Here is a 55,701-nt window from a genome sequence, read left to right on the forward strand (position 1 = left end):
GTCGGGAGGATCATCGGCGTGCCCGACGCCCACGTCGACAAGCTCATCCGGTGGGGTTATGCCGCCACCCAGGTGGTCGAAGGTCTGGTGACCCAAGCCCAGCTGGATGCGGCCGGTGTCGCGGTGATGGAGCTCGGCGGCTACATCGCCGAGCAGTTCCAGCGCGCGGTGAGCGACCCCGGGGACAATCTGCTGGGTGACCTCGCCACCGCCTGCGCCTCGGGCCGGCTCGACGACCTGCCCGCGCTGGCCATGATGATCACGCTCTTCAGTGCGGGCGGCGAGTCCACGGCCAGCCTGATCGGTTCGGCGGCTTGGGTTCTGGCGACCCAGCCCGAGATTCAGCACCAGCTGCGCGACCACCCCGAACTGCTCGGGCCGTTTCTCGAGGAGGTGCTGCGCTACGAGCCGCCCTTCCGCGGGCACTACCGGCACGTCGTCAACGACACCGAATTGTGCGGCGTCGAATTGCCGGCCGGCTCGCGACTGTTGCTGCTGTGGGGAGCGGCCAATCGGGATCCGTCGCACTTCGACGATCCGCAGCGGTTTCTGCTCGACAGGCCGGCGGGCAAGGGACACATCACCTTTGGGAAGGGCATCCACTTCTGTGTCGGAGCCGCGCTCGCCCGCCTGGAGGCGACCATCGTGCTGGGCCTGCTCCTCGAACGTACGACGAACATCACCGCCACCGAGGTGGGAGCCTGGCTGCCCAGCCTGCTGGTGCGACGCCTGGAACGGCTGCGGCTCGCTTACCGGTGAGGCTCCGCTGAAAAATAGTTGCTGCGCGGCGTTCTCCCGGGCGCTTTGATATAGGGTGCGGCGTCCAGAGGCGGGCGTTCACCAGTCGAAGGAGAAGAACTATGGCGGCACACGGAACCTGCGGGCGGCTTTTGCGCACCGGGCTGTTGGGGGGCTCACTTCTGGCGGCCGGGGTCATCCTGGCCGGTCCGGCGGGCGCCGACGACGCCTCGTTCCTCAACGACATGCACAGCGCCGGCATCCACGCCGTCAACGGCGGCGACCCGGAGCTGTTGCAGATGGGCAGGGACCTGTGCCAGCAGCTGTCGTGGGGCGCCTCTCCGCAACAGCTCGAGGGCCTGGCGATCCAACGCTCGGACGCCGACCAGGGGACCGGCGGCATCAACGGCCGGCAGGCCGCCGACGTCGTCATCTACACGATGCGCGATCTCTGCCCCACCGCGTAGCCGTCGGCCGCGTTGAGCCGGGATGAAGCTGAGCGTAGGCGGCTCGGGCGACCCCGGCATCCCGGTACCCGCGCGACGTTGTGGGCGATGATCGAGACATGACCCTGGTCGCCGGCATCGACTCGTCGACGCAATCCTGCAAGGTGAGGGTCTGCGACGCCGCCACCGGCCGGGTGGTCCGCGAGGGCCGGGCCGCCCACCCCGAAGGCACCGAAATCGATCCCGCGGCATGGGAATCGGCCGCGCTGGAGGCGATCGCGGCCGCGGGCGGCCTCGACGATGTCGACGCGGTCTCCGTCGCCGCGCAGCAGCACGGCATGGTGTGCCTCGACGCGGCCGGTCACGTGGTGCGGCCCGCGCTGTTGTGGAACGACGTGCGCTCGGCCGACGCGGCCCGGACCCTCGTCGGTGAACTCGGCGGCGCGCAGGCGTGGGCGCGGGCCGTCGGTGTCGTGCCGCTGGCCGCCATCACGGTGGCCAAGCTGCGCTGGCTGGCCGACCACGAGCCGGACCGCGCCGACCGCACGGCCGCCGTCTGCCTGCCACACGACTGGCTGACGTGGCGGCTGCGCGGCGAGACCGACATCGCGACGCTGACCACCGACCGCAGCGACGCCAGCGGCACCGGCTATTACGACGCCGCCGCCGGCGGCTACCGTGCCGACCTCGTGGAACTCGCCCTGCGCGGCCGCCGTCCAGAGTTACCCACGGTGCTGGGCCCATCGGGTCAAACACGCGGTGGCGCACAGCTGTTCGGGGCCGGGCTCGGGGACAACGCCGCCGCGGCCCTCGGCCTCGACGCACAGCAGGGCGATGTGATCGTCTCGGTCGGGACTTCGGGCGTGGTGGCCGCCGTCACCGACGACCCGGTCCGCGACCATTCGGGATTGGTCGCGGGATTCGCCGACGGCACGGGCCACCACCTGCCGCTGGTGTGCACCCTCAACGGCGCGCGGGTACTGGATGCCGCCGCGGCGATGCTGCGGGTTGGCCACGACGAGCTGTCCGGGCTCGCACTCTCCGCCCCGCCGGGCAGCGCGGGACTGGTCCTGGTGCCGTACCTCGATGGCGAGCGAACCCCCAACCGTCCCAACGCCTCCGGGGCACTGCACGGCCTGCGGGTGGCCAACGCGACGCCGGCCAACCTGGCCAGGGCGGCCGTGGAGGGCCTGCTGTGCGCGCTGGCCGACGGTCTCGCACAGCTGACCTCGTGCGGCGTCGTCGCGCGCCGGATACTGCTGATCGGCGGCGGCGCCCAATCGCGGGCGTTGCGGCGGATCGCGCCTGCGGTGTTCGGGATGCCGGTGCTGGCGCCCGCCCCGGCGGAGTACGTCGCGCGGGGCGCGGCCCGGCAGGCGGCGTGGGCGCTGAGCGGCTCGGCGCTACCGCCGGCCTGGGCTCCAACCGAAAGCCGCGAATACAACACGGACCCAACACCCGAAGTGGCGCAACGCTATGCGCAGGTGCGTGACCTCACCGAGGGCGGCCCCTAGTCGGCGGGAAGTGGGCGAAAGACCTGCAAGGCTCGGTATTGCGTCGTGAAAGCCGCCTTCTGGCATGCATCGCCGACCTCGCCGTCGCGGGCGATCTCCGTCGGGCCGTCGACGGCGTGGAAGCTGAATTCCGGCACGTGCAGCTCGTGATAGAGCGGGCTGCGCTCGAGTCGGCCGAAGGCCAGGGCCGTCACGATACGCGTCTTGGCCCAGCGCCTGCCGGCCTCGAGCATGCGGACGTCGATCAGGCCGTCGTCCATCCGGGTGCGCCGTGACGGAGCGAAGCCCGTCGGCAGATACAGACAGTTTCCGACGAAGAACAGCGACGTCAGCAGGGTCTTGTTGTCGTATTGGATGCGGACGGGTTCGTCCGTGCGCAGCGTGTGCAGCATCGCGTAGAGGCCGGCCAGCGGCTTGCCGATGCGCTTCTCCAGCTTCTCGCGCTGCGCGACGAATGTCGGGTAGGCGCCGATGCTGGCGGTATTGAGGATCACCTGCTTCCCGTTGAGGCGCAACACGTCAACGCACGCCGCGCTCCCGGTGCGGATCGCCTCGACGGTCTTGTCGACGGTGCCACAACCGATGTCCTTGGCGAAGTGGTTGAGCGTGCCGGCGGGAAACACCGCAAGCGGCCGACCCGCCTCGACTGCCACGGCCGCCGCCGTCGCCACGGTGCCGTCTCCGCCGCCGACCGCCAGGACCTCCGCGCGCTCCGCGACATCACGCAGGACCTGCGCCGGGTCGTCGTCGGGGTCCAGCTCACGAATATCCGCTTTCGGCAATGCTTTTCGCACTTCGTCGACGACGCGGGCGCCCGTACCGCCGCCCGATTCCGGATTGATGACCAGAACCACGCCCGAACCGTCGGGCCGTTCCGGCGCCGCGATGCGCAAGGGTTCGGTTCCGGGCAGCGTCGTGTCGGGGATCGGCGGCACCAGGCGCCCGCCGAGGACCGCGATCCCCGCCCCGATGCCGAACCCGGCCAACACGTCGCCGGGATAATGCGCACCGGTTGCCACGCGAGACAACCCGACCAGGCCCGCCAGCAGCGCGAGCCCGAAGCCCACCGGCGCGTTCTCCAGCCCCACCCCGACGGCGAAGGCGGCGGCGCTGGCGGAGTGCCCCGAGGGCCACGAGTTCGATTTCGGACGGCGGCGCACGCGCCTCACCACGGGCACCGAATCGTAAGGGGGGCGCGGGCGACGGCGCGTCCGCTTGGCGACCTGGTTGGTCAGCAGGCTGGTGACGCCCAGCGTCGCCACGCCGCGAACCGCGCCGCGCTGCGCGCCGGGGCTCCCCGCGGCCAGCAGGCCGGCGGCGATGGCGAACCAGAGCTTGGAATGGTCGGCGGCGCGGGTCAGGGGCGGCATCACCGTGTCGAGCAGCGGGGTGGGAGTCTCGGCGATCGCGTCGAACAGTTCCCGATCCAGCGTGCCCAGCCCCCGGGTGACCTGCTTGATGCCGCGCGCGCGTCGCCTGGGCAGTTTGTTCATCGCATCCACCCTAATGTGTTGCCCAATGGCAAATCTCAACCAGGCCCCCGGCCACCACCAGAAGTGGCTCCGCAACGCCGAACGTCAGGGCGTGGCCGAGGATGTCGTGGACGAGATCGCCCGGCGGCACCACGTCACCCTCGAGAGCTTTCGCGTGCTCGACGGCATGGAGGAGATCAAAGATCCCGACGGCAAGTCCTTCTTCCTGCTCCCGCCGGGCGCCGGTGGGGACGACGCCCGCGCCGCGGCGCTGCTGACGTACGTCCTCAACGCGGGCACGGGTTACGGCAAGTCCGGCCCGACCGACTTCCCCCCGACCCCCTACGGTCCCGCCGAGGTGGCGCGAATCATCAAGCGGCAGCACGCAAACCGCTGGAGCTACAGCCGCGACGTCAGGTTCGTCCACCGCAACGGCGCCCGCCTGGTCACCACGCCCAACGGGATGTTGATGGGCACCGGCGGCAACGTGATCCAGCGGCAGTTCAGCCGGCGCGGCGGCACCACCTGGGGCGACATCTTCATGGTGAACACCGGCCGGGTCAGCGACCCCGCCGAGCGGCTGCGCCGACTCGTGTCATCGGGTCACGCCTGGCACAACCTGGGCCTGGATCGGGTACTGCATCACGAGGAGCGCCACTGCCGGCAGTGGGCGGCGAGGGGCTACGCGGGCATGATCGGAGCCTACGCCTGGGAGCTGTTGCGGGAGTTGGTGTTTCGGAAGATCAACCGGCTGGAGGCAGACGCGGGCCTGTCCGACGGCGGCTACAGGGCGTGAATCCCGTGGTAGAGCACCATCGCCCCGATCACCACGAGAACCACCGCCAGCAGCGCGGAGTTGTTCTTGTCCATCCAGTCTTTGAGCCGCCTCAGCGTGTCGTCAAGCCGGTGCCCGGCCGCCGCGTAGGCCAGTACCGGGATCGCGACGCTGGAGGCCGCGATGGCGACAAAGAATGCGGCGGCCACCCAGTCACCGACCAGGCCGAGCCCGCTGGTCCCGATGCCCAACCCGGCCGGGACGCAGATGAGCGCCACGTCCGGCCGCACCGCGGCCAGCGCGGCCCCGGTGAGCCCCGCGCGGGTCGGGGTGATGGTGGCGAACGACCGCATCCAAGCGGGCGACTCGGCATTGCCGCGCCGCGTGAGCCACTTGTAGATGCCGTAGGCGATCAGCGCCGATCCCAGGATCACGCGCAGCCACGACGACCACCTCGGCGGTGACTTGTCCAGGCCGCCGAGCAGCCCGGAGGCGGCGACCGACAGCGCGGTCAGCGCGGCCAGGCCCAGAAGCCAGCCCCCGAGGAACGCCAGGCTACTCGGCCGCGGCCGCGGCGCCTGCAGGACCAGCACGGCGGGGATGACCGTGATCGGAGAAAGGGAGATGACCAGCCCGAGCGGGACGAGCCCCGTGAGCACCGTGCCCCAGCTACCTGCCATGGGCAGCAATCTACAGCGCGTGAATCCCGTTGTAGAGCACCATCAAACCGATCAGGACCAGGATCACCGCCAGCATCGCGGCGTGGTTCTCCTCCATCCAGGCCTTGAGGCGCTCCAAGGTGTCGTCCAGGCGATCGCCGGCCGCGACATAGCTCAGGATCGGGACGGCCACCGTCGACGCGGACACGACGACGAAGAACGCGCCGGCCAGCACCAGGCCCCCGATTCCCAGCCGGCTGCCACCGATTCCCAGACCGGCCGCCGCGCATAGGATCAGCACCTCGGGCCGGATCACCGTCAGCACCGCGCCGGTCAGCCCGGCCCGCACGGGGGCCAGCGTGGAGAACGACCGCATCCAGCGCGGCATGCTGCCGTGGCGGTGCCGGGTGAACCAGTGGTAGGCGCCCAGCGCGATCAGGGCGCACCCCATCGCCACCCGCAGCCAGGACGCCCACGCGGGCGGCGTCTTGTTCAGATCGCCGAGCAGGTCGGAGCCCGCGACGAACGCCGTCGTCAGGACGACCAGGCCGAGCAGCCAGCCGCCGAGGAAGGCCAGCGCCGTCGGCCGTGGCCGGGGCGCGTGCAGCACCAGCACGGCGGGAATCACCGTGATGGGCGAGAGCGCGATGACCAGTGCCAGCGCGACGAGCTTGGTCAGCAACGGGCCCCAACTTGCGTCCACGGGCAGCATCATCGCATCAATGGCTAGCCCTTTCGGCGTAACGTCCAGGCCGGCACCCAGTGCGTCACCGTCCGGCGCTTGGCGCCGTAGGCCACGGCGTAGGTGACCAGTCCCCACCAGTCGCCCTGCTCGCAGATGCCCCAGCAGCTCAGCCGGCCCTCGACGACCTTGTGCAACTGCAGGCCGTTGGGCTGGTACCGGCCGGATCGGTGCGGCTCACGCGGGAACAGCATGGTCAGGTCCACCAGCACCGTGATCGGGGGACGCACCACCCGGAACGGGCTGCGGACGGGCTGGCCGTTGTAGCCGATGGATGCGAGCTCACCCATCTGTCGATCATACGTTCGAATGGCAACATAGCGGCGTGCGTCACCGGCCGGCGAGCGCCCTGGATCCGTTGATCGTTGCGGCGCTGGCCACCGTGGTCAGCCTGGCCGGCGCCGGTCGCCCGTCGTTCTGGTACGACGAGGCCGCGACCGTGTCGGCCGCCTACAGCCGCTCGCTGAGCCAGCTGTGGCACATGCTGGGCAACGTCGACGCGGTCCACGGCCTGTACTACTTCGTGATGCACGGCTGGTTCCGTCTGTTCGGACCGACGGAGTTCTGGTCGCGCGTGCCCAGTGGGCTGGCCGTCGGGGTCGCGGCGGCCGGGATCGTGGTGCTGGGCAAGCAGTTCTCGTCGCGCACCGTGGCGGTGGCCGCGGGGGTGGTCTGCGCGATCCTGCCGCGGACGACGTGGGCGGGCATCGAAGCCCGCCCATACGCGCTATCGATGATGGCTGCCGTGTGGTTGACGGTCCTGTTCGTGCACACCGAGCGCCGCGACACCGCCCGGCTCTGGCTGTCCTACGGCATCGCCCTGGCGGCCTCGATACTGCTGGACGTCTACCTCGCGCTGATGCTGGTGGCGCACGCCGCTTTCGTGTGCGCCTTCTGGCGCACCCGCGCGACCCTCGCGCGCCTGGCCGTCACGGCGTTCGCGGCGGTCGGCGCCGTGACGCCGTTCGTGGTCAAGGTCATCGGGCAGGCGCCCCAGATCAAGTGGGTCGCACCGATCGGTCACCGGACCATCGAGGACGTCGTCGTCCAGCAGTACTTCGAGCGCAGCCCGCCCTTCGCCGTCCTGTCAGCACTGCTCGTCGTGACCGCCGTCGCCAGGTGGCTCACGACATCCGGGATGCCGGCGCCGGGAGACCGGCGGCTGCTGACCCTGGCGGTCGCGTGGCTGGTGATACCGACCGTCGCGATCGTCGCCTGCGCGGCGCTGGTGCATCCGGTCTACACGCCGCGCTACCTGACCTTCACGGCACCGGCCATGGCGCTGATGCTCGGCGTGTGCATCGGCGCGCTGGCCGCCAGACCGTGGGTGGCGGCGGCCCTCGTCGCCCTGCTCGCCGTTGCCGCCGCACCCAATTACGTTCGGGCACAGCGCAACCCGTATGCCAAATACGGCATGGACTACAGCCAGGTGGCCGATCTGATCGCCGCGAAGGCCGCGCCGGGCGACTGCCTGCTGGTCAACGACACCGTGACGTTCATGCCCGCCCCCATGCGACCGCTGCTGGCGGCGCGTCCCGATGCCTACCGCAACCTCGTCGACCTCACGCTGTGGCAGCGGGCGACCGACCGCAACGACGTCTTCGACACCAACCTGATACCGGAGGTCGTCGCACAGCCGTTGAGCCGGTGCGCCGTCGTCTGGATCATCACCCAGGCCGACGAGTCAGAGCCGGCGCACGAGCAGGGGGTGGCCCTGCCGCCCGGACCCCGCTACGGCGCGACGCCGGCGTTCGCGGTGCCGCACGACCTCGGCTTCCGCCTGGTCGAGCGCTGGCAGTTCAACCTGGTTCAGGTGATCAGGGCCGTGCGCTGAGGAATCACCAGATGCGCAGGTAGTCGATCAGCATGGTCGCCGGGAAGGTCCCCGCGGCGGGGTCACCGGCGCCGACGCCACCCACCGCGAGGGTGAACATCGGGGTCATCCAATAGCCGGGATTGTTGAACGGCCAGCGCAAGTCGGTGGGATTGCCGTGCACCGGGATCGGCTTGTTGGGCACGCTGAAGTACGGCTTGGCGCCGTCGACGTAGTCGCGCCAGAACTGGAAACCGTCCTCGCCCCAATGCATTCGCCAGGTGTGCCAGTTGCCGTCCACCATGCCCGGGATCGACTTGCCTTCCCAGGTCTTGCCGTTGGAGGCCGCGTGCACGGTGGTTCCCGGCGGCCAGTCGCCGTTGCCGTACCACTCGAAGATGTCGACCTCGCCGTCGGGCAGCGGGTCCTCGTTGACCGCCCAGAACGACGGCCACAGACCGGGGAACAGGCAGTCCAGCTTGATGCGCGCTTCCCACGTCTGGTTGATCATGCTGCGGAAGTTGCCGCGCAGTTTGCCGCTGTAGTAGGCGTCCCCCTCGTGGGTGGCGCACAGGACGAGGTTGGAGTTGCCGTCCTGGAAGACGTTTCGGCGGTCGTCCCGGTAGATGCCGGCGACCGGCGGGAACACGTCGTCCTGCCAGGTCTGCACCGTCCACTTGGCCGGATCGGGACCCGAGCCCGCCGGGCCGTCGAACTCGTCGGCGAAGATGTAGGGCCCGCCCGTGGCCGACGGCGGCGCCTCCGGCGCTGACGGGGCCGCCCAGGCCTCCGGCAAACGCATCGCAGCGCCCAGCATGCCGACCCCCGTCATCAACAACATGCTGCGACGATCCATACACAAACCACCAATCGTGAGAGCTGGTCACCAGACCAGGCGCACTACCCCTACGAAACTTTTGCAAACGGTTTCATGAAACCACGCACCGGGGTGGTGTGCATCCCGCGCCACGCGGTCGGCGGCCTGGTCAAACGTTTGCCAGGCCGCGAAGAAGCGCGGGCGGCACCGCCGCGGAAAGCCGCCGGTCACCATCAATTTGGTTGACATCGCCGCGTTCAGTGGTATCAAGAAGATTGATGCTCTGGGAAAGGAGACAGCGATGTTCGGTGGTGGATTCTTCGGCGGCTTCGGCGGACCCGGTTACGGGGGTTCTGGCTTCGGCGGCCCTGGGTTCGGGGGTCCCGGTTTCGGCGGACCCGGTTTCGGCGGACCAGGCTCGGCGGGTCCCGGTTTCGGGGGACCCGGTTTCGGCGGCCCGGGATTCGGGCCGATGGGCCGCCACGGCCGCCCCGGCCTTAAACGCGCGGCTTTCGTCACCGCCGCGATGTTGCTCGACGGCCCGGCCGACGCCGCTCAGGTCGTGCAGCGTGTGACCGAGGCAACGGACGGCGCGTTCAACCCGCCGCACGACCTGGCCGAGCTGGCCATCGGCCTGCTCGCCGGCCGGGGCATGGTCACCGTCGACGACGGTGTGGCGAGCCTGACCGAACTGGGCCGCAACATGCTGGCGTGGCGCGGCGTCAGCAGCGAGACCGCGCATGCCTTCCTCGGGCGGGCGGCGAAGTTCGGCGACGCCTTCAAGATCCGCCGGGCGATGTTCGAACTCGGCGGCCTGGCACGCACCATCGCATGGACGGGCACCGACGAGCAGAAGCAACAGCTCGCCGAGACCCGGACCAAGGTCCTTGAGACCCTGACCGAGGCCACCAAGACGCTGCACCGCGTCCTCGGCGAAAGCTGAGCGGTCAGGGCACCTTCGGTTCGCTCAGCTTCACCAGCGTCTTGCCGATGTTGACGCCGGTGAACAGGCCGTTGAGGGCATCGACACACGACTCGATGCCCTCGAACACGGTCTGCCGGTGGTTGAGCCGCCCCTGCGCCTCCCACTGACGCAGCGCGGCAAACGCCTCGTCGAACCGACCCCACTGGTCCAGGGCATTGAACCCCTGCATCAGCGCGGTCTTGGACAGCAGGTTCACGTAGTTGGCCGGGCCGGGATGCTCACCGGTCAGGTAGCTCGAGATGACGCCGCACAGGACCACCCGCGCGTGCGGGGCCAGGCGGCCCAGCACCGCGTCGAGGATCGGGCCGCCGACGTTGTCGAAGTAGACGTTGACCCGTTGCGGGCAGTGGCGTTTGAGGGCGGCGGCCAGGTCGTCGTTCTTGTAGTCGATGCAGGCGTCGAAGCCGAAGTCCTCGACCACCGCCCGGCACTTCTGCGGGCCGCCCGCGATGCCGACCACCCGGGCGCCGGCGATCTTGGCGATCTGCCCGGCCACCGATCCGGTGGCGCCGGCCGCCGCCGAGACCACCACCGTCTCCCCCGGCTGCGGCCGGCCGATGTCGGTCATGCCGAAGTACGCGGTGGCGCCCGTCGGCCCGTACACCGACATGATCGCCAGTTGGTCGTTCTCGCCCGGGATCGGGGTGCTGAACAGGTCGTCGCGGATGATGGCGTACTCGGAGAAGCCGGTCAGCGTGGTGACGACGTCGCCGACGACGTAGGCGTCACACCGCGACTCGACGACCTCCCCGATGCCGGCCGCGCGGATCACCTCGCCGAGCCGCACCGGCGGGAGATACCCGGGCTGGTCGTCCAGCCAGGTGCGGGCCGCGGCGTCGATCCCGACATAGGTGGTCCGAAGCAGCGCCTCGCCCTCCGCGGGCTCGGGGGCCGGCGTGGTGACCAGCTCGGTGTCACCGGGCCGGACGAGCCCGGTCGGGCGACGGCGAAGGAGGACCTGGCGGTTCGGCAACTCGGGCACGATGCAAGAAACTACCGAAAACGGCCCAGCAAATGGCATATTCGGTGGATGACCGGCAGCGAGGATCCGGAGGACCGGATCCGGGAGTTGGAGCGTCCACTCTCTGAGACGGCGAGGGCGTCCGAATTGGGCAGCTCAGGCCCGGGCGGCTATCCCGCCGGTCCACCGAGCCCACCGCCGCCGGCGCCGTGGACCTACGGCGGCCCGTATCCCGGGCCGCCCCCGAAGCCCCCGTCCGGCAATCGCATGTGGTGGATCCTGGGGACGTTGCTGGTCGTGGGAGTCCTGGCGCTCGCGGGCGGCATCGCCGCCATGGCCGCACATTAGCTTTCCGGTGTCCGGTCGACCATCGCATCCCCCCCGACGGTCCCCGGCCGCGCGACGTCGCCCGCCACCGTCCCCCGCGGCCCGTCGACGTCAGCCGCCCCGGCCCCCGGTGCGCGGGTCAGCGTCTCCGGCATCAACGAACAGCGCACCATCGCCTGCAACGCCAACATCGTCAGCGTCAGCGGCGTTTCCAACTCGGTGGTCATGACGGGCCACTGCGCGAGCCTGACCGTCTCTGGCGTCAAGAACGTCGTCACTGTCGACTCCGCCGACAGCATCGACGCCTCGGGGTTCGACAACCGGATCACGTATCACTCGGGCGCCCCGACGATCAGCAACTCCGGCGATTCGAACGTGATTCAGCAGGGCTGACCGTCAGGCCCCTCGTCTGCAACCGCGCCGGACTCGTCGTCGAGCACTCCGACCGCGATGCCGTACGGCAGGAAGCGGACCTTGCGCCTTGGGTCGACGTTGTTCTTGTTGGCCCGCAGCGCGTCCAGTTCGGTCGCGTGCACCTGCTCGACGTGGGCCCCGCCCTCGTCGTCCACCGTGTAGATGGCCCACACGCCGTCGCCGGCCTCACCGGCGGTCTCCGGCTGGGACCGGGGCCGCCGCGACAGGTCTTCGAAGAACGACCAGCCGGTGCGGGCGCCGGGAGCGCCCACGAACTCGCCGATGCGCTCGAACACCTGGCGCAGCCCCTCGCTGCCTTCTCTGATCACCCGATCGAACTCTTCGGGATCGAATCCGAACGCTCCATGCTCGCCCACGCGGGCCTCCCTTACAGCCGTGCCTCACTGCCCAGTGTGCGCTCAGTGCCGACCGTTGGCGAGCGCCTCACCCCGCCGGCGGCGGCGGTGGGGGCGCGGGCGGGTTGATCGGGATCGGCACCGTGACGAACGGGAAGTGCAGGTACATCGTCAGCGGCGGCCGCGCGGGCTGCGCCGGGGCGGCCGGGGGTGGTGCGGGGACCGCCGCGGGCGGCGGCGGGGCCGGGGCGGCCGGCGCGGGCGCCGCCTCCTCGACCGGGGTGGAGACGCGCTCCGGCACCCGCCGCGGCGGAGCGCGATGCACCGGCGCGGCGGGCGCCGGGCTCGGCGGGTTGGCGGGGACTTCGGCGGCCGGCGGTGGGGCGGGGGCCGCGACCACGGCCGTGGGCGCCGGCGGGGGCGGAGCGGGAACAGGCACCTGCGCCTGCGGCGGCGCGCTCGGCGCGCGCGCCGGCAGCTGCTGGGCCGGGGTCGCGACGCGGGCACGCGGAATGTGCCCCACCGCCGACTGGTCGGAACTCAGCGAGACCACGAGCGCCGCCGCGCCCGCGACCGACAGCGCGGCCAGCGCGCTGCCGGCCAGCACGAACGGCCTGCGCCGGCGGGGGGTGTGGTCGTCCTCGTCATCGTCCTCGACGGCGCTGTAGGCCAGTGCGTCGTGGCCCACCTCGGCGTTGCCGGAGACGTCCAGATAGGCCGGGCTGAACGCCCGGGGACTCAGCTCCCCGGTTCCGGGATCCAGCGCGTAGGCGAGGGCGGCCGTGGACGCCGCGAACAGCGGCGCGCTGGCCGACGCCAGTGCGGCCCCACGCGCCAGCGCCATGTCCGGCTCCTCGGGCGCCGTGATCTCCAGCGACGTGGCCCCCTCCAGCACGGGTTTGATCGAGACGATGTCCGTCCCGCAGCCGATGAGGAACACGCCGTCGGCCCGCGACCCCCGAGCTTCGAGGCCGGCGACCATGGCCGCCAGCTCGGCAGCGACGGCGCCCTGCGCGCCGGTCGAGGCGTTCACCAGCTGCCGGCGGTGCAAGTCGACGATCGATCCGTCGGCCACGTCGACGACGGCCAGCGTCGCGCTGCCGGTCTCGACGAACAGCATCGCGATCCGCTCGTAGCCGATCGCGTGGCCCACCGTCTGCGCCAGTGCCGCCGCGGCCAGCAGCGGGGAGACCAGCATGACGCTGCCGACGTCGTGCGCGGCGATCGCATCCCGCAGCGCGGCGACGTGGCCGTGGTCCGTCCACGTCACCCCGGTCGACACCAGCTGGCAGCCGCCCGCGACGGCGCCTTCCCACGTGCCTCTGATCGCGGCGATCACCTGCGCGGCCGCACCGGAGGCCCCGTAGTCCGCGCCGGCGACTTCGAACTGGTCCTGTTCGACCGTGACGCCATCGGCATCCGGACCCTCGATGACCACCAGGCGGACCGTTGTCGGAGCCATCGACACTCCGAGCACGATGTCCACTTTGCGCCTCCCAGGCCCTCGTGCCCTCGGTCAAGAGGGCAGCAGAACAAAGACCCCGCCCGACTGGGTGACACCACGCTACCTGCGTACGGCCGGCCAAGCCTGGGAGAACGCTGTGAGCTGCGTTACGGCGCTAGTAGCCCGGTCCCAGGTACGGATTCTGGGAGCCGTCCGGGTACTGCGAATACTGCGGGTACTGCGGGTACTGCGGGTACTGCGGATATTGCGGGTACTGGGGGGTCGCCGGCGCCTGTGGGACCTGGTTGGCCGGCACCGGGACCGGGATCGGCACCGGCAGCAGCGGGACGTGGATCCACTCCGTGGTCATTGGCACCGTGGTCGTCGGGGTGGTCGGCGGCGGGGGCGGTGTCGTCGTCTCCGGCGGTGGGGGCGGTGTCGTCGTCATCGCCGTCGTGACCGGCGGCTGCGTCGTCGACGGCGGCGGCGGGGGCCGCCTCGTGGTGATTACCGGGGGCGGCGGCGTGGTCACCACCACCGGGGGCGGTGGCGGCGGCGGGGGCGGCGGTGGCGGCGGCGGCGGTGGCTCCGGCGGGCTGGGTTCCGGGGCGACGCTGGGCGGCGGCGCGGGGTTGAGCACCGGCGGGGGGCTGGGCGGCGGCGGCACGGCCGTGGGGGGTGGGACGATTCGGCTGGGCAGCACCGGGCTCGCCGGGGGCACCGGTGCGACGCTTGGGGCCGGCGGGGCCTGGCGGTGCTCGATGCCCGTCAGGGTGTAGGCCACGCCGCCGATCGCCGTCATGGCGACCAACGCGCACATCCCGATGAGCAACTGCGACACGCGGAGGCGCCCCCGTGGCCGTTGCCGGGGCTGGTCGATGACGTTGAGCCGCATCGACCAGCCCGACGGGCCGTCCCCGTCCCAGGCGTCGCCGACGAACGGCACCCGTACATCGACCGGATATTCGGTTTGCGACCAAGCCAATTCGCGATCGGTCAGCGCCTCGTCGTCGATCACCAGCACGTCTCCGGCGCCCAGGTCGACGACGTCGCCGGCGGCCGACGCCGCGGTGAGCAGGCCGACGGACGTGCGGGTGCGGAGGTCCTGATCCTCGCCGCGGGAGGCCAGCAGCAGGGCGCCGGCCGCCGCGGCGAACCCGGGTTGCGACGGGGTCACCACCGGACGGCGGGTGTGCACCGAAAGACGTTCGGTGACAAGCGGAATGCTGGCCCCACCACCCACGGTCACCACCGCCGACAGGTCGGCCCAGCTTCTGTGGTTGCGGGCCAGCATCTCGTCGAGCGCGCAGATGAGGCCACTGAGCCGGTCCTGGATCAGGTCCCCCAGCTCGTCGCGCGTCAGCTTCATGCTGCAGCTGCGCCCGCCGAGCTCGGCGACCACTTCGGTGGCCGTTTCGGTGGACAACCGCTCTTTGGCCGCGCGGCAGTTGTCCCTGAGCTCGACGAGCTGACCGACCGCCGCGGTGGCGGCCGGGTCGATGCCGCTGCCGCGGCCGAGCTCCTCGAACACGCGCAGCATCACCGCGTGGTCGATATCATCACCCGAGAACTCGGTGTAACGCATTGTGGGGCTTACGAGTTCGAAGTCTCCCGCCAGGCTCACCAGGGTCGCGGACGTGCCGGTGCCGCCGAAATCGAGCACTCCGACCACACCCGTTGCGGCAAGGCATAATTCCGCGTTCGCCGCCGTCAGGGACGTGATGGCGTCGGACACCAGGCGTGGCGCCATGCCGCTGCGGACGAATCCCAGGTGGGTCCGCAACCCGTTCCGCAGCGCCTGCACCGTGCCCGGCTTCCAGTAGGCGGGGACCGCGATCGAGATCTCCGAGGAGGCCGCGTCCGCGCCGGCGGCGAGCACCATCGCGTCCAGCGCCTCCACGAGCAACAGGTCGGGGTCGTGCGCCGCGCCGTCGCTGGACACCAGCGCCACCGAGTCGCCGACGCGCTGGACGAATCCGCTCATCAGCACGCCGGGTTCGGACACCAGCGAATTCGGCGCCAGCACACCAACTTTCGGAGCGCAGTGCGGATACAGCGTCAACACGGCCCGCCGCGCTACCGGCGGGCAGTCTTTACGCGCAGCGACCAGGTTCGTGTTCCCGATCGACAACCCAAGGGGGTCGTGCATAGATCGAAACTTTCGTCTTTGGGGGTCGGTGGCCAGCGTCAACCATAGCTGTCGACACGCGGAAAGCCGATGGCTTGCAACGTCATTGGTATACGCCCGATGCCGTTGTGTCACCGAAGCGGTACCGGCAACCCCTTGACAAAGCCGATGGTGCTCACACCACGGTCAGCGGCAGCGAACGCCTCGGCTCGAACTGAAACGTCGATCCGCCACTGACTTTCGCCACCGAAACCTCTGGCAGTTCGTCCGCGGCGGCATCGGCCTCGACGAATTCGGCGGTCCAGTCGACGTCCGTACCGCTAACCCGGACCCGCAGACGGGGATCGACGGCGGTCGCGATCGCCTGCAGCGGCTGCACCGACGCCGGGGAGCACAGCGCAATCCAGGCGCCGTCGTCGTAGGCCGGCGACCGCGCGACGATCAGCCGGTTCGCCGCCGTCTCGGACACGACATAGCCGGCGGGATTGAGCAAGGGGTGCAACCCGAGCACCCGCATGAGTCCGTCGATCCCCGCGGGCGACCCCAGGGCGCGGTGGATCCGCTCGGCGGCCAGCCCCGCCACACCGATCAGGCCGCGGGTGCACACCGCGACGGCCTCCGCCTCCTCGCGCGCCCGCCCGCGCACCGCGATGGCGAACGACAGGTACAGCAGGTGCATCTGCAGACAGACCTCGTCGGCCATGCGGACCAGCGCCGAGTGCGAGAACGCGTCGAAGTCGAAGTCGGACAAGACCGGCCCCGCGTACTCCGACTTGCCCTCTTCCATCGGGTCGATTGGATCGAGTTCCCATGTCGCTGCGCGGGTTTGGCGGACGATGTCGAGGGCCGGGATGCCCTGGGCCTCGGGGTGGGAGTCGTCGATGACGACGGTCCACGCGCAGTGCGGATGCCTGTCGGCGGGCACCCGCGGCGGCCGGTGCAGGGGCCTGACCTGGGCGCGTGGATTGGTCGCCACAGCGGTGGCGTCGAACGTCGGGTCCTCGATGGTGTGGCACATCCCGAAGACGTATTTCTCGCCCATCGGTTCGACGTCGAGCAGGGCGCCGCAATGGTCGAGGTGGAACTCCCCGTGCCAGCGGTCGTGGATGGTGTAGCGAAAGTCCATGAACTGCGGCGGGGCGCCGATGTCGAGCTGCAGGCCCTTGAAGATGGTCGGCACGTCGTCGCCCTCGAAGTTCAGCGCCCGCTGCATCCGCCGGGTGTACACCGGGCTGGCGCCCGCCCACTCTTCGATGGCGATCTGCACCATCTCCTCGCGGCCGAACGCGTTGATGCACCAGGCCATGCCGGAGCGATCGATCATCTGGCCGATCAACAGCAGTTCGGGAACCAGGGCGGCAAGCTCGCGGCGGGACAGCTGCGCGTAACGGGACCGGCTCACGCGCCCAAAAATAATCCTGACTATGTTATAAAGTCAACAATGTCCGTTCCAGCAGGCCAGACAGTGCAGCGTTCGGTCGCCCCGACCCGGCGCACCAGTGCGCCGCGCAAGCGCGGGGACCACACCCGGGCCAGGATCATCGACGAGACGGTCCGCTGCATCGTCGAGGAGGGGTTCGCCGCAGCCACCGCCAAGCATGTGGCCGACCGTGCGGGCGTGACGTGGGGTGTCATCCAGTACCACTTCGGCGACCGCAACGGCCTGCTGATGGCCGTCGTCGACGACGGGGTGGCCCGCCTGGTCGAGAGCATGTCGTCGGCCGACGTCGGCGAGCTCGCCCTGCGCGAACGCATCGAGGTCGTCGTCGACACCGCGTGGAGCTGCTACAGCAGCCCGACCTCGCTGGCGGCCTTCGAAATCCTGCGGGCCACCCGCGGCGGCCCCGGCGAGGCCACGCGTCGCCACCTGCTCGAGATGAACGCGGCAATCGGCCAGCTCGGCCGGGTGATCACGCCCGCGGACGACGGCGTGGCCGACGTGATCTGGGCGGCGCTGCGTGGGGTGGTGCTGGCACAGATGATCATCGGCACGCCGATCGACTGGGAGCGCGAACGCCGCGCGCTGATAGACATGGTGACCTTGTACCTGGAACGCGGCGCCCCCGGTGTGCTGCAATGACGGGATGGGCCACGATGACGTCGCCGCGACCGAGGCGATCAAACAAGTCAAGTACCGGTATCTGCGCGCGCTGGACACCAAGCACTGGGACGACTTCGCCGACACGCTGACCGACGACGTCGTGGGCGACTACGGGTCGTCGGTCGGCGAGGAGCTGCACTTCACCAACCGCGTCGACCTGGTGAACTACATGCGCAAATCGCTTGGCCCGGCGGTCATCACCGAACACCGGGTGACCCACCCGGAGATCACGGTGGACGGCGACGAGGCGACGGGCACCTGGTATCTGCAGGACCGGGTGATGGTCACCGAGTTCGACTTCATGCTGATCGGCGCCGCCTTCTACCGCGACCGCTACCGCCGTACCGACGAGGGCTGGAAGATCAGCGCCACCGGTTACGACCGCACCTACGAGGCGACGATGTCGTTGGCCGGCCTCGACTTCAAGCTCAAGCCCGGACGCGCGCTGGACTGACTACTTTCCGATCGCGATCACCGCGCCGGGCTGCAGCCATTTCATGATCGACACCAGCTGAGCGTCGTCGACCGCGACGCAGCCCTCGGTGGGGTGACCGTCGGTGGTGTGGAAGAAGAACGCCGAGCCGCCGCCGGGTGCCTTGTTCTTGTTGACGCCCATCACGACCGCGTGCTTGTACTGCGGAATCTGCAGGTTCTCGCTCGCGGCCGTGTCGAACGGGCACTGCGCCTTCTGGCAGATCTGCATGGAGTTGAAGGTGGGGCTGTGGTCGTCGCCGCTCCACCAGTAGTTGGGACCGGTGACCTGCGTATAGGGCAGTCCCCCACCGGGATTGGGCGCGGTGCCGAACGCCGAGTCGAGGCTGTAGACGCCCATCGGGGTTGCCGGCACTCCGCTGCGGGCCTGCGGGGCCATGCCCGCGGACCCGACGTGGGCGGGAACTCCCGTCCTCAGCGGCTGCCAGCCCGCGGCGGTGCGCCCGTAGATGTCCATCTGCGCGTTGGAAGCGCCGGTGCTGACCACCGAGACCACCTGGGTGGCGTTGCCGACGGCGTTCGCGAACCAGGGAACGCCGGCGGCCCGGCCGGCCGGCGCCGCGACAAGCGATGCCGTGAGGACGCATGCCGCAGCGCACAGTGGGGCGAGGAATCGGCGCATGGATCAATCGTCGGGTCGCCCCAACCTCAGGGTCAAGTCAAGGTTTAGGTCCAGTTCGGTCACGCGCCGTGACCTTCGGCGCCTCGGCCGACGCCATCGGGAAGGGCCGAAATACGAAGAGGGCCAACAGGAAATACAGGTATCCCAGTGCCCAGCCGGCCAGCACGTCCGACGGGTAGTGCACGTTGAGCGCCACTCTCGCGGCCCCCACCGCGAGCAGGCAGAGCGCCGTGAGCGCGATCGCGACGCGGCCCAGCGCTCGTCCGACCATCGGCAGGCCGAAGGCCAGCAGCGCCAGCAGCAGCGCCGTCGCCTCGAGCGCATGACCGGACGGGAACGACGTCGACGGCGTGGGCACCAGCATGGTCGGCGGTCGCGGCCGGTTCGCCAGGGCCTTGGCCGCCGACGTCACGATCCCGTTGAGCGGCCCGCAGGCCATCAGCACCAGCGCCGCCCGCACGTTGCGCTTCACCGCGGCGGCAACCGCCGCCACCGTGCCCAGCACGCGCAGCGGGACCGGGCCGAGCGCGAAGGACAGCCCGTCCCAGAACCGCACCCATAGGGGGTGCTTGACCCCGGCGTCGTGCGCCGCGTCCAGCAACGACCAATCGAGGCCGTGCAGCCACGCCCAGTTCTCGCGGTAACCCACCCACATCGCCGCGTAGACGACGATCGCGGCCGGAACGGAAACGGCCAGAGCGGTCCGCTGTCGGATCATGGTCAACCGATACCAGCAGTGCAGCACGGGGATCGGGGCGGCCCGGACTTGCGGACCCGCGCCCCCGGCCGCGCGGCAGTCATACTGGCGTCATGGCCGTCTTTGTCCGCAGATTGTTCGGCATCGGCAAGCTGCCCGACGAGCTGCACGCTCAGGTCGAGGCCGAAGGCCTGCTCTTTCTCGCCGAGTACGTCGCCGTGACCCGGCGATTCAGCGGCGTCATCCCCGGCGTGCGGCTTCCGCACAGCGTGGCCAGCTACACCGGTTCGCTGGTCCTGACCTCCGAGCGGGTGCTGGCGACGCTGTCCATGCTGCCCAAGCTGGCCGGCGCAGTCGTGAATGTGAACTGGGACGCCCCGCAGACCGGCGCGGCGCGGGTCGAGATCTCGTCGACCGGCCTGCAGGTCGACGTCGACGTCGCCCGGGTCGATCCGAGGTTCAGCGGCGAACTGTCGCTGCACCACAAGGTCGCCGTGCCCGACGACGTGCTCGCCGGCCTGCCGAAGCGATCGCTGGCCTTCGACATGCCGCCCGAATACGTCTTCCGGGCGGTCGGCGTCACCTACAGTCCGTGATCGCGATCTCATATTGCGCGCCCTGATTCCTACGATGGGGGGCGTGACCGATCAGGTGTTCAGCGCTCAGGAGCGCCGGGCCGTCTATCGGGCGATCTCCGAACGACGGGACATGCGCCGCTTCTCCCCCGGTGGGGTGGTCGCCGAGGAGGTGCTCGCGCGCCTGCTGCAGGCCGCGCACGCCGCGCCCAGCGTCGGCCTGATGCAACCGTGGCGCTTCATCCGCATCACCGACGGCGCGCTGCGCCGGCGCATTCACGCGCTCGTCGACGAGGAGCGCCCGCTGACCGCCGCCGCCCTGGGCGAGCGGGGCGAGGAGTTCCTGGCGCTGAAGGTGGAGGGCGTTCTCGAGTGCGCGGAACTGCTGGTCGTGGCGTTGTGTGACAACCGCGACGAGCATGTGTTCGGTCGCCGGACGCTGCCGCAGATGGACCTGGCGTCGGTGTCGTGCGCCATCCAGAACCTGTGGCTCGCGGCCCGCTCCGAGGGCCTCGGCATGGGCTGGGTCTCGCTGTTCGATCCGCGGCGCCTGGCGGCCCTGCTGGCGATGCCGCCGGGCGCCGAGCCGGTGGCCATCCTGTGCCTGGGGCCGGTCCCGGAATTTCCCGATCGCCCGGCGCTGGAGCTGGACGGCTGGGCGCACGCCCGGCCGTTGTCGGAGTTCGTCTGCGAGAACGGCTGGGGCCGGCCGCCGGCTCGGTGAGGGCTGCCGGGGCGGCACACTCAGCTTTGTCGCAACCAGCTGCGGTATCGTCGCCGCCGGTCGCAAGGCAAGGCGGAGAGGTGGCGTAGGTGGCTGGCGGGCATCGGACGGGCAACGGCGCGGTCCGCACGGGCGCGGACCGCAAGGACAACGTGCTGATCGTGCACTGGCACGACCTGGGCCGTCACCTCGGTGCCTACGGCCACCGCGACGTCCACAGCCCCCGGCTGGACCGGCTTGCCGCAGACGGCATCCTGTTCACCCGGGCGTTCGCCACAGCGCCGCAGTGCTCGCCGTCGCGGGGCTCGCTGTTCACCGGGCGCTACCCGCAGACCAACGGCTTGATGGGACTGGCGCACCACGGTTGGGAATACCGCAGCGGCGTGCGCACCCTGCCGCAGATCCTCACCGAGTTCGGTTATCACTCAGCGCTTTTCGGCATGCAGCACGAGACATCGGAACCGAAGAGGCTGGGTTTCGACGAGTTCGACGTCTCAAACTCCTACTGCGATTACGTGGCCGACGTTGCGGGCCGGTGGCTGCAGGACAGCGCGCCGGCCCTGGGGCGGCCGTTCCTGCTGACCGCCGGGTTCTTCGAAGCCCACCGGCCCTACCCCGCCGAGCGCTACCAGCCGGCCGATGCCGCGGCCGTCGTCCCCCCCGACTACCTGCCCGACACCCCCGGTGTGCGCGGCGACCTGGCCGCCTTCTACGGGGCGATCGCCGCGGCCGACGCCGCGGCCGGCCGGCTGCTGGACGCGCTGTCCGACACGGGGCTCGACGCCAGCACGTGGGTGGTGTTCTTCACCGACCACGGGCCCGCGTTCCCCCGGGCCAAGTCCACCCTCTACGACGCCGGAACCGGCATCGGCATGATCGTCCGCCCGCCGACGGGCCGCGCCGTGGCGCCCCGCGTGTACGACGAACTGTTCAGCGGTGTCGACCTGGTGCCGACGCTGCTCGGCCTGCTCGGGCTGGATGTGCCGGCCGACGTCGACGGGATGTGCCACGCGGACGCGCTGCTGACGCCGGACCGGTGGGCCGAGCCGGTCCGGGACCACGTCTACACCACGAAGACCTATCACGACTCCTTCGACCCGATCCGCGGGATCCGCACCAAGGACTACAGCTACATCGAGAACTACGCCGTGCGGCCCTCCTTCGACTTTCCGCTGGACATCGAGGAGAGCCCGTCCGCGGCGTCCATCGCGCCGGTGGACCGGCCGCGGCCACAGCGTGAGCTCTACGACCTGCGCACCGACCCCAGCGAGACCACGAACCTGCTCGCGGGCGGCGATCCGGCCGTCGACGAGATCGCGACGGAATTGGCTCTACGGCTTAACGATTGGCGTCAGTGGACCTGCGACGTGATCCCGTCCGACGTCGCGGGCACCCGCATCGCGCTGCGCAGCATCGAGAAGTACCGACAGGCCCACCAGGACGCCGCGCCGCCCGGTTCGGCGATCGCCGGGCGCTAGCCGCAGCCGTTAGGCTCGTCGGGTGCCCCGCGCCGCAACGGCCTATCTCGTGCTCGCCACCCAGCGCAGCGGCAGCACACTGCTGCTGGAATCGCTGCGCGCCACCGGCATCGCCGGCAACCCGCAGGAGTTCTTCGAGCCACTGCCGTCCACCGGTATGCCGCCGCAGCCGCGCGATTGGTTCGCCGGAGTCGACGACGAGTCGATATTGCGGCTGCTCGACCCGTCGGACCCCGGTACCCCGGACGCCACGCCCCCGGCGACGTGGCGAGAGCACATCCGCGAGGCCGGCCGGACTCCCAACGGGGTGTGGGGCGGAAAGCTGATGTGGAACCAGACGCCCCTGTTGCTGCGCCGGGCGGCGGGACTGGCGGACCGCCGCGGTGACGGCCTGCGGGCGGCGATCCGGGACGTGATCGGCAGCGAGCCGGTCTACGTCCACGTCTACCGGCCCGACGTGGTGTCGCAGGCGGTGTCGTTCTGGCGGGCCGTGCAGACCCAGGCCTGGCAGGGTCACGCCGATCCGGAGCGCGACGCGCGGGCCGCCTACCACGCGGGTGCCATCGCGCACGTCGTCAAGATCCTGCGCTGCCAGGAGAACGGCTGGCGCGCGTGGTTCGCCGAGGAGGGCGTCGACCCGATCGACATCGCCTACCCGGTGCTGTGGCGCAACCTGACCGCGGTCGTCGCCACGGTGCTCGAGGCGCTCGGGCAGGATCCCGGCAAGGCGCCGCCGCCGATGCTGGAGCGGCAGGCGGACCACCGCTCGGACGAGTGGGTCGACCGCTACCGGGCCGAGGCGCAGGCGCTGGGGCTACCCACCTGAGCGCTGTGAGCCGCCGACCTCGGCGATGATGAACACCCGCCGGAACGGGAAGATCGTCACGCCGTCGGCGCGCGCCGGGTAGGCGTCGTCGAGCAGCGGGATCAGTTCTTGGCGGAACTGCTGCCAGCCGGATTCGTCGAGCCGCTCGCGGACGGGAACCAGCGCTGTGCCGGTGATCCATTCCAGGACGGGGTTCTCGCCGGTGAGCTGGTGTAGATAGGTGGTTTCCCAGACGTCTACCTTGCATCCGGCATCCAGCAGCAGGTTGGCGTAGTGGGTCGGTGGCTGTACCACCGCGCCGACTCGGAAAGGTATGTCGCGCAATGCCTTTGCGTAGGGCTCACGACGGGCGAGCGCCCGCACCGCCCCGTGCGACGGCGAATCGAAGTTGCCCGGCATCTGCACGCCGATCCACGATCCGGGGGCCAGCTCGCCGGCCCAGCGCACCAGCAGGTCGGAGTGCTCGGGCACCCAGTGCATGGCCGCGTTGCTGACCACCACGTCGGTGTCGGGGGCGGGCTTCCAGTCGCGCAGGTCGCCGGTGACGGCGTCGACGCCGCGCTCCTTTGCGGCGGCGACCATCTCCGGCGAGCTGTCGATCGCCTCGATCACCGCGTCCGGCCAGCGCCGGGCCAGATACTTCGTCAGGTTGCCGGGACCGCAACCGAGGTCGACGACGCGGCGCGCCCGCTCGGTCCCCACCCGGGAGACCAGGTCATGGAAGGGGCGGCCGCGATGGTCCGCGAAGGCCAGGTAGACGTCGGGATCCCACATATCGATCCTCCTGATCGTGGCCGTGACCGGTCGGCTGATGGACAGATCCGTATTACCGCATGGTGCTACCGCGGCGCGTGACTGGGGATACGATCGGCGTTCGTGGCGTCCGACAGCGATCCCATCGATCAGCGCATTCCGGTGCCGAACGTTGCCGGCGCGGACCTGCCGCCCGGCGCCGCGGGGCTGCCCCCACTGTCGGCGCTGTCCCGCCGGCAGCGCATGGTCGTCGAGGCGTCGGCCATCGGCGACCTCGCGCTGCGCACCTGGGTGGCGTCCCTGCTCGCCGCGACGGTGGCGCCGGTCGCGGTCGCTTCCGCCCTGCGCCGGGCCGACTCCGGTGCCGAGCGGCGCAACCTCGACTTCTACGCCGAGCTGGCGGCCCAGCGTGATCCGGTCAAGTCGTTTCCCGCGCCACCCGGCCCGCCGCGGGTCTCGTCGCTGCCGGCCGGGCAGGTCGCGCACTGGGTCGCACACGGGACGGTGTACAACCTCTCGTTTCCCAGCAGCTTCACCGCGATCAACCCCGCCATGCGCGAGCGCTGGGGCGCGCTGCGGTCCAACAACGTGGTGCGCGCCCAGCACTGGCGCCACCACGACGGCCCCCGGCCCACGCTGTGCGTCATCCACGGGTTCATGGGCTCGTCGTATCTGGCCAACGGGCGGTTCTTCACACTGCCCTGGTATTACCGGTCCGGTTACGACGTCCTCATGTACACGTTGCCCTTTCACGGCGAGCGTGCCGAAAAGCGTTCGCCGTTCAGCGGATTCGGCTATTTCGCGGGCGGGCTGAGCGGGTTCGCCGAGGCGGTGGCCCAGGCCGTGCACGACTTCCGTTCGATCGTCGACTATTTGCGCCAGAGCGGGGTGGACCGCATCGCGCTGACGGGCATCTCGCTGGGCGGATACACCTCGGCGCTGGTCGCCTCGGTCGACGATCGCCTCGAGGCGGTGATCCCCAACTGCCCCGTCGTGACCCCGGTGAAGATGTTCCGCGAATGGTTCCCCGCCAACAAGCTCGTTCGGCTGGGCCTGCGCCTGTCCGACATCGGCGACGACGACCTGGCCGCCGGGTTATCCTACCACTGCCCGCTGAACTACGCGCCGCGCCTACCCAAGGACCGCCGGATGATCATCACCGGGATGGGCGACCGGATGGCGCCGCCGGATCACGCCGTCGCGCTATGGGAGCACTGGGATCGCTGTGCGCTGCACTGGTTTCCGGGCAGCCACGTGATGCACGTCAGCCAGCTGGACTATCTGCGCCGGATGACCGCGTTCCTGCACGCGGTCATGTTCTAGCGGTTTCGGCGAGCGGCGCCCGGTGGGCCCCGGCGCCGGGAGTGTGCAGGCGCAGCCGTTGCAGCAGGTCGGCCGGCGCAACGGTGTGCCCGTCCAGGCGCTGCGTGGACAGGAGGTCCAGGCGCATCAGCGCCGGCTGGTGAATCCCGCGCTGCGGCGCCAGGCCGGTCAGCGGCGCACCGCCGCCCGGCGGCGTATCGGTCAGGAACGCGCAAGCAGCGGCGATCGTGTTGTGGGTCCTGTCCCCTGCGATCTCCAGCGCCGTGCACGTCTCGCGCGCAGGGTACGAATGGATTGCGTCCAGGGTTTCGGGCAGGGCGTCGTCAACCCGAATACTGTAGGCCGCCATGTAATCTGACTCGCCCCGCTGTACTCCGCGCCAACTTTCGCGGGTATTGGGCGACAGTAACCGCGGAACGTCGTCGTCCGCCACCATGGTTGCTTCCCATCCGAGTTGCCTGAGGTGATCGGCCAGCCGCCGCGCCGCCACCTCGGTGGTCTCGTGCAGCGGAATCTGCGGTGAGCGCGCCTGAAGCGCCGCCAGATTGTCGGCGGCCGATACGGTCAGCCCGATCCACGTCTCCCGCCTTGCGGCGTCGGTTGGGTTGTCGCGGAAGGTGACCCGTATCTTGTCGGCACGGATGCCGTAACGGTCCAGGTATCCGGCGATGAGCGGCAGCGGCAGCACGTCGGTGTCGCCGATCGGCGCGCCGAGACGCAGCAGCGCCGTCGTCGATGTGCCATCACCGGGTTCGGGAACGAAGCTGCCGCTGCGCCCCATGATCGCCAGCCGACGGCGCAGGATCGTGGTCACGTACAAACCTCGCCAGCAGCCGAACAACAGGATCAGCACGACGGCGCACGTGCCGAGCACCCAGTAGTCGCGAGTTGAGTTCCAGGGATAGGCCATCACCGCGGGCACCACGGCCAGCAGCGCCAGTGTGATACGGCCCCTCCCGGGTGTCGGCATCGAGCTCACGAGGTGGTGTCCTTTCTGCGGGTGATCGTGACGACCCCGGCGACGGCCCCGACGAGCAGAGCCAGTGCGGCGGTACCGACGAACGCGATGGTCCGCGGTCTGGTGTCCGTTGGCGCCGGTGTCGGCGGCAGGGCGACCGGCTTGGCCGGCACCACCTCCGATCGGTTACCGGGGGCAAGTTGCCAGGTCAGGGCCGCCACCGGGTCGACGCTGCCCGCGCCGACGACGTTGGACGTGACCCGGGCGCCGTTGTGTGCCGTCGCCGTGATGCGGCGTACGACCTGGCTGGCGCTCAGTTCGGGGTACTTGCTGCGTACCAGTGCGGCGACGCCCGACACGTAGCCGGCCGCATAGCCGGTGCCGCTGAGGGCGCCGAGTTGCTGGTGCGCGTCGGGCAGGCCGTCGGCAAGGCCGCCGCCATCGCCGTTGCTCACCGAAACGATGTGCTCGCCGGGCGCCGCGACACCCACCCACGGCCCCGCCATGGTGAACTTCGAAGGGCCGCCGTCAGGCGTCAGCGAGGCCACCGACAGGACGTAGGGCTGCCACCACGAGGGAATGGAGATCGACGTGACGCCGCCCCAGTTGCGCGGATCGTTCGGGTGGCTCAGGTCGGTGAGCGGATTGGACTCACACGACGATCCGCCGGCCAGCGATCCGGTCGTCCCGCTGTCTCCGGCAGCGGCCACGATGACGGCGTCCTTGTCCACCGCCGCGTAGCGGATCGCCGCGCCGAGCGCGGCCTGGTCGATCGGCCGGTCGGCGGGCAGGCACGTGATCCCGGAGATGTTGATCACCCGCGCCCCGAGGTCGGCCGCGTGCACGATCGCCCGGCCCAGCGTTGTGACCTCGAGGGAGGCTTGCGCCAGCTGCGGGTCGCCGCCCGGTGTGCGCGGGGAGAACATGGCCGACGTGCTCCTGATCGACACCACCCGCGCTCCCGGCGCCACCCCGGAGAACCCGTCGTCACCGGACGGCTGGCCGGCGATGATCCCGGCGACCAGGGTGCCGTGTCCGTCGCAGTCGGTCAGGCCGTCGGTGGTCTCGACGAAATCGCCGCCCGGGTCCACGTTCGGCAGCCGCGGGCCGGGCCGCACCCCGGTGTCGATGACGGCCACCAGCTGCCCGTCACCGCGCGAAACCTGCCAGGCCGCGGGAAGGTTCAGCATCGCCTGGCTGGGCGACACCGCGCCCGGATCGCTGCCGGGAATTACTCCGGACGTGACGCAGGGGCCGCGCTGCTCCATCGGTTGCACGGGTCCCGGGGTTCCGCTGGGCGGCGGCACACCCTGGTCGACTGCGGGCGGGCTCACCGCCAGCGCCGACGGGCACGCCCACATCACAGCGGCGCAGGTCGCTGTGAGGAATGCCGCTCCGGCCCGGATCATCGATTGAGGATCCAGCTGAACAGACCCACCACGTACGCCATGACCGGGATCAGCGAGGCGTCGAGGCCGGCCGCAACAAAGCCCACGAGCCGGCGCAGGGGTAGCGAATAGCTTTCCGGCTCGGCGATGCGCGGGTTGATCGCCACGACTACCCACACGGCGGCGAGCACGACGAGGACGACCACCGCGACCAGCGCAGCGGCGTACCGCCCGGTCGCCAAGTAGACGACCAGCAGGGTGCCCCCGACCAGGTAGGGCTGGCCGAGCAGCCAGGTTTTGCACGCGGCCGAGTCCCATACCCGGGCGCGCAGAACGGACGCCGTCGCGGTCGCCCCCACCACGTACCAGCCAAGAGCACCCGAGCCGGTCAACGCCTCGGGTCGCAACGCAATCGCTACCGATCCCAGGACGCTGAGCAGCACGGCGGCGGCGATGAAGCCGCTCTGATGGGCGTCGCTGATCCGCACCCGCCGCGGCAGGTCCTCGAGCACCGACAGCGACGGCGCCGACGGAGTCGGGTCGCCGGGGGCCGGTATGACGGGCAGCGGAAAGCGCGCCGCCAGCGCGGAAAGATGCGCCGCCTCCACCGTGATGAGCAGAGCGGCGACGATCAATCCGCAGCCGGTGCTGAGAATCGGCAGGCGCCACAGCAGTTCTGCACCGGCGGCAAGCAGCACACCGGCACCTGTCACCGCGGTCGTGGTGAACAACCCGACAATTCGCTCACGCTCGGCACTGGGCACCATCAGGCCGATCAGCGACCACGCGGTGACGCCGGCCGCGGCCAGCATCACTTGCGCCGGCCCGAATCTGCCGGGGACCGCCACCGCCAACGCCGCCGCGACGGGTACCAGCGCCGCGGCCGAGAGCGCCAACCCGGTGCGCGCGGAACGCGCCGCCAACAGCAGGCCGGCCAGCGCGGTGAGCGCCGCGATGACGGCGACGGCGATCAGTCCGGACACCGCGCCGGTGGCGACCCGGTAGGTGGTCCCCAGAGCGGTCCCCGCGAACGCGGCGGCGATCGCCGCCGCCAGCGCACCGCGCTGGATATGTGCGGTGCCCCAAGGCCTCAGCCGGGAGGTCGAGAAGATCATGGCCGCGTCGGCGACATCCTCGACGATGCCGGGTGCGGACGGACCGACAGGCAACGGCTGCAGCGCCAGCAGGTCACCGTCGACCACTCCGACGGTGTCCAGGCTCGCATCCAGGCTGAACGGCGCTCCCCCGATGGGCGCCAGGCTCAGTTGTGCGGCCGGACCTGCGTCGGCGGCCCGGGGAGCGGTGGCGTCGTCCACATCGCCGTTCGAGGTAGCGGGCGCTACCAAATGCTTTACGGCGGGCAGTATTTCGCGCAGCGGCAACTCTGTGGGCAGGGCCATCTCCGTCAGCCTGTTGTCCGCCAGGATGGCCACGCGGACGATTGGCATGACGGTGCCGGCCGTCACCGGAGCCCCCAAGAGTGCTCGGGCCGTTCCTGGGACATCGTGCTCCTTTTCCTGTTGGTTTCAGTCATGCATGTTGGGCGGAGAAATCTCGGGACAGCCGCCGGCCGGTAAACCAGTGGTCTGCCGGCAAGAAGCCGGTTAACTGTTCGATCGCGACGGCGATCGCAAAGGGGGTGCCGGGGCTGAACGTGGAGACCCATTCGCCGTCGAACGCGCGGGACGGGCTGACCAGCACTCTGCCCGCGGTGGTGTCGACGATGCTCAGTCCCACCTCGCTGGTGGAGTGCTTCCCCTCTACGCGGCAGCCGGCGACAACTTCGACGTAGCTGCGCGGACCTTTGAACACCGACTCCACCACCGGTCGGGCCGATTGCGGGATACCCAGGTAATCAAGGACTTCGGCCAGCGGAGCGCCGGAGCGCAGCCGCTCGTCGGCTCGGGCCCCGACCCGCATCGGCATGCTGAACTCCTCGAATCGCGCCGGCGGACGCTGCGCGAGCCCCACACCGAGGACCGGAACGAGCCCCCGAGGCTCGTCGATATCCATGGCGGTGAAAGTGATCAGCTGCGCGCTGCGCAACGCGATCACCGTCTTTCCCGTGGTGCCGGGGCGCTGGGCCACGACGCCGCGCAGGAGGTCACCGGCGCCGCCGGCGTCCTTGGCGGGCCCGACGAACCGCAGATCCAGCCACCGATCGGGGAAGCACACCACTCTGATCCAGTCGGCCACCGCCGAGTCGACGCGGCCGGCTTCTGACACCAGGCCCATCTGAATCAGCTCAGCCTTCTGCCGGTCCAGGAACGCGCTGCGCTGCGCGGCGTCACGATATGGCGTGGTGATTGCCAAAACCCACGGGAAGGTGCCCGCCCCAATGGTTTCGGCAATGAACCACGCCTGATCGACCGTCAACTCGACGGCGTTCGGTTCGGCGCTCATGAAGTCAGAACTAGCCGCCCCACCGGGCGGCTTCGGCCGTGTCGCGGGCGTACATGGCCAACGTGTTGGCCTCATGGGTGCTGGCCATCGACTGATAGGCCCGCACCAGGGCCTCCATGGCCTGGTTCCACTGGGCCTGCCACACCTGATACGCCATGCCGGTATCACCCTGCCAGGCACTCGACAACGCGGCCTGCTCACTGGCGATATCAGCACCCAGGCTCTGCAACGTGCCCGCATAGCCCGACATATCCCCGGCATGACCCAGCATCGCCGGGTAGTTGTACATAATCTGCGACATCACAAGTCCTTTCGCAACTAACGGAGAGATCAGAACCCGGTGTAACCCGACGCCGCCGCCGCATCGGCAGCCACATAGGTCCCCGCGGCATCCCCCAGATTGGCCTGAGCGATATCCAACAACGTGTTCACCCGCGCCGCGGCCTCCACGAACCGGGCATGCGCGGCCTGAAACGCCGCCGACGCCTCACCCTGATGAAAAGCCTGCGCCGACACCGCCTCCTGCTCAGCCTGACCGATCGTGCTGCGCATCAACCCCGCCTTAGCCCCAAACGCCGACTGCGCCGCCACCAACTGCGGAATATGCGCATCCAACAAACTCATAACAAATCCTTCCCTGGAAGTCCTTCGGTCTTTCGATCACGTGCGGGCACTGGACTGACTGTCGTACCCCCCTTTCCCCGACCCGTTCGGGCCACCGAGCTCGTGGTCCCAACTACCCGGCACCATCGGCATCCTCGGGCCGCCGCCGAACTCGTCGCCGGCCAGCTTGGTCAACCCGGCCGCTTGCCCGACGGACTCCTTTTGCGCCGTTCCGGTGAACCCCAGCGCCCCGGCCCCATTTCCGGAGGCCATCGCTGCGACCAATTGACGCTCATCGTCGGCGCCATAATCCGGAGTGACGTCGATGTCGGCATCCATGTTCAGGAACTCGTCGCCGTGCTCGCGCATTGCGGCCCGCCTGCGCCGCCGCGACCGCGTCTGCGCCCGGCTCGCCACCGCCGCCCCGGCCGCGGGAATGGTCGCCGCCGGTGCCTTGGCCCCGCCCCTGCCCCCCAGCGTCGGCCCGAATCCCGTGTCCGGATCCCCGCCGCCGCCGACGACATACGCGACACTGCCGGTCGCGGCGGCCGGGGCCGGCGCGGCGGGCGCGCTACCACCGGCGGGAGCGGACGCCGGAGCGCCTGCAGGGGCAACGACCGTCGGAGCCATGGTCGCGATGGGCCAGGTATGCTGCCCGGCCGAAGCGAGCACCGGCGCGGCGGCGGCTCCCGCGGCCACGGGTGCCGCGATCGGCGCGATCTCGGCGGCCGGCAGTGTGATCGAGCCCAGGCTCAGGCTGACGCCGAGCGACAGCGCCAAGAGCATGGGGCCATAGGTCACGATGGGCGAGATGACCTCGTAGGCGGCAAAGAAAAACAGCGGACCGTAAGCCACCAGTGCCGCAGCCGGATTCGTCGCGAACGCGGTGATGATCTGCCGCAGCGTGCCGACCGGGTTCTGCAGCAGCGTCTGGAATTCGCCAAACCCGTCCTCATAGAGGTTCGTGAAGGACTGCACCAGTTGCAGGAGCGAGGAAACCGGGTTGCTCTGGGACGCGGCGTTGGCGCCGTCCAGCTTCACGATCGCGGGCGCCACGGCGGTCCTGGGCGCCGAGGCCAGCGCCGCACCGGACGCCGCCTGGTAGGCGCCCATGGCGGTGGCTGCCTGGACCCACATCCGCACGTAGTCGGCCTCGTTGAGCGCGATCGGAATCGTGTTGATGCCGAAGAAGTTCGTGGCGAGCAGCACCCCGTGCAGCAGGTGGCTTGCGGCCAGCTCCATCAGCGTCGGCATGCCCGTCAGCGCGGTGGTATACGCCGTCGCCGCGACCTCGTGTTGCGCGGCCACCGCCGCGCTGTCGGCGCTGGCCTGCTGCAACCACGCCGCATAGGGCAGGTGCGCGGCCACATACTCTTCGGCACTCGGCCCCTGCCATGCACCCGCCTGCACCGCCCCCACGAGCCCACTGAGTTCGCTAGCCGCCGAGGCGTATTCGGCGCTCAGCGCGGTCCAGGCGCCAGCGGCCACCAACAGCGGCGCCGGCCCCGGGCCGGTGCTCAGCAACGCCGAATGCACTTCCGGCGGCGAAGCCATCCAGATGGGCCCGAACGGGGATGTCATCCTCAGCTGCCCAAGACTCCGTACGTGGCGGCGGCCGCGCTGTCCCCCGTCAGATAGCTTGCGCCGGCTTGACCCACGCCCACACCGGCGCGCCCGAGCTCCTCCACGCCCTGCGCCGCGATGGCGGCGTGCTCCTGACCCTGGGCACTGAAGCCGGCGGCGGTCTGCAGCGACACGGGGTCCGCCGCCGGCGGCACCACCGCGGTGATGGCGGGAGCCGCCGCCGCATGGGCGGCCGCCAGCCGCGCCGTCAGCGCTTCCACGGCCGCGCTGGTAGCGGCCAGACCTTCGGGAACCACTCGTAACGACATGCGCACTCCTTTCCGTTACCTTCTGTTTCGTGAACCCTCAGTGGGCGAGACCGTCGCCTGCGCCCCGGGCCACGGATTCACTCACTAGCGGATTGACCAGCTGTACGTAAGTCGGCATGTCGCTGTCTCCCAACAGGATTGCCCGGCCCGCAGGCAACCGGCCAAAGCGCTGGCCCCGGATCTTGCCACCGTCCTGCTGACTGCCCGACAGCATCAACGTGGTCGCCTGCAGGTCGTTGAAGCGGCGCAGCAACGAATTGGTCATCAGAGCGTGCCCGGATCCGGTGGCGCGGGCCGTGACAATCACCCGCAGCCCCAGATCCGCGGCCTGCGACAAGATCCCCAGCAGCGGAGCCCATGGCCGCTGTCCGACGTAAGGTCCGCTCATCGCCGGCGAGTCCGGTATCTGGTCGACGTCGTCGATGATCAGGTAGTGCGTGTGGCCCTCGTAGGTCCAGCGCGCCAGGTCGGCAGCCGACAAGCCGGCCGGCGGTCGCCGCGATTCGATGATGTTGGCCAGACCGAGCATCGCCGGAATGATCCGGTCGATGTTGGCGGTGTATTCGTTGTCGGGAAACAGCGGCTCGTCGACGAGGTGGAGCCGCCGGTCCAGCACGGTGAAGGCCACCTGGTCAGGTGTCGAGTTCTCGCGAATGGTGCGGATGATGTGGCGCAGCAGCGTGGTCTTGCCCGTTTTGCTGTCACCGAACACCATGAGCAACGGGTTGTCGGCGAAGTGGACAACGACCGGTGCGAGGTCCTCTTCGCGCTGGCCGATGACCACTTGCTCGGGGCCTCGATAGAGGGGCTCCACCGCCTCGGGGGCGAGGTTGGTGGGGAGCAGCCGTACCGGCGGGGCAGCCACGCCCGGGTAGCGGGCATTGATCGTGGCGAGCTGGTCCAGCTCCGGAGCCGCGAACAGGAAATGCTCGCCGGCCATGGTCAATCCGCGACCCGGCTGATCGTGCGGGACGGCATCTGCGGGTCGGCGCAGCGCGCCGATCACCCGCACGTTGCTGTCGCGCGCATCGTGCAGCTTGAGCTCGAGTCGCAGGCCCAGGCCGTCGCGCATCGCCAGCGGCACCTCCAGCCAGCTCGGGGTGGTGACGACTACGTGGATGCCATAGCCCAGCCCGATGTTGACCAGCTCACTGACCTTGCCCAACAACGGATTACGGGTGTTGAACTGGTCGGTGTTGTCACGGCCGAAGGCGTAGAGGTTGTCGATGACCAGGAACACCTCGCCATACCCGTCATCGGGGGCACGACCATTATTGTCCCGGAACATTCCTCGCTTCTGCCTGGACAGCAGCAGCTGCTCCAGTTCGCCGAAGGTGCGGCGGATACGTTCGGGTTCCAGCGCGGACGCGACGCTACCGACATGTGCCAGATCCTCGAGTGCGCGCAGTTGGCCGCCGCCGTAGTCCAGGCAGTAGAACGTGACCTCCCGGGGCGAGTGCATGCTGGCCGCGGACATGATAAAGGTCTGCAGCGCAGTGGATTTCCCGGACTTGGGGCCGCCGTGGATCACCATGTTGCCGGCCGAGGACGTGGCGTCGAACACCAGCGGATCGCGGCGCATCTCGAAAGGCTTGTCGATCTCACCCAACGGCCACCGCATCTCCCGTGGCGACACCCCGGAGCGAGCCAGCACCGTGGTCAACGGGATCGGTTCGTCCAGCGGCGGCAGCCACAGCTGGGGCGCCCGTGGCCCGTAGCGTGCCAGTTGCTCGCCGATGGTCGCGATCAGCTTGCGCGGCGGACCGCCCATCTCCTCTTCCTCGGGGCCGGGCACCACCACCGCCTGGTCCGGTTCCACCCGACCGGCCGTGAACACTCTCGGCTCCGGAATCGACTGCAACACAATCTGTTTGGCTTGCCGTGGCGGATCGTAGATGCCGTCGACGTAGGTGCTGCGGAACTTGATCGGGGTCGCACCCGGGGCGGGCACCAGAAAGCCCTCACCCTTGTGCTCTTTACCCGATTCGATGTGATAGGCGTCGTCCACGCCGATGATCTGGCGCGAGACGCTGGGGCTGGCCACCTTCAAACCGATGCGGTAGGAGGTGTTCTTGTCGATGTCCTTTATCTTGCCCACGTCCAGTGTCTGAGACGCGAACAGGATGTGGATGCGGAACGAGCGGCCCTTGCGTGCAACGTAATCGAACAGTTCCGCGTATTCCGGGTGGTCGGCCAACATCAAGGTGAACTCGTCGGCGACCACGAACAGTGTCGGCAGCGGCGGCAGATCGTGTCCGGCCGCGATGGCGTTCTCGTACTCGACCACCGAGTTGAACGCGCTGCCCTGAACGCGGCGGCCCGACTCGCGCAGCAAGGCCTCCCGGCGGGCCACCTCGCCGCGCAGCGTGTCGGCGAACCTGTCGGCCAGCGACTTCTTCTCCGCCATGTTCGAGATCACCGCGACAACCTGCGGGAAATCACGGAAGCTGTCGGCGCCGGCCTCACCCTTGAAGTCGGCATAGATGACGATCAGCCGGTCGGCGGAATGGGTCGTCAACAAAGCCAACAAGATTGACATCAGGGTCTGGGACTTGCCCGAGCCGGTCATACCGATCATCAGCCCGTGCGGTCCCATCCCGCCCTCGGCCTCGTCCTTGAGGTCGAAGATCAGCGGCTCGCCGGTCGTGGTGACACCGATGGGGACGCGCAATTCATCGTCGCGGCGGCGCGGCGCCCACAGCGTGGGCACGTCCAGTTGCGACGCGTCCGGGATATTCAACAGCGTGGTGAAGCTCGCGCCGCGGGTGGCCGCCGAGCGCAGCCCGGTGTGGGTGGGATTGGAATCCCAGCGCGACAGCTGACGGGCCAGACTGGCGGCCTCCTCGGCGCCGAGTTGATCGGCGCTGTCGATGTAGGGTTGCCAGCCGCCCGTCAGCCAGCGGGCGATGGAGCCGCCTCGGCCGCCCCCGCTGATACGCAGGATCGGCTTCTCCGGATCCGAATACTGCTCGCGGTGTGGAGGTGTCGCCGAGTAGTGCACAACGGTGACCCCCGCGCGGCCGAGAGCCAGCGCCGACGCTTTCACGTCATAGTCGGCATCGTCGACGATGATCAGCAGGTGCCGCAGCGCATCGGCCGGCCGCCCGGTGAACGCGGGCCGGTCTTGCAGCGTCGGAGCCAGGAGCGCGACCAATTCGTCTGGCTCGGTCGACAAGAAGCGTGCCGGGCCGACACCGTCGAGCTCGCCGGGAACGTCGACGTGCGGCAGCCACTTCAGCCACGACCAGTCCGGGCTCTCCAAATCGCGGGTGGCCAGTGCCACGCCGAGCACAGTCGGGTCGTGCCAAGTGACCGCCTGCGCGACCCAGGCCCGCAACGCGCCCCGCACGTCCTGCGGCTCACCCAAGACGGTGATGTGCGAGACCTTGGTCAGGTCGATTCCGGTCGGCACGTCGCGCACGGTGCGGTGGGTGTCGAGCAGGCTGCGTAACGCGCTGTGCGACACCGGTTCCAGGTCGATTTCGTCCGCTGTTTCGTTGACCCGCAGCGGCGTGTCGAGGGGAACCTGGTGGCGGCCGGCGCGCAGCACCAGGAAGTCCGGATCGTGCGGGTCACGCTCCCATTGACGGCGAGATCCGGGCACGGTCGCCAACGTCGCCGGGTCGGGATGCGACCACTGCGCGGCGGCGCGCTGCTGGGCTGCATGGGTCCGGATGTTGTCCCGGACCACCGACAGGTAGCGCAGATAGTCGGCCCGTTCCGCGTCGACCTCTTCCGTGCGCATCTTGTTGCCGGTACCGCGATAGAGAGCGGTCGCGGCCAGCAATAGCACGAATGGGAAGAACAGCGTCTGCGGCGAGATGACCCGCATGCCGGTGGCGAACAGCGCGACGATCATGCCGACGATCAGCATGACGATCACGACAGGCAGCGCGCGCCGCAACAGCGACGGCGGTATCACCCGGGGCAGCTCGGGGGGCGCCTCGATGGTGATGGCGCCTTTACGAGTGGTCGGCGGCGCCAGCCGTCGCCGTGCTTCGAAGATAAGTCGGCTCATCGGGTGCCTCCCCCGCTCGCGGATGGTGCCCCCACTTCGGCCGACGCGAGGCGACCGGGCCTGCTGTCGGGCGCCAAGCCGTCGTGCGCCAGCAGCGCGTCGGCGCGAGACAGCGTAGGGCCGGTTGCAAACAGCGACAGTATCGACCACGGGATGGGGACGGCAGGCGGGGTCAAGCCAAGGGCCTCAACCGTTTTGCCATTTCCGCCGTTCTCCGATTCGTTGTCGATGCCGTAGCGGACTCCGGTGTCGGAAACCCAGAACAGCGACCCGGTACCCGGTGAGGAGTCACCTCCGCCCACGGTTTGGGTGAAGTAGCCGGTGCCTGGAACGATGGCGACCCGGCTGGCTGATCCTTGGGAGCCGCCGCCGACCAGGTTGACGGTATGGATCGAATCAGGCACCGGGAGAGTCGAACCGGACAGCAGCCTCAGCGAGCTGGTGGCGGCCCCTGCCGGCTTGCTCCAGTACGCACAGGTGACGGGATCTTTCGCCGTGTCGACAAGGTCGACCTGCTGGTCGGGGTAGCGCGCGGTGTCCAGAAGGCGTGACACCGGCAGCCTGGCCACCGCGTCGGCGCCGAGGTGCGGCGGTTGGTCCAGGCCATAGGTGTTGGTGTTGCGCAGGATCGCGGCGAGCACAGGCGAGATGGGCTGCAGCCCGTCCGGCAGCACCGCGTAATACTGCACGGCGCCTGGCGACTTCTGATCCAGGCCGTAAGACGCCACCACCGCCCCGATCGGCGCAGGCACCGGGTAGCCCGCCGGGGCACCGGCATTCGGGATGGCCGGCGCTGCCAGCGGCGGAGCCTCGGGAATCGCGTTGAACAACCCCAACGCGACAGGTCTCGGCGCAGGGACCTCGGTGCCCAGGCCCAGCGCGTTCGTGACCGCGTGGTCGGCCAGGTTGATCTGGCTGCGCCTGCCGTCCCACAGCAGCCACGTGCTGGTTCCACGGTCACCGGAGAATTCGGCGAGCACCGCCTGCCTGGCCGCGAGGGTGGCTGCGCGGGCCCCGCCCGTGTCGGGTTGCCCCGCGATCACCGTGACGCCCGTGCTGTGTGCAGAGCGCGACGTTCCACTGACCGCATCACATACCGTCCAGTTGGCATCGTGCGAGGCGTTCTGCACCATGCGCTCCGGTGCGCCCGGGATGCCGATCAGGTTGCCACGCGGAAAGTGGTCCAGCTCACTGCTTTTCACGGCCGTGGGGTCGACAGGCCGGCCAACGATCAGTCGGGCCGAGGTGAGGTTGAGCACCGGGTGCAGTTCGTCGCCCACGCGTACATACAGCGCGTCGGTGGATCGATCGGCCAGCACCGGACTGTCGCCCGCCGATCCGCTGGGCCTGATCAGGGAGAAGACGAAGCATCCGGCCAACCCGGTGATCAGGATGAGCACCCCCATCAGCACCGCGCGCGACTGGGTGCGCAGCGGGTCCACCAGCATCCTGGTGTCGTGCAACGCGATACCGGACGCGATGCGGCGCATGATGAAGCGCCAGCCGGTCACCTGATGACGCGTGACGAAGCCCCGGCGGTAGCGCACCTGATCGGGATTGTCATTGACGGGGGTTCGCGACGAGAACGAACGTCGTTCGCCGACCCATTCGCCATCCGGATCGGGACTCGTCATGCCGGCACCTCCAGGCCAAGTCCCCGCAGCAGCGGCTCGACCGAATTTCGCACGTCCTCGGCGGTTATGGTGATCAGCTCCTCGTCCGTGAACTCGCCGGTTTCAGCGTGCGCGGAATGGTCCAACCTGAATTCACGTTCCTCCTCGGACTTTTCGACCACGTTGCGGACGAACCGTCCGTTACCGGCGATGTCCAGGCCGCGACGTTCGACCCCGTTGAAGTCGGGTTTGGACGCTTCGGCCAGATGCGCGAACAGCGCCTCGAGATCTGTCAGCGCACTCGCGTCGAAGGCACTGTCGCGCTTGGCGGCCATGAAGTTCGCGATCTCGATCAGCTCGGCCGGCTTGTACGACGGGAAGTCGATGCTGCGGGTGAACCGCGACCGCAGGCCTTGGTTCGTGTCCAGGAACTTGTCCAGATCGGCGCGGTAGCCGGCAATGATCACCACCAGGCGATCGCGGTCGTTTTCCATCCGGGCCAGCAGGGTGTCGATGGCCACCAGGCCGAAGTCGTTCTTGGCGCCGGTGGCGACCAGCGCGTAGGCCTCATCGAGGAACAGCACGCCGTCCAGTGCGCTGTCGATGACCGCGTTGGTCTTGGCCTCGGTCTCCCCGATGTGCTGGCCGATCAGGTCGGCGCGGTGCACCTCCCTGATGTTCTCCTTCTTGAGCAACCCCAGACCGCAGTAGATCTTCGCGATGACGCGGGCGATGGTGGTCTTGCCGGTGCCGGGCGGTCCGGTGAAGACCAGGTGGTGGGTGCGTTGCGCCACCTCGAGCCCGCGCGCCTTGCGCACCAGCTCCATGGCCACCGCACTCTTGAGCCGGGCTACCTGGTCCTTGACCTGCTCCAAGCCGATGAACTCGTCGAGCTCGCGTTCGGCCTCCGCCAGGAGCAGGTGCTTGCGCTCCTGGGCTCCCGGGTCGACGAAATCGCCGGGCCTTGGCTCGGTTTCGGGATCCCACGGGTTGGCGCGCGCCGCGATGCGATCCGCGGTCGTGGTGACGATTCCGAAGCTGGTGTCGGAGAGCGCGTGCTCGACCTGGGCGTTCTCGGGGTGCGCGGCGTACAAGTCCTGCAGCACTTCGCTCGCCGACTCCTCGTCGACGTGGGCACGCAGCACCAGCCCCTTGGCCAGCGCGCCGTCCATCGCCGCTACCTCGACTGGTCCGTCGGGCTCTTCGAGGTACGACAGCGCCGGCGCGAACATGCCCAGCCGTGCCAGCGCGATGCCCAGTGTGATCTTGACGGCGTGCGCGAACGCGTCATCGAGGTCGGAGTCGTTGACCATCGGGGTCAGCAACTTGACCACATCCGACCAGCGCTCGGCGCGGTAATTGATGACGACGGCGACCCACCTGGCCTCGCGCCAGCTCGGTCGACGCTCGGTCAGGCCGCTGACAATCCGGTCGGCCTCGGCGAATTCTCCGGGCCCCCCCGTCGAAGCCAGCACCGCCGCATAGGCCAGCCGGAAATCGTCGGGAGTCGTGGCGCGAAACTGCAGGTACAAACCGGTGTCGTAGCGAAATCCCAAGACGCCGGGCGCCAGCTCGACCTGGCGCTGCAGTACGCCGGCCGTGGGCGCGGTCCGGAACACGGCCTCGAGCACCCGCATGGACACGTCGCCGGCAGCGGCCAGGCCGGTCCAGGCGTCGCACTGGTCATGGGCGACGCGGGTCAGCGCGGTGAAACCGGAGCGCGCCGCAGCCAGGTCCGCGGGACGCTGACGGTCGTACACCGCGATCCCCAGGGCGCGGCAACATGTGGCGAAGCGGCTGACGACGTCGTCGTCGACCCTGCTATCTACCCGCGGGCCGGGCGGCTGAGCTGCGAGCACGCCAGTGTCACCGCGTTCCACGGCTGCCTCTCCCGAACATAGTCTCCCCTAACCTAACCCGCCTGAAGTTAGCATGCCCTAAGCTAACTGTCGAGGTTCCCAGACTCCATCGATTCACGACTCGGCTCCCGTTCTTGCCGCGTTGATCAGGGGCTTCTGCTCCATGTTCCGTCCATCGAGGCCCACTTCCGCCAGCGCCCACTAAGCAGAGCACCTTACTGAAAATCATTGTCATTAGCAAAGCCGGGCTATTCGGACCCGGTCTCTCCGTCGCCGAGCTCCCCCTGGTCGGACCCCCAGGTCCGAGGCACCATGGGGAGTGACGCCCCGGCGCCGAACTCATCGCCGGCAAGCGTGGCCAGCCCCCCCGCCTCGGCGGTGGCCTTGCGCCCCGCCCCGAGGAAGCCCACGGATCCCGCCCCCCGAACCGACGCCACCGCGGACGAGGCTGAGCCTGCACCCGGCGGCACGCCCCAGTCCGGCTCGACATCGAAGTTCATGTCCATGAATTCGTCGCCGTACCCGCGCATCGTTGCGCGCTGGCGCCGCCGCGCGCGCTCTTTTTCCAGCGCCGAAGCCCCGGCCGCCGCTGCGGCGGCGGCGGCGGTCCCGGACTCGGTCGCCTTCCGCTGGGCACTGCCGCTCATTCCCGCATTGGCCGCCATGGTCGGGCCGCCCACCAGGTAGGGGAAGGCAGCTCCCTCGATACCGGCCGGCGGCGGTGGTGGGACTCCCGCCGCAGGTGCCGTGGCTGGCGAGGCCGCTGGGGCCGAGGACGGGGCCGAGGACGGGGCTGGGCCCGGGGCGGCGGCGCTTACCGCCGAAGGCGCGCTCGTCAACGGCACACTCGGGGTCTGGAGCATCGGTGTGGCCGCCACGGCGGGGGTCGTGTGGGGCTGAATCCCGGCCAGTCCACTCAACCCTGCGAACCCGCCCAGGGCCCCGATGCCCGCAGTGGGCAGGACCAGCGCAAGCGCCTGAATCTCGGGGGTGTAAGCCGCATAGACTTCACCCACGTGGACGGTCTCGTCCGCTATCAGTGCCGGAATGTCGGCCTGCAGCTGCTGGATCGCCAGCGATGGATTTTGCGGAAACTCCAGGACGTCCCGCCACAAGGTCTGAGGAACTTCGAGAAATCGATTTATCCACCAACTCAGTTGGTATGGGTCACCGGAGTCGTTGTCGACGATGGGTTGGATACCGTTGTCGCTGCTGCCGGAGCTGGCGCTGGAATTCACGATTTGCGGCGCCGCCGCGGTCTGCGGCGCCGAAGCGACCGCCGTGGTGGAGGCCACCTGATAGGCGCCCATTGTGGTCGCCGCCTGAACCCACATCCGCGCGTAGTCCGCCTCGTTGAGCGCGATGGGGATGGTGTTGATCCCGAAGAAGTTCGTCGCCACCAGTACCCCATGGACGGCGTGGTTGGCGGCCAGCTCCCCCAACGTGGGCATCGCGGACACTGCGGAGGTGTAGGCGGCGGCCGCGGTTTCGTGCTGCGCGGCCACCGACGCGCTGTTGGCGCTGGCCTGCATCAGCCACGCCAGATACGGCACATGCGCGGCCACATACCGCTCTGCGCTGGGCCCCTGCCACGACCCAGCCTGCACCGCCGCCAAGATCGCGCTGAGCTGATCGGCGACCCACGCATATGTCTCACTCAACGAACTCCAAGCCCCGGCCGCGGCTAACAAGCTGCCCGCCCCAGGACCGCTGGTCAATAAGGCGGAATGGACCTCCGGCGGTGATGCCATCCAAACCGGCGCAGTCATGCAGCGACTCCTTGCTGATTGTGGATGGACTAAACGAACGCCATAGGCCGTCGGGCATAAGCAGCATGCGGACAGTAGTCGGCTGAGAGCCCGAAAAAGTTCCCGTCCCAGGCGATGCAACTCCTCAGTACCCTGGGACGCGCTTGCGGGGAATCTCCCGCCAGTGCGCGATGATTTACACGCACGACAACCGGGGAGGACACCATCGAGCCGTCCCTAGCCTGGTTGCTTCGACCCTTGGCGGTGGAGACCTTCCTCGACGACATCTGGGCGACGACGCACCACCACGTCCAGCGAGATTGCGCCGGCTACTTCGATTGCCTCCTGTCGGCACACTCTGCGGTTAAGGACCTATTGGAGCGATTTCGCCGAGACCCGTCGGCAGTGCGTCTGATGAGGGGCAAAGACAAGAAGAGTGCCGAGAGCTACCGGCTTGCGGAGGGTAGCCTCGATCTTGGCCGCATCCGGGACGACTTTGCCGACGGGTACACGATCGTGTTGGACGGCGTTGACCGCCACGTGCGAGCGATTGCTTCGCTGTCCCGGTCTATCGAGACCGAGCTGAATTTCCCGACGCAGGTCAACGCGTACATGACGCCACCTGGAGCGCAAGGGCTCGTTCCCCACTATGACGACCACGACGTGCTTGTCCTGCAGATCGGGGGATCCAAGATCTGGCATCTGTACCCCGGCGCCGACATCCCGCCTCACCAATTGCGGCGCGACGACAAGTCGGTTGCTATTGAAGGGCTTCCGGTGCCAGTTGACTTGCGCCTGGAAGCCGGCGATCTGCTGTACATGCCCCGCGGTCGAGTCCACGCGGCAGAAACGGAGTCAGAGCCATCCGTCCACCTGACCGTCGGAATCCACGCGCCGACTACGCTCATGCTTGCCGTCGCGGCGCTCAACTCGATGAGTTTTCACGATGACCGTCTTAACGCCCCTCTGCCGCCGCGGCATCTGGATGACGCTGACGTGGACTCGGACCTCGGCGTTTTACTGCTTGACGCTGTCAGCGCCGTCGAGGATCCGGGCGCCGTCGCCAGAGGCCTGGAGGCGTTGGCGGATGTCCTGCTCCGCCGGGGCCAATGCCCTCCCGTCGGGCCGGCCGCCAGCGCCGCTGAAATCGACGGACAAACACTGGTCACGAAGTACCGGCCGCTGTATGCGCGGGTGAAGGCCGATGCCGGGGGTGTTGCGCTCCGATTTGCCAGCCTGTCGATCAACGCCGGTCCCGACCACGAAGCCGCGATGCTGTTCGTCTCGAGAAGTACCGCGCCATTTCACGTGCGTGATCTACCGGGGCTCCGTGAAGAGCAACAGGTCGAGCTGGCCCGATCGCTGGTCGTCAGTGGATTCCTGATCCGGCTGCCCAACGACTGACTCAGACACCCCACCATGGAACTCGACGCCCTCGCGCGCTGGACGCCCGTCAAGTTCGAATTCTCGGGGGCCGCCCCGACGGTCGTCTGGGCCGACCTCTCGGGGGAGCGTTTCGATGAACCGTTCTTCGATCAGACCGTCGCCCGGTGGGCGGCCGGCCCCCGGGTCCGGCCGATGGTCAGGACCGGACTTCAAGCGCTGGTCGCTCTCGACGGCGAGCCGTCGCTCGAGCCGGCGGGCATGATCTTTCATCTCTCGCGGTGCGGCTCTACGCTCGTGTCCCGCCTACTGGGCACACTTCCCGGCGTCGTCGTCATCGCAGAGCCGGCGCCGCTGAACGCGCTGCTTGACCTCGGTCCCGATCGGATAGACGAGGCCACGCTCGTCCGGGTGGTGCGGCTGCTGGTACGGGCAATCGGCCGGCTCCGGCACGGAGACGAGCGACGTTTGGTGCTTAAGTGCACCAGTTGGAACATCCGTCGCCGGGCAGTCCTCGACGCCGCCTTCCCAGGAACGCCCTGGATCTGGGTTCAGCGCGACCCGGCGCGCGTCCTGGCGTCGCTCCTCGCCGAGCCGCCGGGCTGGCTCGCCTTACAGGCCGCCCCCCGTCAGGCCGCGCGACGTTTCGGGATTGATCCGGGCGCCGCTGCTGTCATGTCGCATGCTGAATTCGCGGCGCGCGCGCTCGGCGCGATGCTGGAAGCCGCCGGGACCGATCCGGCCCACCGCCTGTCGATCGACCACGCCGACCTGCCCGCTGCGGTCTGGGAGCACGTCGCTCCCCATTTCGGACTCGAAACCGATCCCGCGGCGATTGACCGCATGGTCGACGAAGCTCGCTTCTACTCCAAGGGTCCGGCACGCCGGCGCTTTGCCGGCGACGTCCCGGAGCAGCGGCCGCTCACCGATGCAATGCGGGAGGCCGCTCAGCGCTTCGCCGACGCGGGCTACCGCGCGCTGGCATCCAGGGTGTAGCGAAAGGCATCTACCAGCTTGCTTTGCGGATGCCGGGCAACTGGCCTTGGTGGGCCAGTTCCCGCACTCGGACGCGGGACAGTCCGAACTTGCGGAGATGCCCGCGGGGGCGACCGTCCACCGAGTCACGATTGCGTATCCGCACCGCACTGGCGTCGCGGGGCTGACGGGCCAGCTCCGCTTGCGCCGCCACTCGTTGATCGGAGTTCGTCGAGGGTGACCGGATGACCGCTTTCAACTCGGCGCGGCGCTGCGCGTAGCGGGCCACGATCGCTCGGCGCTGTTCGTTTTTGACGATCTTGGACTTCTTGGCCATGGGGCTGAGCGTTCCTCTCGGCAGACGACGTTGCGGCGCTTGCGCGCGGTGAGCTGGCAGTCGCAGACGAGCTGAGCGCGTCCTCGACTGGGCAGCTTAATGAAAATGGTTTTCGACAAGCTTCGCCGGCGACTGTACCGTGAGATCCGCACTAATGAAAATGATTGCCAATAAGAGAGGTGCGATGCGTACCTCCGTACTGCCGGTAGCCGGGCGAGGCGACGCGGCGGCCGTGGCCATTGCACTGGCGCATTCCGCCCGCCCGGCGCCGATCCCGCGCTCTGGTGCGGATTGTTCGATAACGAATATCATTTCCATCAAGGACGCCGGTCGTCGAAAGGATCCTTATCGCTCTTGTCTCGTGATCGATGGTTCCGCCGGCGTGCTGACACCACCGATAGCCACAACGGGCAAACGCTTGGGCACAGCTGGTACGGAACTCCCGCCGACGAGGCTTAGTCCGGCCGCTGCCGGGCGCACTTGTTGGTCGACATGACGTGCGGTGCGCCGCCGACGGTCGGAAGTGACGGCAAAGGAGCGCAGATGATCCCCTCCCCATCCACACAACAGCGGCGGCGAAGCACCGCAAAGCGTCAAGTCGTCCTGGACGTGCTGAGCAGCGGGAAGAATTTCCGCAGCGCCCAACACCTCTACCTCGAAGTCCATCAGCACACACGGGCCCGGATCGCGCTGACGACCGTCTACCGCATCTTGCACACCCTGGCCGAGGAGGGCATCGCAGAAACTCAGCGCGCCGAGGACGGCGAAACCCTCTACCGTCTCCGCACCGGCTCCGAGCACTGTCACTATCTGTTATGCCGGCGGTGCGGGGATGCGGTCCCGTTTACCCCGACCGCCCTGGAAAAACACACCGAGCAGCTTACTCAACAGCACCGCTACGCCGACGTGGCTCACCACGTCGACCTTTACGGGACGTGTCCCGCGTGTCTAGACGGGTGAACGGAGTCGTCCTTGACCGCCCGGATGGATCCCGGTGTCGACGGGTCTTGCAAAGATCGCATCGGCAGATATGGTAACGACAATCGTTATCATCTAGAGACATGCGGGAGTTGCTGTGGATGACCGAACGCATCGCCGCGCCGCGGTGACGGTCGTTGCGGTCCTATCCATCCTCGTCATAATCTCATCCGGTTGTAGTCGCAGTTCGTCGCCGCGGCCGGGGTCGGTGGCTCAGGTGAACGTCGTGGCCGCGGAGAATTTCTGGGGCGATATCACCAAGCAGATCGGCGGCGACGATGTGAAAGTGACCTCGGTGATCAGTGACCCGAACGCCGATCCACATTTGTATGAGTCCGATGCGAGAACCGCTGCCGAGGTGAGCAAGGCCCAGCTCGTCATCGTCAACGGTATGGGCTACGACGATTTCATGGGCAAATTGCTGTCCGCGTCGCCCAACCCGAGCCGTAAGGTGCTCACCGCGGCCGATGTGATGCAGATTTCGGGCGCCAACGCCAACCCGCACATCTGGTATGACATCGCCAAGGTCCCCGACGTCGCCTCGGCCATCGCCGCGCGGCTCGGCGCGCTCGACCTGGCCGACGCGACCACCTTCACCGCGAACGCGAAGACGTTCAGCGACAGCCTGGCGCCCATCAACGCGGCGATCGCGAACATCAAAAAGAGGTATCCCGGGGCGCCTGTCGGCTACACCGAACGGGTCCCGGGCTACCTCCTGGAAGCCGCCGGATTGAAACTCGCTACGCCGGCTTCCTTCGCACAAGCCATCGAGGACGGCAACGACCCAAGTCCCGCCGACAATTCGGCGATGGACACCGCAGTGAAAACCAAGGCGATCAAGGTGCTGCTGTACAACGCACAGGTCACCAGCCCGGCCACCGACACGGTGAAAACACTCGCGCGCCAGAACGGCGTGCCGATCATCGGGGTGACCGAGACGCTGCCGCCCAACGACGCGAACTTCCAGGCCTGGCAACTGCGGCAGGTCGATGAGCTCACCAGCGCGCTGGGAAAGTAGCCACATGACAACCTCGGCTGACCATGGAACCGCGCCGCCGATCGTCGAGCTGTGTGCCGCCGGACTGGGTTACGGGTCGCGGCTGCTCTGGCAAGATGTGAATCTCGCGGTGGCACCGGGCGAGTTTCTCGCCGTGCTGGGTCCCAACGGCTGTGGTAAAACCTCGCTGATCCAGGTGCTCCTCGGGTTGACCGCCCTGTCGTCGGGGTCGGCTCGGGTGTGCGGGGCCCCGCCGCGTCGCCGCAACCACACGATCGGCTACATCCCGCAACACCGCGGTTTCGATCGTGACCTGCCGATGCGCGGGATCGATCTGGTGCGGCTCGGGGTTGACGGACACCGCTGGGGAATCGGGCTGCCCAGCACGGCGCGCCGGCGCCGCGTCGAAGCGGCGATCGACGCCGTGGGGGCGTCCCGGTTCGCCGACGCCCCGATCGGGCGGTGTTCCGGCGGGGAGCAGCAACGCCTGCGAATCGCCCAGGCTCTGGTCGGGAACCCGAAGCTGTTGCTGTGTGATGAACCGCTGCTGTCGCTGGACATCAGATATCAGGCCGAGATAGTCGAGAGCATCGACCGGCAGCGGCACGCCTCGGGCATCGCGGTAGTGCTGGTGACCCACGAGATCAATCCGATCCTCAAGGTCGTCGACCGGGTGCTCTACCTCGTGGGCACCCGCTGGGCGACCGGAACCCCTGACGAGGTGCTGACCAGTGCGACCCTCACGGAGCTATACCAGACCACCGTCGAGGTGCTGCGCGTACACGGCCGGCTCATCATCGTCGCGGCTAACGAGAAAGTGCATGTCGACGGCCATCACGACGACACGGCGCTGGCACGGTGACCCTGTCTGACTACCTGAGCGACACGTTCGTTCAGAACGCCCTGATCGCGGCCACGCTGGTGGCCGTGACCGCCGGCTTGATCGGCCCGTTCGTCATCATCCGCGATCTCGCGTTCGCGGTGCACGGCGCCGCCGAGCTGGCGTTTACCGGCGCCGCGGCCGGCTTGCTCGTCGCCGACAACCCCGTTCTGGGCGCGTTGTTGGGATCGCTGGTCGTCGCCACCGCCATCGGGCTGTTAGGCGATCGTCCCCGCGAGCGGAATTCCGCGATCGGGGTGATCCTCGCCTTCGGCCTCGGCTTGGGGGTTTACCTGCTTTCGCTGTACACCGGGTTCGCCACAGCCGCCACCAACATACTGTTCGGACAGCTGTTCGGCGTCAGCCCCAGCCAGATCGCTTTGCTCATCGGCGTGGCGATCGCGGTGCTGGGCACGATGACGCTGCTGTACCGCCCGCTGCTGTTCGCCTCCGTCGATCCCGACGTCGCGCTCGCGCGTGGGGTTCCCACCCGGCTGGTCGGGCTGCTGTTCGTCTACCTGCTCGCACTGACCGTCACCGAAGCCGCGCAAATCGTTGGGACGCTGCTGGTCCTTAGCCTGGCGATTACACCTGCCGCCGCGGCCACCCGGCTGACCGCGCGCACCCCGAGGCTGATCGCCTTATCGATCGGGTTTGCGTTGATCGCCGCCGACGGCGGACTGCTGCTGGGACTGCTTCAACCGAACGTCAAAGCCAGCGTCTTCATCAGCACCATCAGCTTCGGCATTTACGCCGTCGTCCGGCTGGCCAGCCCTGGCTTCCGCCAGTCAGTCGCCGAAGGCCGCGCAGCCAAGTGGGTAACGACCGGCTTCCGCGAGGTCATGCACAGCGGGTCGCGCACGAGCGGTGGCGGGGGCGAGGCGGTGCCGTAGAGACTCACTCGCCCTTGGCGGCGCTCACCAGCGTGTTGCGCGCGAGCATCGCCCCAGCTTCGGTTCCCGGTCCGGGAACCGGGCGGCCGTTTTGGCGCAGGGAATCGGTCAGCGGAGTTCCGACCGCGGTCCATCCGCGCTTGCCGAACCACTCGGTGGCCGGCGCGCATCGCTCGTTGTAGACCAGCTGGTAGAAGGGCCGCTGGTCCTCGCCCGCGGCTCGTTCCTCTGCCAGCTTGGACTCGTAGTCGTCCGGGTCCATCGGGGCGCCGTCTTCGACGGCGACGCGGCTGCCCGCGGCGGCCAGGCTGTCGAGGCCGGTGAAGAGCTGCTCTTGTGCGTCGGCAGGAAGGTAGATGAGCAGACCCTCAGCGATCCATGCGGACGGCTGGGCGGCATCAAAGCCGCCATCACGCAACGCCTGCGGCCAGTCCTCGCGCAGGTCGACCGCAATCTCGCGACGCTGGGCCCGCGGTTGGGCGCCGTGGTCGGTCAGCACCCCACGCTTGAAATCCAGGACCTGCGGACGGTCCAGCTCGAAGATCGTCGTCGCCGCAGGCCAGTCCAGGCGGTAGGCGCGAGAGTCCAGTCCCGCGGCCAAGATGACCACCTGCCGCACACCCGCCGCGGCTGCCCGTCGGAAATACTCGTCGAAGTACCTGGTGCGGGCGCCCTGAAAGTTGACGAAATGCTGGCCCCAGTCGGGGGTCGTCAGCTGATGGCCGGGAGCCCGACCGTCGAGAACGTCGGCCGCCGCACCGCCCACGGCGCGACAAAACAGCTCCGCATAGGGGTCTACGGCCAGTGGGTCGGCTTTTTGGGCTTCCAGCGCTCGCGCCGTCGCCACGAACAACGCGGTGGAGCCGACGCTCGTTGTGATGTCCCAGGTATCACCTTCGCTACGCACCCTACCGAGGCTAGCCGAGGCGCCGGCGGCGGCGCCCGGGCCCGGCGCAGAGGTCAAGTTTCGCTTGGCGTGCTTATTGAAAATCATTATCATTAAGCGATGCCCTCCCCGTGTTCCGATCTGCTGCCCGTTACCGTCCTGTCCGGCTTCCTCGGAGCGGGAAAAACCACCTTGCTCAACCATGTTTTGGCCAACCGCGAGGGCCGGCGTGTCGCGGTAATCGTCAACGACATGAGCGAGGTCAACATCGACGCCGCGCTGGTTGCCGGAAAAGGCTATTTGGATCGCACCGAAGAGAAGTTGGTCGAGCTGACCAATGGCTGCATTTGTTGCACCTTGCGGGAAGACCTCATCGAGTCGGTTGCGCAGCTGGCAGCTGAGGGCCGTTTCGATCACCTCGTGATCGAATCGACCGGCATCTCTGAACCCATGCCGGTCGCGGCCAGCTTCAGCTGGGAATTCGAAAATGGGTTCAGCCTCAGCAGGGTTGCGCGACTCGACACGTTGGTAACGGTCGTCGACGCGTCGACGTTTCTGCGCGAACTTGCCCGCGGGGAGAAGCTGGCGGACCGCCACCTCGCCACTGGCGACGGCGACATCCGGACCATCGCCGATCTGCTGGTCGATCAGGTCGAATTCGCTGACGTTATCCTGCTCAACAAGACCGATTTGGTCAGCGAGCAGGCGTGCGGAATGGTGGCCGCGACGCTGAGGCGACTGAATCCCTCGGCGAAGATACTGCACACCGATCACGGCCGGGTGGAGCTCTCAGAGGTGTTGGACACCGGCCTGTTCGACCCCGACCTCGCCGCACAGTCACCAGGCTGGGACGAGGAGCTCACAGACGGACACACGCCGGAGACCGAGGAATACGGCATCTCCAGCGTGACATTTCGCGCCCAGCGCCCTTTTCACCCTGAGCGTCTAGACGCAGCGCTGAGACAGTTGCACGGGGTGTTGCGGAGCAAGGGCTTCTGCTGGATCGCGAGCCGGCCAGACCTGGCAGCAATCTGGTCGCAAGCCGGACACGACGTGGTGATTGAACCAGCGCAGTACTGGTCGACCGCAGCCTTCCCTCCCGGTCAGGAGATCGTCTTCATCGGTGTCAAGCTCGACCACCAGGGAGTCTTGGGCCTCATGGAATCGGCGTTGCTCATCGATGTCGAACTGGCCGAAGGCCCACAACATTGGGTGTGCTACAACGACCCGCTGCCGCCGTGGTTTCTGGCCCACACCCAATGAATAGGACAGCAAGACGGGAGATCTGATGATCCAAGCGCATCGCTACCGGCCCGGGGATCACCGGTCACGACGCGAGATCGATCTGGCGATCGGCGTTCTCATTGGTATGCGCCGTTGCTCGGCGCACCAAGCGTTGGAAACGCTCGTGGAGGCCACCCGGGTTACCGGAGTCGGACTGGGCGCGGTGTCTGGCACATTGCTCACCGTCGTGACCGGCGATGCCGAACGATGGACTGTTGACAAGACGTCAGATCACTGGCGCGCGTTGCTCGAATTGCCCACCGGCGCTTGCCGTCCAGCGACACCTCACGAATAGCGCGCACGAGCCCGTAACCCCAACCGGCGTTACTTACCGCCGGTGTGCCGTGACGAGGAAACTGCGCCGACTACCGGGTGCCGTAGCGGCGGCGGAATTTCTCCACTTGCCCGGCGGTGTCGACGATTCGGCGGCCGCCTGTCCAAAACGGGTGGGAATCGGAGCTGACTTCCACGACGATAAGTGGGTAAGTGCGGACTCCGTCCGAAGTCTCCCATTCGATGGTGCGTGAACTCGTGACGGTCGATCGGGTCAGGAACATGGCGCCGGTGGTGGCGTCCTGGAAGACGACGGGGTGGTAGTCGGGGTGGATGCCTTGTTTCATCATCGTTCTCCGTGCTGGATGTTCCGGGCGGCCGCGTTTTCGGCGCCTTCGGCTTCACACGAGCCTTCTTGCCAGTCCCCGAAGGGATCTTCATAGTGCATCCAGTCCTGTGGGGACCGGAACTCGTCGTCAGTGAGCACCGCCCCTCGTAGGGCGTTTGTGATGTCGGCGGGCCGCGCGCCATACGTCAGGATTGTCATGGCCGAGTGGCGATCGCCGTGCCGGGCGTCCCAGCTCAGCTCGGCGAAGGCACGTCGCTCTGCGTCGACGTCTGCAATTTCCGCCGATGTCGAGGCGGCGAGCCACTTGCCGGCCGAACTCACCCCCATTCCACTGCCGGCCGACTCCAGCCACATCGCCTCGGTGGGCTCAGTGGCCAGCCACAGCCGCCCCCGGGAACGGACGACGCCGTCCAGCAGCAAGTCGAGACACTCGTGCAGACGCTGGGGATGGAACGGGCGGCGCGCGTTGAACTCGACGAGGCCTACCTGGGTCCGAGATTCCAGTGGAGGCTGCCCGAGAAGCAACGGGCCGTGCGGGTCGTCACTTCGACCTCGTCGTGCCTCCCGGTGGAGATCGCTCAGGGCGTCCTCGATGCCTGCGGCGGTCACCTGGACGCGAGCACGGGGCGATAGCCGTTGCAGTACGGCAGCCGCGACCGGATTCGCGCGGTCGAGTACGGCCACGTCGGCGAATTCGGCCTGGTTCACCACGACTTGGGCGACGGTCCGACCGTCGTCGAGTTCGTCGTCTCCGAGCGCTTGTCGCAGCCAGACCGAGGTATCGAGACAACTCACCACTGCGGCGATCGCCACGTCCAGGGCTGCGGGCCCATCGACGTATCCCGGCGCCACCCGCACCCGGACGTGATTGATCGCCAAGCAGATGGGTTCCGGCTCCAGCCAGGGCGCCAGACGGACCACGACGCGGTCGACGTCCGAGCGCCGGTGCAACTGCCGCAGGTAGATCATGAGGTCATTACGGATGGTGCACGATATGCATCCGTGAGCGAGTTCCAGCCCGACCTCGGCTGTAGTCATCATGCCGTGCTGGCGGGTTGTCGACGTGCGGCGCACGACGTGACCGTCGAACCGATGCTCGATGAGCAGCGTGCCCGGGCGACGCAGCAGTGCGGTGACGACCTGGTCGGTGCCGTTCTGGCCGGCAACCAGGATGACGGGCGTTCGCATCGCCCTCCTTATCGGTAATCATTTTCATTAAGCCTACCGATACGGTACCGTCTCAGGCAGGGCTTGTCGAAAATGATTTTCAATAAGCATGGGACCGAGAGGGGCTCAGATTGTCCGCCCATTGCCAAGTGACCGGGAGGGCACCGGGTTTCGGTAACGCTGTCTCGCATTCGCACCGTCGAACTCCGCGGCGCTGGTCACCCAACATCCAGCTCAAGACCTACTACCTGCCGTCCGAGGGAAGGCGGATCCGGTTGCGGGTCAGCGCGAAGGGCATCAAAGTGATCGACCGCGACGGGATCGAAGCCGTCGTTGCGCGGTTGCGGCGCGAAGGGCAGCGAATCTGATGGCGCGCAACGAGATCCGACCCATCGTCAAACTTCGCTCGACGGCGGGCACCGGCTACACCTACGTGACTCGCAAGAACCGGCGCAACGACCCGGATCGCATGGTGCTCCGCAAGTACGATCCGGTGATCCGCCGCCACGTCGAGTTCCGAGAGGAACGCTGAGCATGGCCAAAAAACCTCAGCGATCTCGTCGTCCCGCCCAGCAGGGCGTCAGGTCGACCAAGAAGAACCTGCTGGCCAGCCTGGGCCTGCGCACCGTCGACTACAAGGACACCGCCTCGCTGCGCGTGTTCATTTCGGAACGCGGCAAAATTCGCTCGCGACATGTCACCGGTCTCACGGTTCGACAACAACGGCAGGTCAGCATCGCGATCAAAAATGCCCGCGAAATGGCGCTACTGCCCTACCCCGGCCAGGCGCCGCGTTGACGCCCGCCGGAGGCGGGACCCGCCGTCCCTTCACGGTGGTGGTATGTGCTGCCTGCGGGACCTACCAGAACTTGTCGATAATCGACGAACTACGTCCGACCATTCGGCGATGTCCACGCGCGGTGCTCGTCTCCGCGGCGTGCGTGCTCGGGCCACTCACCTGCGCGTCCCGCCCGACCGGATGCGGCGTCATGGCTTTACTCCAGCCCTGCACCAACGACCGGATAGCCTGCGGGCCGGCCCAGTGGATCGGCCCCATCACCGACAGCGATGACGCAGCGGCGCTGCGCGACTGGCTGGAGCTGGGCGAATGGGAAAATACGCCGGTGCCGCGAAAACTCGGCCGCCACCAGTTGTGGACTCGCAGCCTCAGTCGCAGCAATTGACGTAATGGCGACGTGCCAGCGGGCCCGTCAATGAGGGTAGGCATACGGGTTGGGCGGGGCATCGATGCGCGTAACCGAAGTGGCCTGCAGTATCGGAACTGAGACCGACTTTGCTTGCTTGACAACGGGTAACACCTGGCCCTGTACCCGGAGCCAGGTATTGTCTGGCAGCCCGGCGGCGTCGGCGGCAGCCGGGCCACGCAAATGGAGCCGGGCCAGTTGGGCGTCGGCGGCACAACAGATGATGACGATGCGTCCAAGGTCCACGCCCTGTGCCTCGTTGACGACAAATCCGGTTACGGTGATCGACCGATTGGTCAACGAGCCGGTCGTGTCCTGAGCTTCCCGCATCAACACGTCCGGCAGCGACACTTCGGGTGCGGCGCCCGGTGGTAGCGGCGGGAATGCCCGATTGAGAACATCATTGGACACCGAGGTCACAGACGGGCCTGCGGCTGAGGGCCGCAGCGCCGGCGGCGTCACAAAGCACAGGAGCACGATGGGGACGAGAAGCAGCCACACAATTCCGGCCCTATGGGTATGGGAGTGGTCATGATCGCCGGGATGGTCGCTGAGCCGGGGCCCGCCCCGGGCGATATCGCCGATGATCGCCGACAGCGCCAACGCGATGAGCAAGACCGCCGACGCGGCCAGCCACGGCATCAGCCCGGGCTTGACGTAACGCGTGAAGGTGCCCGACAGCGTGATCAGGACGATACCGATTCCCACCAGCAGCAGGACGGTGTTCTCAGTCTCGCGGCTCATTCAGGTACCGCCGAGGACGAAAAGCCCGACGATACATGCGCTCGCCGTTGCGACCAGCAATGTGCCGGGCGCGAAACGGGCCGCGAAAGCGCGGCCGAACATGCCCGCCTGCATCGCAAACAGTTTCACGTCGACGGCCGGTCCCACCACCAGAAACACGAGCCTGGGTAACAACGGAACCATCGTCATGCTGGCTGCCACGAACGCGTCAGCCTCCGAACACAACGCGAGCACCACCGCCAGGACGGCCATTACCGCCACACCGAGGACCAAGTCGCCCGCCAGATTCGCGAACACCCACGGCGGCACCATCACATGAAGCATGGCCGCCGCGGCGGCACCCAGCACCAAATACGATGCGGCTTGGAGGAAGTCGTGCCGGGCCGCCTCGGCGAACACCACCCATCGGGACTGGGTCGCAGCGCTCGAGGGTGGCAGCCGACGGGTGATCCACTCCGGGCGGCCCCACCGCGCCCACGCCCACCCCATGATCACCGCGGTCAGCAGTGACGCCCCCATCCGGGCAATAACCATCATCGGCGCACCGGGAAAGGCCACCGCGGTGGCCACCAGCACCACCGGATTGATCGCCGGCGCGGCCAGCATGAATGTCAGGGCCGCGGCACCCGTCGCCCCGCCTTCGCCGAACAATCGCCGCGCCACGGGAACTGACCCACATTCACACCCGGGCAACGCCGCTCCACCGAGGCCGGCAGCCAGCACCGCGATCGCGGGACGTCGCGGCACCCAGCGCGCTAATCGCTCCGGCGACACGAAGGTGGCGATCAAGCCGCTGACTACTACCCCGAGCGCCAGGAAGGGAACCGCTTGGACGAACACCCCACAGAAAACCGTGCCCGCCGTCGACAATGCCTGACTGTCGAGGACAGCTTTTCGCAGCATCGTCGCCGAGAAGAGGCCGGCCAGCATGATGCCAACCAGGACTTCCATCGATCCGACGCGCAGCCTGGACCCATTCCTCAGAGTTGGCACCGTATCAGTATGTCAGGGCGCGGACACCGCAACGGGAGCGCGCGTGCGGCCTCGGCGCGGATTCTCTCCGTGGACCTCAGCACGTGGCTATGCCGGTACCCGCTCGGCCGGGCGGTCCTCAAGAACCCAGTGGCGCAAGGCCTTTCGGGCCGGTTCGCTAGCCGCCCCACCGGGCGGCTTCGGCCGTGTCGCGGGCGTACATGGCCAACGTGTTGGCCTCATGGGTGCTGGCCATCGACTGATAGGCCCGCACCAGGGCCTCCATGGCCTGGTTCCACTGGGCCTGCCACACCTGATACGCCATGCCGGTATCACCCTGCCAGGCACTCGACAACGCGGCCTGCTCACTGGCGATATCAGCCCCCAGGCTCTGCAACGTGCCCGCATAGCCCGACATATCCCCGGCATGACCCAGCATCGCCGGGTAGTTGTACATAATCTGCGACATCACAAGTCCTTTCGCAACTAACGGAGAGATCAGAACCCGGTATAACCCGACGCCGCCGCCGCATCGGCAGCCACATAGGTCCCCGCGGCATCCCCCAGATTGGCCTGAGCGATATCCAACAACGTGTTCACCCGCGCCGCGGCCTCCACGAACCGGGCATGCGCGGCCTGAAACGCCGCCGACGCCTCACCCTGATGAAAAGCCTGCGCCGACACCGCCTCCTGCTCAGCCTGACCGATCGTGCT

General features: G+C 68.5%; 56 protein-coding genes and 3 pseudogenes (2 of these 59 only partly in view). 26 read left to right on the forward strand and 33 right to left on the reverse strand.

Going from position 1 to position 55,701, the window contains the following annotated elements:
* The 3 genes from G6N48_RS17150 to G6N48_RS17160 all read left to right on the forward strand — a co-directional run.
* On the forward strand, positions 1 to 759 hold the 3' portion of the coding sequence (locus G6N48_RS17150; RefSeq protein WP_085271060.1) for a cytochrome P450. It extends 462 nt beyond the left edge of the window; 759 of the gene's 1,221 nt are visible here — the last part of the coding sequence; its start codon lies off the left edge, out of view; it ends in the stop codon at positions 757 to 759.
* 101 nt (positions 760 to 860) lie between these two features.
* Positions 861 to 1,205, forward strand: coding sequence for a DUF732 domain-containing protein (locus G6N48_RS17155; protein WP_085271061.1), 345 nt, complete (start codon positions 861 to 863; stop codon positions 1,203 to 1,205).
* Between the two features lie 98 nt (positions 1,206 to 1,303).
* Positions 1,304 to 2,698, forward strand: a complete 1,395-nt coding sequence (locus G6N48_RS17160) for a xylulokinase (RefSeq protein WP_085271062.1) — start codon at positions 1,304 to 1,306, stop codon at positions 2,696 to 2,698.
* Here G6N48_RS17160 and G6N48_RS17165 read toward each other — a convergent pair.
* Positions 2,695 to 4,191, reverse strand: coding sequence for a bifunctional phosphatase PAP2/diacylglycerol kinase family protein (locus tag G6N48_RS17165; protein ID WP_085271063.1), 1,497 nt, complete (start codon positions 4,189 to 4,191; stop codon positions 2,695 to 2,697). The genes G6N48_RS17160 and G6N48_RS17165 overlap by 4 nt on opposite strands.
* A 25-nt stretch (positions 4,192 to 4,216) precedes the next feature.
* On the opposite strand from G6N48_RS17165, the gene G6N48_RS17170 reads away from it, so the two are divergent.
* Positions 4,217 to 4,966: a hypothetical protein gene (locus G6N48_RS17170; RefSeq protein ID WP_085271064.1), complete on the forward strand. Its 750-nt coding sequence runs from the start codon at positions 4,217 to 4,219 to the stop codon at positions 4,964 to 4,966.
* Here the strand turns inward: G6N48_RS17170 and G6N48_RS17175 are convergent.
* Genes G6N48_RS17175 through G6N48_RS17185 form a run of 3 tightly spaced genes read right to left on the reverse strand, consistent with a single transcriptional unit; the run spans position 4,954 to position 6,636 of the window.
* Positions 4,954 to 5,625, reverse strand: coding sequence for a GAP family protein (locus tag G6N48_RS17175; RefSeq protein ID WP_085271070.1), 672 nt, complete (start codon positions 5,623 to 5,625; stop codon positions 4,954 to 4,956). The two genes, G6N48_RS17170 and G6N48_RS17175, sit on opposite strands and share 13 nt — an antisense overlap.
* A gap of 10 nt (positions 5,626 to 5,635) precedes the next feature.
* Positions 5,636 to 6,316, reverse strand: coding sequence for a GAP family protein (locus G6N48_RS17180; RefSeq protein WP_085271071.1), 681 nt, complete (start codon positions 6,314 to 6,316; stop codon positions 5,636 to 5,638).
* A gap of 14 nt (positions 6,317 to 6,330) precedes the next feature.
* Positions 6,331 to 6,636 carry a hypothetical protein gene (locus tag G6N48_RS17185; protein ID WP_085271072.1) on the reverse strand — a complete coding sequence of 102 codons (306 nt, stop codon included), beginning with the start codon at positions 6,634 to 6,636 and terminating at the stop codon, positions 6,331 to 6,333.
* Here G6N48_RS17185 and G6N48_RS17190 point away from each other — a divergent pair.
* Positions 6,621 to 8,180 (forward strand): glycosyltransferase family 39 protein, encoded by a 1,560-nt coding sequence (locus G6N48_RS17190; protein ID WP_085271065.1) that lies wholly within the window; start codon positions 6,621 to 6,623, stop codon positions 8,178 to 8,180. The genes G6N48_RS17185 and G6N48_RS17190 overlap by 16 nt on opposite strands.
* A 4-nt stretch (positions 8,181 to 8,184) precedes the next feature.
* Here the strand turns inward: G6N48_RS17190 and G6N48_RS17195 are convergent, their stop codons facing one another.
* Positions 8,185 to 9,015: a glycoside hydrolase family 16 protein gene (locus tag G6N48_RS17195; protein WP_085271066.1), complete on the reverse strand. Its 831-nt coding sequence runs from the start codon at positions 9,013 to 9,015 to the stop codon at positions 8,185 to 8,187.
* A 276-nt stretch (positions 9,016 to 9,291) separates the two neighbouring features.
* Between G6N48_RS17195 and G6N48_RS28970 the strand changes: the two are divergent.
* Positions 9,292 to 9,396: pseudogene (locus G6N48_RS28970) on the forward strand (hypothetical protein); the annotation flags it as partial.
* Positions 9,347 to 9,919: pseudogene (locus G6N48_RS28305) on the forward strand (hypothetical protein); the annotation flags it as partial. The pseudogenes G6N48_RS28970 and G6N48_RS28305, both read left to right, overlap by 50 nt.
* 4 nt (positions 9,920 to 9,923) lie before the next feature.
* Here the strand turns inward: G6N48_RS28305 and G6N48_RS17210 are convergent.
* Positions 9,924 to 10,943 (reverse strand): NADP-dependent oxidoreductase, encoded by a 1,020-nt coding sequence (locus tag G6N48_RS17210; protein WP_085271068.1) that lies wholly within the window; start codon positions 10,941 to 10,943, stop codon positions 9,924 to 9,926.
* A gap of 48 nt (positions 10,944 to 10,991) precedes the next feature.
* On the opposite strand from G6N48_RS17210, the pseudogene G6N48_RS17215 reads away from it, so the two are divergent.
* A pseudogene (locus tag G6N48_RS17215) lies at positions 10,992 to 11,642 on the forward strand (DUF3060 domain-containing protein).
* On the opposite strand, the gene G6N48_RS17220 reads toward G6N48_RS17215, so the two are convergent.
* The 4 genes from G6N48_RS17220 to G6N48_RS17235 form a co-directional block, all read right to left on the reverse strand.
* On the reverse strand, positions 11,630 to 12,040 hold the full coding sequence (locus tag G6N48_RS17220) for a hypothetical protein (protein ID WP_085271069.1): 411 nt from the start codon (positions 12,038 to 12,040) through the stop codon (positions 11,630 to 11,632). The pseudogene G6N48_RS17215 and the gene G6N48_RS17220 sit on opposite strands and share 13 nt — an antisense overlap.
* A gap of 67 nt (positions 12,041 to 12,107) precedes the next feature.
* Entirely contained in the window at positions 12,108 to 13,505 is a 1,398-nt protein-coding gene (locus tag G6N48_RS17225; protein ID WP_163670860.1) for a DUF7159 family protein, read from the reverse strand.
* 133 nt (positions 13,506 to 13,638) lie between these two features.
* Positions 13,639 to 15,612, reverse strand: coding sequence for an Hsp70 family protein (locus G6N48_RS17230; protein ID WP_163670862.1), 1,974 nt, complete (start codon positions 15,610 to 15,612; stop codon positions 13,639 to 13,641).
* 154 nt (positions 15,613 to 15,766) lie between these two features.
* On the reverse strand, positions 15,767 to 16,993 hold the full coding sequence (locus G6N48_RS17235) for a hypothetical protein (RefSeq protein WP_085267170.1): 1,227 nt from the start codon (positions 16,991 to 16,993) through the stop codon (positions 15,767 to 15,769).
* A gap of 39 nt (positions 16,994 to 17,032) precedes the next feature.
* On the opposite strand from G6N48_RS17235, the gene G6N48_RS17240 reads away from it, so the two are divergent.
* Together G6N48_RS17240 and G6N48_RS17245 are read left to right on the forward strand one after the other, a co-directional pair.
* Positions 17,033 to 17,671 carry a TetR/AcrR family transcriptional regulator gene (locus G6N48_RS17240; protein ID WP_085267169.1) on the forward strand — a complete coding sequence of 213 codons (639 nt, stop codon included), beginning with the start codon at positions 17,033 to 17,035 and terminating at the stop codon, positions 17,669 to 17,671.
* 4 nt (positions 17,672 to 17,675) lie between these two features.
* Positions 17,676 to 18,146 (forward strand): nuclear transport factor 2 family protein, encoded by a 471-nt coding sequence (locus G6N48_RS17245; RefSeq protein WP_139825565.1) that lies wholly within the window; start codon positions 17,676 to 17,678, stop codon positions 18,144 to 18,146.
* Here G6N48_RS17245 and G6N48_RS17250 read toward each other — a convergent pair whose 3' ends face one another.
* Together G6N48_RS17250 and G6N48_RS17255 are read right to left on the reverse strand one after the other, a co-directional pair.
* Positions 18,147 to 18,806: a L,D-transpeptidase family protein gene (locus tag G6N48_RS17250; RefSeq protein ID WP_085267167.1), complete on the reverse strand. Its 660-nt coding sequence runs from the start codon at positions 18,804 to 18,806 to the stop codon at positions 18,147 to 18,149.
* A gap of 37 nt (positions 18,807 to 18,843) precedes the next feature.
* Positions 18,844 to 19,524, reverse strand: coding sequence for a phosphatase PAP2 family protein (locus G6N48_RS17255; protein WP_085267166.1), 681 nt, complete (start codon positions 19,522 to 19,524; stop codon positions 18,844 to 18,846).
* 92 nt (positions 19,525 to 19,616) lie between these two features.
* Between G6N48_RS17255 and G6N48_RS17260 the strand changes: the two genes are divergently transcribed.
* The 4 genes from G6N48_RS17260 to stf0 all read left to right on the forward strand — a co-directional run bounded on the left by G6N48_RS17260 (position 19,617) and on the right by stf0 (position 23,106).
* On the forward strand, positions 19,617 to 20,099 hold the full coding sequence (locus G6N48_RS17260) for a hypothetical protein (protein ID WP_085267165.1): 483 nt from the start codon (positions 19,617 to 19,619) through the stop codon (positions 20,097 to 20,099).
* A gap of 55 nt (positions 20,100 to 20,154) precedes the next feature.
* Positions 20,155 to 20,802 (forward strand): 5,6-dimethylbenzimidazole synthase, encoded by a 648-nt coding sequence (gene bluB, locus G6N48_RS17265; RefSeq protein ID WP_139825567.1) that lies wholly within the window; start codon positions 20,155 to 20,157, stop codon positions 20,800 to 20,802.
* Between the two features lie 89 nt (positions 20,803 to 20,891).
* The gene (locus G6N48_RS17270; protein WP_139825564.1) at positions 20,892 to 22,280 is read left to right on the forward strand and encodes a sulfatase family protein; all 1,389 of its coding nucleotides are present in this window, start codon (positions 20,892 to 20,894) and stop codon (positions 22,278 to 22,280) included.
* 22 nt (positions 22,281 to 22,302) lie between these two features.
* Positions 22,303 to 23,106: a trehalose 2-sulfotransferase gene (gene stf0, locus G6N48_RS17275; protein WP_085267163.1), complete on the forward strand. Its 804-nt coding sequence runs from the start codon at positions 22,303 to 22,305 to the stop codon at positions 23,104 to 23,106.
* On the opposite strand, the gene G6N48_RS17280 is transcribed toward stf0, so the two are convergent.
* Positions 23,095 to 23,880 (reverse strand): trans-aconitate 2-methyltransferase, encoded by a 786-nt coding sequence (locus tag G6N48_RS17280; protein WP_085267162.1) that lies wholly within the window; start codon positions 23,878 to 23,880, stop codon positions 23,095 to 23,097. The two genes, stf0 and G6N48_RS17280, sit on opposite strands and share 12 nt — an antisense overlap.
* A 102-nt stretch (positions 23,881 to 23,982) precedes the next feature.
* Between G6N48_RS17280 and G6N48_RS17285 the strand changes: the two genes are divergently transcribed.
* Positions 23,983 to 25,182: an alpha/beta hydrolase family protein gene (locus G6N48_RS17285; RefSeq protein ID WP_085267161.1), complete on the forward strand. Its 1,200-nt coding sequence runs from the start codon at positions 23,983 to 23,985 to the stop codon at positions 25,180 to 25,182.
* Here G6N48_RS17285 and eccE read toward each other — a convergent pair.
* From eccE to G6N48_RS17345, 12 genes are all read right to left on the reverse strand, one after another.
* Positions 25,172 to 26,152, reverse strand: coding sequence for a type VII secretion protein EccE (gene eccE / locus G6N48_RS17290; protein WP_085267174.1), 981 nt, complete (start codon positions 26,150 to 26,152; stop codon positions 25,172 to 25,174). The genes G6N48_RS17285 and eccE overlap by 11 nt on opposite strands.
* 5 nt (positions 26,153 to 26,157) lie before the next feature.
* Entirely contained in the window at positions 26,158 to 27,549 is a 1,392-nt protein-coding gene (gene mycP / locus G6N48_RS17295; RefSeq protein WP_085267160.1) for a type VII secretion-associated serine protease mycosin, read from the reverse strand.
* Positions 27,546 to 28,976 (reverse strand): type VII secretion integral membrane protein EccD, encoded by a 1,431-nt coding sequence (gene eccD / locus G6N48_RS17300; protein WP_139825563.1) that lies wholly within the window; start codon positions 28,974 to 28,976, stop codon positions 27,546 to 27,548. Before eccD ends, mycP begins: the two co-directional genes overlap by 4 nt.
* An 82-nt stretch (positions 28,977 to 29,058) precedes the next feature.
* Entirely contained in the window at positions 29,059 to 29,931 is an 873-nt protein-coding gene (locus tag G6N48_RS17305; protein WP_085267158.1) for an ESX secretion-associated protein EspG, read from the reverse strand.
* A gap of 10 nt (positions 29,932 to 29,941) precedes the next feature.
* A complete protein-coding gene (locus tag G6N48_RS17310; protein WP_085267171.1) occupies positions 29,942 to 30,232 on the reverse strand; it encodes a WXG100 family type VII secretion target in 291 nt (96 codons plus the stop codon).
* Between the two features lie 29 nt (positions 30,233 to 30,261).
* Positions 30,262 to 30,555, reverse strand: coding sequence for a type VII secretion system protein EsxG (esxG, locus tag G6N48_RS17315; RefSeq protein ID WP_085267136.1), 294 nt, complete (start codon positions 30,553 to 30,555; stop codon positions 30,262 to 30,264).
* A 36-nt stretch (positions 30,556 to 30,591) separates the two neighbouring features.
* Entirely contained in the window at positions 30,592 to 32,115 is a 1,524-nt protein-coding gene (locus tag G6N48_RS17320) for a PPE family protein (protein WP_085267157.1), read from the reverse strand.
* A 2-nt stretch (positions 32,116 to 32,117) separates the two neighbouring features.
* On the reverse strand, positions 32,118 to 32,426 hold the full coding sequence (locus tag G6N48_RS17325; protein ID WP_085267173.1) for a PE family protein: 309 nt from the start codon (positions 32,424 to 32,426) through the stop codon (positions 32,118 to 32,120).
* A 37-nt stretch (positions 32,427 to 32,463) separates the two neighbouring features.
* A complete protein-coding gene (gene eccCa, locus G6N48_RS17330) occupies positions 32,464 to 36,444 on the reverse strand; it encodes a type VII secretion protein EccCa (protein ID WP_085267156.1) in 3,981 nt (1,326 codons plus the stop codon).
* A complete protein-coding gene (gene eccB / locus G6N48_RS17335) occupies positions 36,441 to 38,078 on the reverse strand; it encodes a type VII secretion protein EccB (protein ID WP_085267155.1) in 1,638 nt (545 codons plus the stop codon). The genes eccCa and eccB overlap by 4 nt, the downstream gene beginning before the upstream one ends.
* Positions 38,075 to 39,937, reverse strand: coding sequence for a type VII secretion AAA-ATPase EccA (gene eccA / locus G6N48_RS17340; protein ID WP_085267154.1), 1,863 nt, complete (start codon positions 39,935 to 39,937; stop codon positions 38,075 to 38,077). Before eccA ends, eccB begins: the two co-directional genes overlap by 4 nt.
* Positions 39,938 to 40,164: 227 nt before the next feature.
* Positions 40,165 to 41,685, reverse strand: coding sequence for a PPE family protein (locus G6N48_RS17345; protein WP_085267153.1), 1,521 nt, complete (start codon positions 41,683 to 41,685; stop codon positions 40,165 to 40,167).
* A 237-nt stretch (positions 41,686 to 41,922) separates the two neighbouring features.
* Between G6N48_RS17345 and G6N48_RS17350 the strand changes: the two genes are divergently transcribed.
* Together G6N48_RS17350 and G6N48_RS17355 are read left to right on the forward strand one after the other, a co-directional pair.
* A complete protein-coding gene (locus G6N48_RS17350; protein ID WP_232066650.1) occupies positions 41,923 to 43,068 on the forward strand; it encodes a cupin domain-containing protein in 1,146 nt (381 codons plus the stop codon).
* A gap of 15 nt (positions 43,069 to 43,083) precedes the next feature.
* Positions 43,084 to 44,043 carry a sulfotransferase family protein gene (locus G6N48_RS17355; protein ID WP_085267151.1) on the forward strand — a complete coding sequence of 320 codons (960 nt, stop codon included), beginning with the start codon at positions 43,084 to 43,086 and terminating at the stop codon, positions 44,041 to 44,043.
* 10 nt (positions 44,044 to 44,053) lie between these two features.
* Here G6N48_RS17355 and rpsN read toward each other — a convergent pair whose 3' ends face one another.
* Complete coding sequence (gene rpsN, locus G6N48_RS17360) at positions 44,054 to 44,359, reverse strand: 30S ribosomal protein S14 (protein WP_085267150.1); 306 nt, start codon at positions 44,357 to 44,359, stop codon at positions 44,054 to 44,056.
* Positions 44,360 to 44,905: 546 nt separating this feature from the next.
* Between rpsN and G6N48_RS17365 the strand changes: the two genes are divergently transcribed.
* The 4 genes from G6N48_RS17365 to G6N48_RS17380 all read left to right on the forward strand — a co-directional run bounded on the left by G6N48_RS17365 (position 44,906) and on the right by G6N48_RS17380 (position 48,107).
* Positions 44,906 to 45,319 (forward strand): Fur family transcriptional regulator, encoded by a 414-nt coding sequence (locus G6N48_RS17365; protein ID WP_308205169.1) that lies wholly within the window; start codon positions 44,906 to 44,908, stop codon positions 45,317 to 45,319.
* A gap of 235 nt (positions 45,320 to 45,554) precedes the next feature.
* A complete protein-coding gene (locus G6N48_RS17370; protein WP_085267148.1) occupies positions 45,555 to 46,355 on the forward strand; it encodes a metal ABC transporter solute-binding protein, Zn/Mn family in 801 nt (266 codons plus the stop codon).
* Positions 46,356 to 46,359: 4 nt separating this feature from the next.
* Positions 46,360 to 47,196, forward strand: coding sequence for a metal ABC transporter ATP-binding protein (locus G6N48_RS17375; protein WP_085267147.1), 837 nt, complete (start codon positions 46,360 to 46,362; stop codon positions 47,194 to 47,196).
* The gene (locus tag G6N48_RS17380; RefSeq protein WP_085267146.1) at positions 47,193 to 48,107 is read left to right on the forward strand and encodes a metal ABC transporter permease; all 915 of its coding nucleotides are present in this window, start codon (positions 47,193 to 47,195) and stop codon (positions 48,105 to 48,107) included. The genes G6N48_RS17375 and G6N48_RS17380 overlap by 4 nt, the downstream gene beginning before the upstream one ends.
* Positions 48,108 to 48,111: 4 nt before the next feature.
* Here the strand turns inward: G6N48_RS17380 and G6N48_RS17385 are convergent, their stop codons facing one another.
* Positions 48,112 to 49,014 carry a class I SAM-dependent methyltransferase gene (locus G6N48_RS17385; RefSeq protein ID WP_085267172.1) on the reverse strand — a complete coding sequence of 301 codons (903 nt, stop codon included), beginning with the start codon at positions 49,012 to 49,014 and terminating at the stop codon, positions 48,112 to 48,114.
* Between the two features lie 99 nt (positions 49,015 to 49,113).
* On the opposite strand from G6N48_RS17385, the gene G6N48_RS17390 reads away from it, so the two are divergent.
* On the forward strand, positions 49,114 to 50,256 hold the full coding sequence (locus G6N48_RS17390; protein ID WP_085267145.1) for a GTP-binding protein: 1,143 nt from the start codon (positions 49,114 to 49,116) through the stop codon (positions 50,254 to 50,256).
* A gap of 386 nt (positions 50,257 to 50,642) precedes the next feature.
* On the opposite strand, the gene G6N48_RS17395 is transcribed toward G6N48_RS17390, so the two are convergent.
* A complete protein-coding gene (locus G6N48_RS17395) occupies positions 50,643 to 50,897 on the reverse strand; it encodes a type B 50S ribosomal protein L31 (protein WP_085267144.1) in 255 nt (84 codons plus the stop codon).
* Positions 50,897 to 52,087: a ribosome hibernation factor-recruiting GTPase MRF gene (gene mrf / locus G6N48_RS17400; protein ID WP_085267143.1), complete on the reverse strand. Its 1,191-nt coding sequence runs from the start codon at positions 52,085 to 52,087 to the stop codon at positions 50,897 to 50,899. Before mrf ends, G6N48_RS17395 begins: the two co-directional genes overlap by 1 nt.
* Positions 52,088 to 52,197: 110 nt before the next feature.
* On the opposite strand from mrf, the gene rpmB reads away from it, so the two are divergent.
* The 4 genes from rpmB (at position 52,198) to G6N48_RS28310 (ending at position 53,250) form a co-directional block, all read left to right on the forward strand.
* The gene (rpmB, locus tag G6N48_RS17405; protein WP_085267142.1) at positions 52,198 to 52,434 is read left to right on the forward strand and encodes a 50S ribosomal protein L28; all 237 of its coding nucleotides are present in this window, start codon (positions 52,198 to 52,200) and stop codon (positions 52,432 to 52,434) included.
* Positions 52,434 to 52,598, forward strand: coding sequence for a 50S ribosomal protein L33 (rpmG, locus tag G6N48_RS17410; RefSeq protein WP_085267141.1), 165 nt, complete (start codon positions 52,434 to 52,436; stop codon positions 52,596 to 52,598). Before rpmB ends, rpmG begins: the two co-directional genes overlap by 1 nt.
* Positions 52,599 to 52,600: 2 nt before the next feature.
* Positions 52,601 to 52,864, forward strand: a complete 264-nt coding sequence (rpsR, locus tag G6N48_RS17415) for a 30S ribosomal protein S18 (protein WP_085267140.1) — start codon at positions 52,601 to 52,603, stop codon at positions 52,862 to 52,864.
* Between the two features lie 191 nt (positions 52,865 to 53,055).
* A complete protein-coding gene (locus G6N48_RS28310) occupies positions 53,056 to 53,250 on the forward strand; it encodes a hypothetical protein (protein ID WP_232066651.1) in 195 nt (64 codons plus the stop codon).
* A 27-nt stretch (positions 53,251 to 53,277) separates the two neighbouring features.
* Here the strand turns inward: G6N48_RS28310 and G6N48_RS17425 are convergent, their stop codons facing one another.
* From G6N48_RS17425 to esxG (G6N48_RS17440), 4 genes are all read right to left on the reverse strand, one after another.
* Entirely contained in the window at positions 53,278 to 54,015 is a 738-nt protein-coding gene (locus G6N48_RS17425; protein ID WP_085267138.1) for a TIGR03943 family putative permease subunit, read from the reverse strand.
* A complete protein-coding gene (locus G6N48_RS17430; protein ID WP_139825566.1) occupies positions 54,016 to 54,966 on the reverse strand; it encodes a permease in 951 nt (316 codons plus the stop codon). It abuts the gene before it with no gap.
* Positions 54,967 to 55,165: 199 nt separating this feature from the next.
* On the reverse strand, positions 55,166 to 55,456 hold the full coding sequence (locus tag G6N48_RS17435) for a WXG100 family type VII secretion target (RefSeq protein WP_085267171.1): 291 nt from the start codon (positions 55,454 to 55,456) through the stop codon (positions 55,166 to 55,168).
* Between the two features lie 29 nt (positions 55,457 to 55,485).
* Positions 55,486 to 55,701: the 3' portion of a type VII secretion system protein EsxG gene (esxG, locus tag G6N48_RS17440; protein ID WP_085267136.1), read on the reverse strand. It continues 78 nt past the right edge of the window; 216 of the gene's 294 nt are visible here — the last part of the coding sequence; its start codon lies off the right edge, out of view; its stop codon occupies positions 55,486 to 55,488.

The sequence above is a fragment of the Mycobacterium parmense genome, from assembly GCF_010730575.1.
Taxonomy (GTDB): domain Bacteria; phylum Actinomycetota; class Actinomycetes; order Mycobacteriales; family Mycobacteriaceae; genus Mycobacterium; species Mycobacterium parmense.

Bases quoted from the DNA above. Each gene is read 5' to 3' on its own strand.
- G6N48_RS17155 (WP_085271061.1), top strand. From the start codon at position 861: ATGGCGGCACACGGAACCTGCGGGCGGCTTTTGCGCACCGGGCTGTTG.
- G6N48_RS17160 (WP_085271062.1), top strand. From the start codon at position 1,304: ATGACCCTGGTCGCCGGCATCGACTCGTCGACGCAATCCTGCAAGGTG.
- G6N48_RS17165 (WP_085271063.1), bottom strand. From the start codon at position 4,191: ATGAACAAACTGCCCAGGCGACGCGCGCGCGGCATCAAGCAGGTCACC.
- G6N48_RS17170 (WP_085271064.1), top strand. From the start codon at position 4,217: ATGGCAAATCTCAACCAGGCCCCCGGCCACCACCAGAAGTGGCTCCGC.
- G6N48_RS17175 (WP_085271070.1), bottom strand. From the start codon at position 5,625: ATGGCAGGTAGCTGGGGCACGGTGCTCACGGGGCTCGTCCCGCTCGGG.
- G6N48_RS17180 (WP_085271071.1), bottom strand. From the start codon at position 6,316: ATGCTGCCCGTGGACGCAAGTTGGGGCCCGTTGCTGACCAAGCTCGTC.
- G6N48_RS17190 (WP_085271065.1), top strand. From the start codon at position 6,621: ATGCGAGCTCACCCATCTGTCGATCATACGTTCGAATGGCAACATAGC.
- G6N48_RS17185 (WP_085271072.1), bottom strand. From the start codon at position 6,636: ATGGGTGAGCTCGCATCCATCGGCTACAACGGCCAGCCCGTCCGCAGC.
- G6N48_RS17195 (WP_085271066.1), bottom strand. From the start codon at position 9,015: ATGGATCGTCGCAGCATGTTGTTGATGACGGGGGTCGGCATGCTGGGC.
- G6N48_RS17230 (WP_163670862.1), bottom strand. From the start codon at position 15,612: ATGCACGACCCCCTTGGGTTGTCGATCGGGAACACGAACCTGGTCGCT.
- G6N48_RS17240 (WP_085267169.1), top strand. From the start codon at position 17,033: ATGTCCGTTCCAGCAGGCCAGACAGTGCAGCGTTCGGTCGCCCCGACC.
- G6N48_RS17245 (WP_139825565.1), top strand. From the start codon at position 17,676: ATGGGCCACGATGACGTCGCCGCGACCGAGGCGATCAAACAAGTCAAG.
- G6N48_RS17250 (WP_085267167.1), bottom strand. From the start codon at position 18,806: ATGCGCCGATTCCTCGCCCCACTGTGCGCTGCGGCATGCGTCCTCACG.
- G6N48_RS17255 (WP_085267166.1), bottom strand. From the start codon at position 19,524: ATGATCCGACAGCGGACCGCTCTGGCCGTTTCCGTTCCGGCCGCGATC.
- G6N48_RS17260 (WP_085267165.1), top strand. From the start codon at position 19,617: ATGGCCGTCTTTGTCCGCAGATTGTTCGGCATCGGCAAGCTGCCCGAC.
- G6N48_RS17280 (WP_085267162.1), bottom strand. From the start codon at position 23,880: ATGTGGGATCCCGACGTCTACCTGGCCTTCGCGGACCATCGCGGCCGC.
- eccE (WP_085267174.1), bottom strand. From the start codon at position 26,152: ATGCCGACACCCGGGAGGGGCCGTATCACACTGGCGCTGCTGGCCGTG.
- mycP (WP_085267160.1), bottom strand. From the start codon at position 27,549: ATGATCCGGGCCGGAGCGGCATTCCTCACAGCGACCTGCGCCGCTGTG.
- eccD (WP_139825563.1), bottom strand. From the start codon at position 28,976: ATGCCAATCGTCCGCGTGGCCATCCTGGCGGACAACAGGCTGACGGAG.
- G6N48_RS17305 (WP_085267158.1), bottom strand. From the start codon at position 29,931: ATGAGCGCCGAACCGAACGCCGTCGAGTTGACGGTCGATCAGGCGTGG.
- G6N48_RS17310 (WP_085267171.1), bottom strand. From the start codon at position 30,232: ATGTCGCAGATTATGTACAACTACCCGGCGATGCTGGGTCATGCCGGG.
- esxG (WP_085267136.1), bottom strand. From the start codon at position 30,555: ATGAGTTTGTTGGATGCGCATATTCCGCAGTTGGTGGCGGCGCAGTCG.
- G6N48_RS17320 (WP_085267157.1), bottom strand. From the start codon at position 32,115: ATGACATCCCCGTTCGGGCCCATCTGGATGGCTTCGCCGCCGGAAGTG.
- G6N48_RS17325 (WP_085267173.1), bottom strand. From the start codon at position 32,426: ATGTCGTTACGAGTGGTTCCCGAAGGTCTGGCCGCTACCAGCGCGGCC.
- eccCa (WP_085267156.1), bottom strand. From the start codon at position 36,444: ATGAGCCGACTTATCTTCGAAGCACGGCGACGGCTGGCGCCGCCGACC.
- eccB (WP_085267155.1), bottom strand. From the start codon at position 38,078: ATGACGAGTCCCGATCCGGATGGCGAATGGGTCGGCGAACGACGTTCG.
- G6N48_RS17345 (WP_085267153.1), bottom strand. From the start codon at position 41,685: ATGACTGCGCCGGTTTGGATGGCATCACCGCCGGAGGTCCATTCCGCC.
- G6N48_RS17355 (WP_085267151.1), top strand. From the start codon at position 43,084: ATGGAACTCGACGCCCTCGCGCGCTGGACGCCCGTCAAGTTCGAATTC.
- rpsN (WP_085267150.1), bottom strand. From the start codon at position 44,359: ATGGCCAAGAAGTCCAAGATCGTCAAAAACGAACAGCGCCGAGCGATC.
- G6N48_RS17375 (WP_085267147.1), top strand. From the start codon at position 46,360: ATGACAACCTCGGCTGACCATGGAACCGCGCCGCCGATCGTCGAGCTG.
- G6N48_RS17390 (WP_085267145.1), top strand. From the start codon at position 49,114: ATGCCCTCCCCGTGTTCCGATCTGCTGCCCGTTACCGTCCTGTCCGGC.
- G6N48_RS17395 (WP_085267144.1), bottom strand. From the start codon at position 50,897: ATGAAACAAGGCATCCACCCCGACTACCACCCCGTCGTCTTCCAGGAC.
- mrf (WP_085267143.1), bottom strand. From the start codon at position 52,087: ATGCGAACGCCCGTCATCCTGGTTGCCGGCCAGAACGGCACCGACCAG.
- rpmG (WP_085267141.1), top strand. From the start codon at position 52,434: ATGGCGCGCAACGAGATCCGACCCATCGTCAAACTTCGCTCGACGGCG.
- rpsR (WP_085267140.1), top strand. From the start codon at position 52,601: ATGGCCAAAAAACCTCAGCGATCTCGTCGTCCCGCCCAGCAGGGCGTC.
- G6N48_RS28310 (WP_232066651.1), top strand. From the start codon at position 53,056: ATGGCTTTACTCCAGCCCTGCACCAACGACCGGATAGCCTGCGGGCCG.
- G6N48_RS17425 (WP_085267138.1), bottom strand. From the start codon at position 54,015: ATGAGCCGCGAGACTGAGAACACCGTCCTGCTGCTGGTGGGAATCGGT.
- G6N48_RS17430 (WP_139825566.1), bottom strand. From the start codon at position 54,966: ATGGAAGTCCTGGTTGGCATCATGCTGGCCGGCCTCTTCTCGGCGACG.
- G6N48_RS17435 (WP_085267171.1), bottom strand. From the start codon at position 55,456: ATGTCGCAGATTATGTACAACTACCCGGCGATGCTGGGTCATGCCGGG.